Annotated in this window: 40 protein-coding genes (2 of these 40 only partly in view); 16 read left to right on the top strand and 24 right to left on the bottom strand. The window is 47.6% G+C overall.

The genetic code is table 11. The features are described 5' to 3' along the window. On the top strand, window positions 1-592 hold the 3' portion of the coding sequence (locus BMZ72_RS02845; RefSeq protein WP_089805054.1) for a cytochrome c3 family protein. 506 nt of this gene lie to the left of the window's left edge; the window shows 592 of its 1,098 coding nt (coding positions 507-1,098); the start codon falls outside the window, past its left edge; the stop codon is at window positions 590-592. 20 nt (window positions 593-612) lie between these two features. Here the strand turns inward: BMZ72_RS02845 and BMZ72_RS02840 are convergent, their stop codons facing one another. Together BMZ72_RS02840 and BMZ72_RS02835 are read right to left on the bottom strand one after the other, a co-directional pair. Next, window positions 613-1,710 (bottom strand): hypothetical protein, encoded by a 1,098-nt coding sequence (locus BMZ72_RS02840; protein ID WP_089805051.1) that lies wholly within the window; start codon window positions 1,708-1,710, stop codon window positions 613-615. A 92-nt stretch (window positions 1,711-1,802) separates the two neighbouring features. After that, complete coding sequence (locus BMZ72_RS02835; protein WP_143087575.1) at window positions 1,803-5,249, bottom strand: OTU domain-containing protein; 3,447 nt, start codon at window positions 5,247-5,249, stop codon at window positions 1,803-1,805. Window positions 5,250-5,495: 246 nt separating this feature from the next. On the opposite strand from BMZ72_RS02835, the gene BMZ72_RS02830 reads away from it, so the two are divergent. From BMZ72_RS02830 to BMZ72_RS02805, 6 genes are all read left to right on the top strand, one after another. Next, on the top strand, window positions 5,496-6,317 hold the full coding sequence (locus tag BMZ72_RS02830; protein ID WP_089805047.1) for an SDR family oxidoreductase: 822 nt from the start codon (window positions 5,496-5,498) through the stop codon (window positions 6,315-6,317). A 37-nt stretch (window positions 6,318-6,354) separates the two neighbouring features. After that, window positions 6,355-7,257, top strand: a complete 903-nt coding sequence (locus BMZ72_RS02825; RefSeq protein ID WP_089805045.1) for a helix-turn-helix domain-containing protein — start codon at window positions 6,355-6,357, stop codon at window positions 7,255-7,257. 184 nt (window positions 7,258-7,441) lie between these two features. Beyond that, a complete protein-coding gene (locus BMZ72_RS02820) occupies window positions 7,442-10,363 on the top strand; it encodes an FAD-binding and (Fe-S)-binding domain-containing protein (RefSeq protein WP_089805042.1) in 2,922 nt (973 codons plus the stop codon). Window positions 10,364-10,708: 345 nt separating this feature from the next. Then, window positions 10,709-11,290: a helix-turn-helix domain-containing protein gene (locus BMZ72_RS02815; protein WP_089805040.1), complete on the top strand. Its 582-nt coding sequence runs from the start codon at window positions 10,709-10,711 to the stop codon at window positions 11,288-11,290. A gap of 81 nt (window positions 11,291-11,371) precedes the next feature. Beyond that, complete coding sequence (locus BMZ72_RS02810) at window positions 11,372-12,517, top strand: TIGR03364 family FAD-dependent oxidoreductase (RefSeq protein WP_089805038.1); 1,146 nt, start codon at window positions 11,372-11,374, stop codon at window positions 12,515-12,517. 48 nt (window positions 12,518-12,565) lie between these two features. Beyond that, complete coding sequence (locus tag BMZ72_RS02805; protein WP_255373085.1) at window positions 12,566-13,243, top strand: phosphonatase-like hydrolase; 678 nt, start codon at window positions 12,566-12,568, stop codon at window positions 13,241-13,243. Window positions 13,244-13,306: 63 nt separating this feature from the next. On the opposite strand, the gene BMZ72_RS02800 is transcribed toward BMZ72_RS02805, so the two are convergent. The 3 genes from BMZ72_RS02800 to uxuA form a co-directional block, all read right to left on the bottom strand. Next, entirely contained in the window at window positions 13,307-14,725 is a 1,419-nt protein-coding gene (locus tag BMZ72_RS02800) for a PAS domain-containing protein (protein ID WP_089805034.1), read from the bottom strand. A gap of 141 nt (window positions 14,726-14,866) precedes the next feature. Further along, a complete protein-coding gene (locus BMZ72_RS02795) occupies window positions 14,867-15,616 on the bottom strand; it encodes an SDR family NAD(P)-dependent oxidoreductase (RefSeq protein ID WP_089805032.1) in 750 nt (249 codons plus the stop codon). A 39-nt stretch (window positions 15,617-15,655) separates the two neighbouring features. Beyond that, window positions 15,656-18,433, bottom strand: a complete 2,778-nt coding sequence (gene uxuA, locus BMZ72_RS36775) for a mannonate dehydratase (protein ID WP_218155194.1) — start codon at window positions 18,431-18,433, stop codon at window positions 15,656-15,658. A gap of 409 nt (window positions 18,434-18,842) precedes the next feature. On the opposite strand from uxuA, the gene BMZ72_RS02780 reads away from it, so the two are divergent. Genes BMZ72_RS02780 through BMZ72_RS02765 form a run of 4 tightly spaced genes read left to right on the top strand, consistent with a single transcriptional unit; the run spans window position 18,843 to window position 25,445 of the window. Then, the gene (locus tag BMZ72_RS02780) at window positions 18,843-19,877 is read left to right on the top strand and encodes a LacI family DNA-binding transcriptional regulator (RefSeq protein WP_089805029.1); all 1,035 of its coding nucleotides are present in this window, start codon (window positions 18,843-18,845) and stop codon (window positions 19,875-19,877) included. 33 nt (window positions 19,878-19,910) lie between these two features. After that, on the top strand, window positions 19,911-22,400 hold the full coding sequence (locus BMZ72_RS02775) for a glycosyl hydrolase 115 family protein (RefSeq protein ID WP_089805028.1): 2,490 nt from the start codon (window positions 19,911-19,913) through the stop codon (window positions 22,398-22,400). A gap of 31 nt (window positions 22,401-22,431) precedes the next feature. Continuing rightward, window positions 22,432-23,535, top strand: coding sequence for a glycoside hydrolase family 43 protein (locus BMZ72_RS02770; RefSeq protein WP_089805026.1), 1,104 nt, complete (start codon window positions 22,432-22,434; stop codon window positions 23,533-23,535). Next, complete coding sequence (locus tag BMZ72_RS02765) at window positions 23,532-25,445, top strand: sialate O-acetylesterase (protein WP_089805024.1); 1,914 nt, start codon at window positions 23,532-23,534, stop codon at window positions 25,443-25,445. Before BMZ72_RS02770 ends, BMZ72_RS02765 begins: the two co-directional genes overlap by 4 nt. 9 nt (window positions 25,446-25,454) lie before the next feature. On the opposite strand, the gene BMZ72_RS02760 is transcribed toward BMZ72_RS02765, so the two are convergent. Both BMZ72_RS02760 and BMZ72_RS02755 read right to left on the bottom strand, forming a co-directional pair. Next, a complete protein-coding gene (locus BMZ72_RS02760) occupies window positions 25,455-27,026 on the bottom strand; it encodes a RagB/SusD family nutrient uptake outer membrane protein (protein WP_089805022.1) in 1,572 nt (523 codons plus the stop codon). 25 nt (window positions 27,027-27,051) lie between these two features. Then, complete coding sequence (locus tag BMZ72_RS02755) at window positions 27,052-30,240, bottom strand: SusC/RagA family TonB-linked outer membrane protein (protein ID WP_255373084.1); 3,189 nt, start codon at window positions 30,238-30,240, stop codon at window positions 27,052-27,054. A 366-nt stretch (window positions 30,241-30,606) separates the two neighbouring features. Between BMZ72_RS02755 and BMZ72_RS02750 the strand changes: the two genes are divergently transcribed. From BMZ72_RS02750 to BMZ72_RS02735, 4 genes are all read left to right on the top strand, one after another. Further along, entirely contained in the window at window positions 30,607-31,395 is a 789-nt protein-coding gene (locus BMZ72_RS02750) for a response regulator transcription factor (RefSeq protein WP_089805020.1), read from the top strand. Between the two features lie 48 nt (window positions 31,396-31,443). Continuing rightward, a complete protein-coding gene (locus BMZ72_RS02745; RefSeq protein WP_255373083.1) occupies window positions 31,444-33,741 on the top strand; it encodes a tetratricopeptide repeat-containing sensor histidine kinase in 2,298 nt (765 codons plus the stop codon). Window positions 33,742-33,910: 169 nt separating this feature from the next. Continuing rightward, window positions 33,911-36,151: a histidine kinase dimerization/phosphoacceptor domain -containing protein gene (locus BMZ72_RS02740; protein WP_089805018.1), complete on the top strand. Its 2,241-nt coding sequence runs from the start codon at window positions 33,911-33,913 to the stop codon at window positions 36,149-36,151. Continuing rightward, window positions 36,151-37,524, top strand: a complete 1,374-nt coding sequence (locus BMZ72_RS02735) for a sigma-54-dependent transcriptional regulator (RefSeq protein WP_089805016.1) — start codon at window positions 36,151-36,153, stop codon at window positions 37,522-37,524. The genes BMZ72_RS02740 and BMZ72_RS02735 overlap by 1 nt, the downstream gene beginning before the upstream one ends. Before the next feature lie 4 nt (window positions 37,525-37,528). On the opposite strand, the gene BMZ72_RS02730 is transcribed toward BMZ72_RS02735, so the two are convergent. The 3 genes from BMZ72_RS02730 to BMZ72_RS02720 form a co-directional block, all read right to left on the bottom strand. Further along, window positions 37,529-39,154 carry a sigma-54-dependent Fis family transcriptional regulator gene (locus BMZ72_RS02730; protein ID WP_089805014.1) on the bottom strand — a complete coding sequence of 542 codons (1,626 nt, stop codon included), beginning with the start codon at window positions 39,152-39,154 and terminating at the stop codon, window positions 37,529-37,531. Window positions 39,155-39,351: 197 nt separating this feature from the next. Next, the gene (locus BMZ72_RS02725) at window positions 39,352-40,866 is read right to left on the bottom strand and encodes an RICIN domain-containing protein (protein ID WP_089805011.1); all 1,515 of its coding nucleotides are present in this window, start codon (window positions 40,864-40,866) and stop codon (window positions 39,352-39,354) included. A gap of 33 nt (window positions 40,867-40,899) precedes the next feature. After that, on the bottom strand, window positions 40,900-42,609 hold the full coding sequence (locus BMZ72_RS02720; RefSeq protein WP_089805009.1) for an RICIN domain-containing protein: 1,710 nt from the start codon (window positions 42,607-42,609) through the stop codon (window positions 40,900-40,902). Window positions 42,610-42,994: 385 nt separating this feature from the next. Between BMZ72_RS02720 and BMZ72_RS02715 the strand changes: the two genes are divergently transcribed. After that, a complete protein-coding gene (locus BMZ72_RS02715; protein ID WP_089805007.1) occupies window positions 42,995-44,410 on the top strand; it encodes a sialate O-acetylesterase in 1,416 nt (471 codons plus the stop codon). Between the two features lie 72 nt (window positions 44,411-44,482). On the opposite strand, the gene BMZ72_RS02710 is transcribed toward BMZ72_RS02715, so the two are convergent. The 14 genes from BMZ72_RS02710 to tssD all read right to left on the bottom strand — a co-directional run. Continuing rightward, entirely contained in the window at window positions 44,483-45,322 is an 840-nt protein-coding gene (locus tag BMZ72_RS02710; protein WP_089805005.1) for a helix-turn-helix transcriptional regulator, read from the bottom strand. A gap of 39 nt (window positions 45,323-45,361) precedes the next feature. After that, window positions 45,362-46,303: an NADP-dependent oxidoreductase gene (locus tag BMZ72_RS02705; protein WP_089805003.1), complete on the bottom strand. Its 942-nt coding sequence runs from the start codon at window positions 46,301-46,303 to the stop codon at window positions 45,362-45,364. Between the two features lie 201 nt (window positions 46,304-46,504). Then, entirely contained in the window at window positions 46,505-47,044 is a 540-nt protein-coding gene (locus BMZ72_RS02700) for a hypothetical protein (protein ID WP_089805001.1), read from the bottom strand. Between the two features lie 18 nt (window positions 47,045-47,062). Next, window positions 47,063-47,584, bottom strand: a complete 522-nt coding sequence (locus BMZ72_RS02695) for a type VI secretion system TssO (protein WP_089804999.1) — start codon at window positions 47,582-47,584, stop codon at window positions 47,063-47,065. Window positions 47,585-47,657: 73 nt separating this feature from the next. Next, window positions 47,658-48,824, bottom strand: coding sequence for a Hint domain-containing protein (locus BMZ72_RS02690; RefSeq protein ID WP_089804997.1), 1,167 nt, complete (start codon window positions 48,822-48,824; stop codon window positions 47,658-47,660). Beyond that, complete coding sequence (locus tag BMZ72_RS02685) at window positions 48,824-49,627, bottom strand: hypothetical protein (protein ID WP_089804995.1); 804 nt, start codon at window positions 49,625-49,627, stop codon at window positions 48,824-48,826. The genes BMZ72_RS02690 and BMZ72_RS02685 overlap by 1 nt, the downstream gene beginning before the upstream one ends. 5 nt (window positions 49,628-49,632) lie before the next feature. Beyond that, window positions 49,633-51,432 carry a type VI secretion system Vgr family protein gene (locus tag BMZ72_RS02680; protein ID WP_089804993.1) on the bottom strand — a complete coding sequence of 600 codons (1,800 nt, stop codon included), beginning with the start codon at window positions 51,430-51,432 and terminating at the stop codon, window positions 49,633-49,635. A 21-nt stretch (window positions 51,433-51,453) separates the two neighbouring features. Continuing rightward, complete coding sequence (locus BMZ72_RS02675) at window positions 51,454-52,206, bottom strand: hypothetical protein (RefSeq protein ID WP_089804991.1); 753 nt, start codon at window positions 52,204-52,206, stop codon at window positions 51,454-51,456. Window positions 52,207-52,240: 34 nt separating this feature from the next. Beyond that, on the bottom strand, window positions 52,241-53,392 hold the full coding sequence (locus BMZ72_RS02670; protein ID WP_089804989.1) for a hypothetical protein: 1,152 nt from the start codon (window positions 53,390-53,392) through the stop codon (window positions 52,241-52,243). 15 nt (window positions 53,393-53,407) lie between these two features. Further along, window positions 53,408-54,301, bottom strand: a complete 894-nt coding sequence (locus tag BMZ72_RS02665; RefSeq protein WP_089804987.1) for a TssN family type VI secretion system protein — start codon at window positions 54,299-54,301, stop codon at window positions 53,408-53,410. 26 nt (window positions 54,302-54,327) lie between these two features. After that, the gene (locus BMZ72_RS02660) at window positions 54,328-55,269 is read right to left on the bottom strand and encodes a type VI secretion system baseplate subunit TssG (RefSeq protein WP_089804985.1); all 942 of its coding nucleotides are present in this window, start codon (window positions 55,267-55,269) and stop codon (window positions 54,328-54,330) included. A gap of 10 nt (window positions 55,270-55,279) precedes the next feature. Beyond that, on the bottom strand, window positions 55,280-57,124 hold the full coding sequence (locus tag BMZ72_RS02655; protein ID WP_089804983.1) for a type VI secretion system baseplate subunit TssF: 1,845 nt from the start codon (window positions 57,122-57,124) through the stop codon (window positions 55,280-55,282). A gap of 22 nt (window positions 57,125-57,146) precedes the next feature. Continuing rightward, window positions 57,147-57,581 (bottom strand): GPW/gp25 family protein, encoded by a 435-nt coding sequence (locus tag BMZ72_RS02650; RefSeq protein WP_089804982.1) that lies wholly within the window; start codon window positions 57,579-57,581, stop codon window positions 57,147-57,149. A gap of 78 nt (window positions 57,582-57,659) precedes the next feature. Further along, on the bottom strand, window positions 57,660-57,671 hold the 3' portion of the coding sequence (gene tssD / locus BMZ72_RS02645; RefSeq protein WP_012792473.1) for a type VI secretion system tube protein TssD. Its footprint extends 381 nt past the window's final position; only the last 12 of its 393 coding nucleotides appear in the window; the start codon falls outside the window, past its right edge; its stop codon occupies window positions 57,660-57,662.

The following is a 57,671-nucleotide window of genomic DNA, read 5'->3' as shown; positions in this document are numbered from 1 at the left end:
AGATGATAGATGGCTGCATGGCAGCGTCTGGTCAGAGAATGCGACTTCATATATGGCAGAGGTCACCCGGGAGAGAATTAAAAATCTGCCTTCCGGCAATGTCATCAATATCCTCCAACTGAGCCGAGAAGAGATAGCCGAACTAAAAAACAATCTCGAAAAAACGTTAGATCGTTTACTGGACGCATATGAGATGCCGGTTATTGATGAACAGCGAAAAAGATTTGCCCGGCTTTATAAGTTCACCTATAAGGATAAAACGTATGAACTAATGGGGATATTAAACCATAACCTCGATAGAATCGCGGATTTAGCAGATCGCGTGGCAATTACTGAACAGGCGATCACCGGAGATTATGACTTCGTAATCTATTTCAGCAAGGGTATTACGCACAGAGATGACAGCTTTTTGCGTTTTCTCCGCATTCCTGATAACATAGCCAGAAGTCTTGCTGCCATCAACAAAGAATATGCATATCTGTTGACCAAAGCTGAAATAACCGAAACTTTAGAAAGACTGAAAACACTAGGCTGCATCACAATAAATGGCGACCAGGTAAGCATAACACAAGTGGGAGAACGCATACTGTAATCTCCCACTTGTATGAAATACTACTCCATTACCAGCGTAAATGTCGTAGTCAGTTTTATCCCGATGGTAGTCGTCGCTTCCACCGTAATTTTATACTCCCCTGCTGATAACGAACTATTCGCAGCTGCTTTTACCTGCCCTGTCAAAGCATCTACCGAAAAGATCTTATCAGTATCTGCAAACGGCGCAGTGCCATATGTAACAGACAATACCTTGAAACTACCTTTATATTTCTCCGGATTAAAAACAGGTGCGGGCGATAGATACGCATTCCCCAAACCCATTACCACACGGTTCTGTACAATTGTCAGATCATATTCCGGATAATATACCCCATATAAAAACTTCGGTTGTGGCAGAATGACGGTCCTGAACTGCTTATAAGCCACCCTGTAACCATCTTTCAGCAGATTAGCCACCAGGTCATACGTCCATTCATATTTCCGGTCTTCATCACCCGCATACTGATCAAGTACCACCTTATCACCCTGTAAGGTCACATGCCCATCAGGGAAGCCGTTCTGATGCAGTTGCAGACTTGTTCCCGCTTTATTCAATCCCAGATAATCAATTGTATAGGAAGCACCTTCTGCACTGTATAAAGAATAACCATAAGGGATAGGATCAGTGGCTGATAGCTCCTTAATACCCAATGCTGCGGGCATTACTTTCAGCGTAAAATCAGCCTTTACGGGCTTCAAACCAGTTAGAGACTCAGCAATCAGACGCACCTTATAAGTATCCGGTAAACGAACGCCTGTCAGCTCAGACCTGTTGCTGTTAGGGTATATTTTGCCCGCATCTATCCTGATACGTTTCTCCTTTACATCTACCACAATTGCGTTCGCAAGCAATGTATTCAGAGAGTCCGATGCATTCACCTTAAGGTTGGTGTTTCCTGCAAAATCCAGTTTAAAATTGACATACGGTTGGCTTTTATATTCAACGGGAAGATTCAGCGTGGTCACGGTTCCATAGGTAACAGTAACAGAATCCGGAAGTGTAGCAGGTGGCAGATAGCCCATATCCACGATAGGATCTTCTTTACCACAGGCAGAAAACAATACGGTAGCCAGACCCGCAAATAGCAGGCCCACAGTAGATTTATAAATGTTCATTTATTGACGGATAAGTTGTTAGTTGATACGGCTCCGTGCACTGAACCGGCGCGAAGATAAAGAAGTTTTATAAAAATGCAACGAAGATGCATTTATTTACTTATCTCCATATCAGTTTCCTGTGGCATTTTATCCAACGCTTCCCGTGTAATAGAATTATAGTGCCCACCGTCATATTGCAGATATATCTGGTAGGTCTGTGGCCCTGCCACAGTAGGACTGGCTACATAGTATACAGTACCATTGGGCCTTAATACAACGATCCTCAGATTCAGGGCCTCTGCCACAAATGAAGGGGTAAAATTCTCTGTCCAGTTACCTTCCTGGATGATCTGTTCCACAACAGCATTAATGTCCTGCACCCTTGGAACGACGCCAAAAAGATGGGTAATGACCTGTTGATTAATAAGCAGTACATTAACGACCCTATTACGGATCAGCTGCTGCGCATCGCCAGTTGCTTTTGTACCATACAGTCCTTCAAAAACACCATTATAAAAACAGTTCCCGCGGCCGCCAGTCCGGTTGACAGTCCATTCACGCTGCCCAATTTGCACTGTAGACCCAGCCCCTCCATCAGAAGAGCGCTGTGGCATCTTGAATACCTGAGTACTGGTGACAAGTTTGGCCACATGCTGCTTTAATTTTTTCACCAGATCTTCCGCTGAATAGGCTGGCTGAAAGTCTTCCGGGCGGGTTACATGCAAACGGTCACCTTCGTCTACATCCAGCATCCCCTCCATTTCTTCTATCCTTGCCGTTAATTCATGCAGGCTAAGCTCCTCTATACCTATCAGGTCGATGGAAGCGTCCTCCAGACTATTGCCAAAAAGTTTGGTGTGCTGCTCATGCAGATCAATCAGGCGCGTTTTGAGATATCGCATTGCCAACTCACGGGTTTGCGCGGGGTTATAACCTGAACGTACAGCTGTTCCTATTGTTTCAGCTATGCGATTGCGAAAATATTCTATTTTATTTATAACATCCATTGGTTTAGCAGGCAGGGAGAAATCGTACTCCGTTTTATTGTCATACTTGCCAAATACGATACGGGCAGTGTCTACAACTTCATCAAACAACCCATATATATCAAACGCGCCTAACTTTGCGTTTTTTATGCTATCATCGAGTGCCTTCATCGCATTTTTCGTCATCTCGTACTGCGCATAGCGTGAGATATTGATCTCATCAGCCGCCTCCTGCGTTCCTGAGGGCGTCACCAGCGCTTCATGATTACTAAGGTCTTCATTATTCAGAGAATAAATTGCCGCTACAGGGAAATGATCACTGAACCGTTGCCAGTATTTCGAATATGCCATATCTTCCGTATCAACAGATACCATAGAGCCCTGTGGTCTTAACAGACCGGTTTTATTGGATTTCCAGGTACTATTGTGTATAAAGAAATCTGCGATCTGTACATCCTCCTGCTCTTTGAGCGGATCGCTTTTGGGATTGGTGCCGGATACTGTCTGCGCCAGCTCCAGCCCCATATCTTCTACCTGAGATGCCACGGTCAGTCCCCGAATATTACGCTGAAGTTGCTTATCCTGCTTCGCTTCTTCATTCATTCTGATCTGCTTACTCAATCTTTTAACACGTGGATCTTCCAGGTAAATACCTTCTTCCTGTAATAATTTCTCCATCTCAGCATTCAGCACCTTGAGCCGCTCATCAATAAATGCTTTGTACCTGATCATGTCTTCATCGTTGTCAGCCGGAATAACTGCATTATCACCTTCTTCATCCGCCACCACTGCTTCAGCAGTAAGATAATAGTCCCCACCAACTATAAGCGGGATACCCTTCTCTGCTGCTTTCTGCCGAAGTGTATTCAATCCTTCACTGACTTCCCTGAAAATCAGCTTCCTGTTCCATTCCGCCACGCGCTTATCAGTATCTGCCTCTGGTGTGGTATGAACAACTCCGATCCAGAGCGGTTTACGCACACCTTTCTTCTTCACTTCATACACAACAATAGGACGATAATCTCCCCTCCCTTTATCCCAGTTAATTGTCGGTGGCGCTTCTACCATTTCTCCATCAGTAGATACCTGATAAACCTTTATTACCTCCATTCCTGAGGACTTCCGTATCAACAGGGGATAATATTCCTGCTGAGGGGTATCTCCGGCGGAAAGGAGCTGCGGACCCAGGTACGTATCATACTCCGGATGCTCCTTATTCGTACCACCGCCTGCTGCACCCGGCGTTTTATCTTTTCCCAGTAATGCAGGATTATTGATCTCCTGCAGTATTATTATGTCGAGCCAGCCGTTGTAAGCAAACATTTCCTCCAGATGAATCATGATATTATGCGTGTGCATAGAACGGTCTAACTCCAGTACTGACTGCATCGCCGGCGCCGCGCCTAATTCATCATCCTTCAATGCTCCATAGGCGGCCAACCTTGTTCTCTCCAGAAAGGTCTGGATAGAGCTGTTAGACCGCAGATCTGATACCAGTTTCAATAAAGCTTTAGTGCTTTCTGCCGATGTTTTAAAAGCGCGAAGATCCTTTACCTTTACAGCGAGTTCCATTCTTTTACCCGAATCTCCCTTCGCATGCTGCCACAACCCGCTCCAATCCACACCGGCAATTTCTTTTATCTCCTTCTTTAATTTCTCCCTGTCGTAGCCAGCCAGCTCCTCTGCCAGTTTCTTTATATCAGCGTCAAGTTGCTCCAGCATATTTGACGAATCTCCATGCAATCTTGAAAAAAGATCACTGTCTTGCTCTCTCAGCTCATCATTGTCAAGAAAGGGCTTGTCCTGAGGAAGCTTCCGGCCAGTAACCTGCCTTTTTCCTTCAGCTCTGCCCTGAGACAATCTTCGCATCACGCGTATTGCTTTATTCTTCTCATCTTCTGGCGGTTTTTTTATTGTCCTGAATTTATCCAGCACCTCCTGAACACCTTTGATAAAATCATCAAGATTCTTGAATAACCTATCCCAACTTCCCACATCGAAACCTTTGAACGCCTTTACAAAGGCTTCCAGCGCTGACTCCACATCACGGTCACTGAAGTGCGCCACATTCCAGGATACTATTCCCAGCCGCGCTGCGCCTGCGTCTGAGGCAAGCGAGCCTGTGATAAGCTCATCATAATCACCCGCTTTATCCTCCAGCTCATCACTAAGATCATTCTCCCCTTCATCCTGCACATCATCCAGTTTATCTTCCATCTTATCAGTATCACCCTTCTCTCCACCTTCTACCTCCATATTATTGCCCTGTTGATTACCCGTCCCGGACTCAGTTACAGGCTCTAAAATGTCATTATTGTCATAAATCTTAAATGCTAACACCCCACCGCTTTCCTGGTAATAGAAATCGTACCCTCTTGTCTTATGCATTGACTTTAGATATAAAGTATATCGTTTTTCTCCCACCTTTACGATGTACCACCTGCCGGTTCGTAGCTTATCATATTCCATTAACTGAACAGGCGCATTTTCCGGAGGCGCTACCGCCGGCAAAACAAACCGCCCCGCAGGCGGACGACTATCAATATCAGCTGCGCCAGCAGTTCCTTGCATTCTTTGTATCGGTGTAACGGCAGTCATGCCTTTGCCACCAGCGGAACTGTTTTCTGCGGATGAACGAGAGTTTATCGGGTTGACCGTGGGCTGTTTCTGAGGATGTTCCATCTGTACGGGCGTTCAAATCGGATTAAAGAGGCATAAAATATAGCCCCATCTATTAAATATATAAATATTGCCCGAATCCATATAATTTTCCTCTCCCGCCGCGCCCCACCTTTGTACCATCAAATCATTCAAACAATGAAAACAATATTCATAACAGGCGCCTCCTCCGGCATAGGTAAAGCAACAGCTAAATTTTTTCATAGTAAAGGATGGCAGGTGATCGCTACCATGCGCACTCCCGAAAATGAACAGGAACTCTCCCAACTGGACAATATGACCCTCCTGCCACTGGATGTAACCGATCTCACGCAGATTGAGACATGCGTCAGCGAAGCCACCAGACTTGCCAAAATTGACGTCGTTTTTAATAACGCAGGACACGGTCTGTATGGTCCGCTGGAAACCTACAGCGACGAACAGATCACCGGTCTTATTAATACCAACCTGATCGCTGTCATCAGGATCACACAGGCATTCATTCCTTATTTCAGACAACAGGGCAGCGGCCTTTTCATCGCTACTTCCTCCATGGGTGGTATGACCGCCTTCCCTTTCAGTGCAATGTACCATGCCGCCAAATGGGGACTGGAAGGCTTCAGCGAAAGCATGTACTTCGAACTCTCCAAATTCAATATCGGTATCAAAACCATCCTGCCGGGCGGCGTCAGAACAGATTATGTTGGCCGCTCTATGGCCTATGGTGCGAAGAAAATAGACGCTTATCAGCCGATCCTGGATAAAGTAGAGAAAGTAATGGGGAATCTCATGCTCCCTGAAAACCTCACCCCTCCGGAGATCATTGCGGAAACCGTTTTTGAAGCCGCCACCGACGGGAAAGACCAGATCAGATACGTAGCCGGTGAAGACGGCAAACAACTCTATGCCGCAAGGCTCAGCATGGGCGCAGAAGCATTCAGACAACACTTTAACGACGTTTTCTTTGGTCATAACCTGTAAGCATTCACCTGCTTTGTAAAAATTGTAACTTCACACGATGGCAGACAACATTATCCAGATAAACAGTATAAGCAAACTGCACGAAATCTACGATTGCGGCAAACCGCAGCATCCGCTTATCTCGATCATCGACTTGTCTGCCATCAATCATCGCCTCTTCCATGAAGACACCGCCTTCCGGATGTCCTTTTACACCATCTCCTGTAAACAGTTCAAAGGCTGGTTTAACTACGGACGGCAGACATACGATTTCAGCGAAGGCTCGCTCATGTTCACTTCTCCCGACCAGGTACTGCGTTCCGGTCCGGATGTACCGATCGAAGAAGGCTGGGCATTGTTCTTTCACCCGGATCTGATCCATGGTACAGAATTAGGACGTACCATACAGCAATACACCTTTTTCCTGTACGATCTGAATGAGGCTTTGCATATCTCCGATGAAGAAAAAAATATCCTCCAGGACTGTATCGGCAAAATAAAACGTGAATACGGCCAGCATATCGATAAACATACCGAAGGACTGATCATAAAAAATATCGAACTCCTGCTAAGCTATTGCGAGCGCTTTTATGACAGACAGTTTTACACCCGCCGAAAAGCAAACAACGATATCGTACAACGCTTCGAACGCCTGTTGCGGGACTATTTTTCGCAGGATGACCTGGCGGAACGCGGTCTGCCGGATGTAAAATACCTCGCCGGACAACTCAATATCTCCGCCAGCTACCTGTCAGACCTTCTGAATAAATACACGGGTAAAACCACACAGGAACACATTCACCTGCAGCTGGTTGACAAGGCAAAATCCCTATTATTGGGAACGGAAAAACAGGTCAGCGAAATTGCCTACGAACTCGGCTTTCTTTACCCCTCTCACTTTACCAAACTTTTCAAAACAAGTACCGGCCTTTCTCCCAGAGAATACCGGACAGGCAATTAATACCTCTTTAATATTGAACGTTGATCCTTCGTTGCACAACGAAGGATCAACGTTCAATATTAAAACAATATACCTGCTGATACTACTTCTTCCTCCCCTTGCAATCAACCTTTTTGAAAAAAATACGAAACAAACAGTACATTAGCTGGTACAGACGAATGCAATGACCAAATCTGAATGAAATATGAAAAAACTACTCTCTCCGGATCCAGCGAAGATTGAACCATTACCACATGAGCCAACGCATGACAGAGCGCCCGATTCCATCGCTGAAGGAACGCCGCAATGGCTCAAAAAAGACCTGATCGGTTTACTGGGAGAAGAGCAGGTTCTTTATAAAGCACTCGACCTCATACGTTATGCAACTGACGCAAGTCCGTACCGGATGATCCCGAAAGTGGTAGTCACACCTGCCACGGAGGAACAGGTGCTGGCAATATTCAACTATTCACGGGAAAAACAGATCCCGGTTACAATAAGAGCTTCCGGCTCCAGCTTAAGTGGTCAGGCACAGGGAGATGGTATTCTGCTGGATGCCCGTAAACACTGGGCCGGTGCAACTGTAGAAGCAGCGGGAAAACAGTTGCGGGTAAGACCCGGCACCATTATGTTCCGCGCTAACCTGGCGCTGCGGCCATATGGCTATCGCCTCGGACCAGACCCTGCCAGCGGCAGTGTAGCCTCTATCGGTGGTGTTGTTGCGAATAACTCCAGTGGGATGTGTTGCGGCACCGCCCAGAACTCCTACAAAACCATTTCTTCCCTCTCTTTCATGCTGCCTTCCGGTACCCGCATCAATACCGCAGACCCCGATGCAGAAGCACAGTTCCTGCGTGCAGAACCGGCATTGTGCGAAGGACTGAGAGAGATCAAAGCGGAAATCGAAGCCGATACAGCACTCAGCGCCCGCATTGTCAAAAAATTCAGCATCAAGAATACGACCGGTTATCACATGGGGGCCTTCCTGGATGGGAAAACACCCCTGGAAATTTTCCGCCGTCTTATGGTAGGCTCAGAAGGTACTTTAGGGTTCATCTCTGAAGTAGTATTTGATACCGTACCGGATGATCCGCATCGCTTAACCGCCTTCCTTATTTTCCCGGATATGTACTCCGCCTGTGCAGCAGTAGCGCCTTTTATAAAGGCAGGTGCTATGGCAGTCGAACTGTCCGACAGGGCATCATTACACGCCGTAGAAGGCAAACCTGGTGTGCCAGACCGCTGGAAAGCATTCGACAGTAATGCCACCGGCTTACTGGTGGAATTCCGGGTAGCCACCCCGGAACTATTACTGATAGCCGAAAAAGCAGCGAACGATATCTTACTGACCTTACCACTCCTCGAAACCGGCTCTTTCACAAAAGACCCGAAACTGGCCGCCCAGTTCTGGACCGTCCGTAATGGCCTCTTGCCTTCCGTAGGTGGTACGCGTCCGAGCGGTACCTCACTGATACTGGAAGACGTCTGTTTCCCTCCCGAAAGACTCGCAGAAGGAGCTGTCGATCTGCAACAGCTGATCGCAAGACATGGTTATAAAGGATATGTCTTCGGACACGCATCCGCTGGTAATCTCCACTTCCTGGTTACCCCCTCATTTAACTCTGCTGAAGAACTGCAGCGTTTTGATACCTTCCTCAGAGATGTTATCGAACTCGTAGTCGGAAAATACGATGGTTCCCTGAAAGCAGAACATGGCACCGGCCGGAACATCGCACCTTTTGTAGAACACGAATGGGGACCAAAACTGACTGGGCTGATGTGGAAACTGAAGCGACTGGCTGATCCTGATGGTATTCTCGGTCCGGGTGTGCTGCTGTCCAATGATCCGGAGTCACACCTGCAACACCTGCATACTATTCCTACCGTAGAAAATGAGGTAGACCGCTGTATTGAATGTGGTTACTGCGAGCCGGTATGCCCAAGCCGTAATCTCAGTACAACTCCCAGACAACGCATCGCGTTGCGCAGGGAAATGCTGCGTCAGCCAAAGGGATCACCGGTAACAGCCGCCCTGCTGCAGGAATATGAATACAGTGCGATTGAAACCTGTGCCGGCGATGGCAGCTGCGAAATTGCCTGTCCGCTGGATATCAATACCGGCATCCTCATGAAAGAGTTCCGCTCGATGGAACACACACGTAAAGCCGAACAGATTGCCCTGAAACTGGCAAAGAACTGGGGAACGGTGGAAAAAGTAATGCGTGGCGCATTGTCGCTGAATGCTGCTACACAGACGATCCTCTCCGGATTGCCGGCAAAAGGACTGACCGCTCTTGCCAGAACGGTTGTCAGCGAAGACCTGATGCCAGCCTGGATACCTAATATCCCGCACCCGGCAAAGACAAAACTACCTGCTACCGGCAAAGCGGGAGCAGCAGCCGTTTACTTTACCGCCTGTGTGAACCGTATCTTCGGCGCATCCAGAGGCGAAAAACAGGAAATGACACTGGCAGAAGCAATGGTGACACTCTCTGATCGTGCCGGACTACCCGTTTGGATACCGGAAGACCTGAGCGGCAACTGCTGCGCCACCGTATGGCATTCCAAAGGGTATGTAGAGGGTAACACCTACATGGCCAATCAGGTAGTGGAAAGCATGTGGCGCTGGAGCGATGAAGGACGCCTCCCTGTAGTCTGCGATGCCAGCTCCTGTACCTTCGGTATTACCAGCGAGATCTTACATTATCTGACACCGGAGAACCTGGAGAAACATAAAAAGATGACCCTCCTGGATTCTATCGCCTGGGCGCATGACCACCTGCTGCCACGATTGCAAATAAAGAAGAAAACAGGCGCTACAGTGATACATGCTGTCTGTTCGACCCAACACCTCAACCTGGCGGGGAAACTGCTGACAATCGCCCAGAAAGTATCAGAAACGGCCTATAATCCGATCCATTCCACCTGCTGTGCTTTTGCCGGAGACCGGGGCTTCCTCCATCCCGAATTAACGCACGACGCTACACAGGAAGTAGTAGCAGAAATAAAAGATAAACACTTCGATCAGTATATCTCCAGTAACCGGACCTGCGAGATCGGTATGAACCTCGCGACAGGTCAGGACTACAAGTCGGTGATCTTCCTGCTGGAAGAAGCGACCAGGTAACGATGAAGATCTGTCAGGAAAATAAATAACGCCAAAAGGCAGCTGCGAAAAAAGTATCATTTCCAGCTGCCTTTTACGTTATAGATCAGGCATAGATGCGTCGTATATACGTCGTGTATGAAGCATGTATACGTCGGGTATGGCGTAAATTCTGACCCACGCTTTAGCACAAATAAATCTCAACAATATGATAATCAATGTCATATTTCACAAACGACCGAACACCTCCAAATCAAAACTGATACTATTTTATCTCCACAGTAGGATAACAACCGTCTTCCCTCCTTCGCTTTTATTATAATATGTAATTTACAGCCCGGTCATCCCGGTTTAATATCATTCATAATGAAAGAGGACACTTTAGTTCAGATCAGCAACAGGATAAAAGAAAAACGACGCGAAAAGAACATTACCGTGCAGGACCTGGCCGACCGCGCCAAGGTCAGTAAAGGCCTGATCTCACAGATTGAGAACAGCCGTACCATTCCTTCCCTGATCGTCCTCATAGACATTATCAGAGCCCTGGAAATTGATCTCAATGTGTTTTTTAAAGATATCAGTACCACCAGCGAACAACCGCTTGTACTGGTCAAAAAACCGGCTGATTATGATCCGTTTGAAAAGGAAGACGCCATCGGCTTCTTCTACAAACGCATCTTTACCCAGTCCGTTAATAAAGGAACTGTAGACATTGTCCTGCTGGAACTCGAACCCGGTGCCAATCGACCCATGGTCCAGACCGAAGCCTTTGAATACAAATACATGATCAGCGGCGATGTGGAATACAATATCGGTGGTGACGCCTACCTCCTGTCCAAAGGAGATTCCCTCCTTTTTGACGGCCGCATCTCCCATACACCAAAGAATACCGGCACTGCCAACGCCATTATGCTCGTCATTTACTTCTTTGAAAATAAGGAGGCTTAATAAAAAATTAATACCGCTCGTGTAAACTGATGATAAACAAAGTTTAGTTTAGCTAAACTTTGTTTATCTTTTTTTATAGTTATGACACAGCAACAGAAAGCCATCGTTATCGGCGCAGGCATCGTAGGTATGGCAACTGCCAGAGCACTTGCGCTAAAAGGTTTTGAAGTCGAAGTATTTGAAAGGGACGAACGTGCCGTAGGCGCGTCCATCAGGAACTTCGGGATGATATGGCCGATCGGTCAGCCATCAGGAAAACTGTATAAAAGAGCCAGACGTTCCCGGGAAATATGGCAATCCATCTGCGAAGAGGCCGGCATCTGGCACGACCCGGTGGGCTCCCTGCACCTGGCCTATCATGACGACGAACTACAGGCGATCCGCGAGTATGTTAGCGCCAACGCCGCTGAACGTAACTGTGCACTCCTGACGCCGGCGGAAGCACTGGAGAAATCTCCATCCATCAACCGGGAAGGATTACTCGGTGCACTCTGGAGTCCGGACGAAATGATCGTGGAAGCACGGGAAGCGATCGGACAGGTAGCCGCTTTCCTGGAAAAGAAATACAACATCCGCTTTCACTGGCATACCGCCATTCATAAGATCAGCTATCCGGCCGTCTTTTCGGGCAACCAGCAATGGGAAGCCGACCAGATCTACGTATGCAGCGGCGTAGACTTTGAAACACTTTATCCGGATACTTTCCGTCAACTGAGTCTGACCAAATGTAAATTACAGATGATGCGTGCTGCTGCCCTCGCGGAAGGACAACGTATCGGCCCGTCCCTCTGTGGCGGACTCTCCATGGTACATTATCCCGGCTTTCAGTCGGCCGCCTCACTGCCAGCCCTGAAAAAACGTTACGAGGAACAGTACGCAGAAGAGTTAAAATGGGGCATTCATGTGATGGTATCGCAGAACCAATATGGCGAACTCACCATCGGTGACTCACATGAATACGGTCTGACACACGATCCCTTCAGCCGTGGTTTCATCGACCAGATGATTATTAATTATCTCGGCACATTCACACAGTTGCAATCATCTCAGATCATCCAGCACTGGGTAGGCTTTTATCCCAAAATGACGAACGACAGCACCGAACTGGTATTAAGTCCGGAAGCAGGCGTTACCATCATCAACGGTGTCGGCGGTAACGGTATGACGCTTTCCTTCGGACTTGCAGAAGAAGTCATCAACGGAGAGATCCCTGTAAACACGCTTTAAACCAGGCTGACAGCGATCCATCTTTCACACCATCAATTACTCTCAGCAATGCAAAAAATAAAAATGGTTGTCTTTGACATGGCCGGTACGACCATCAATGAAGATAATCTGGTATACAAAACTTTAAGGAATGCTATCAACGAAGCAGGATTTAGTTTCACACTTGCACAGGTGCTGGCCGAAGGCGCAGGTAAGGAAAAGAAACAGGCCATCCGCTCCGTGCTTTCTGCATATGCAGGCGTGGCAGATGAACAGTTAACAGCTACCATCTATGAACACTTCATCATACAACTAACCGCAGCTTACGCACAGGAGCAGATCCTTGCGCAGTCCAATGCTGTCGAACTGCTGGCCGCATTAAAAGAGAAGAATATCCGGACGATCTTAAATACCGGTTACGACAGAAAAACAGCAAGTGCTATTTTGCATAAAATAGGTTGGCAGGAAGGCGTTGAATATGACGCATTGGTGACCGCCAGTGATGTACCTCATAACAGACCAGAACCGGATATGATCCTGCATGCCATGCAGCTGTTTCATATCACCGATGGTAGTGAAGTTGTAAAAGTGGGAGATTCTGCAATTGATATTGAAGAAGGGAAAAATGCAGGCTGCGGACTGAGCATCGGTATCACCACCGGTGCACATACGCAGGCACAGCTGGAAACCGCCCATCCGGACTATATTATCAACAACCTGATGGAACTGTTGCCGCTGTTGCGCTAAAATACATGTTCATGCATCTGTTATAGGCAGTGCCGGAACGGTGGTCTCACTCATGTCCGGCATTTATTTTTGACATCCCGTTAGCTCAGATGGCAAATAATTATGTTTCTCTGTTACCTCCTGACTCTTCTGAATGATCTTCCGGATAATATCATCCAGCTCCGTTGCAGAGACCTGCAGATAAGACAACAACGTCTCTTTCGTCGCCACATCTACCCCGGCATCTCCCAGTAACTGTGTAATTCCCATGATACGTGCAAGCGGCGCTCTTACAAGATGTGCCTGCGTCCAGGTGATTTCCTCCAGCCGGGCGTTTTGTTCTTCTATCGCACTGATATACTTCCGCTTCTCTGTGATATCAAATGCGACCACAACCCGCGCCTCCTTATCACAATATGCAATGGAATTGCCACTCACATTGACCACAACCTCCTCCCCTGATTTCTTCACATGCTGCACAATAGCTGAATGGTACTCCCTTGGCTTGATCCGCTCTCTGACAATTTCATCCACTTCATGCCTGTTTTCAGGCTTCCTGACATCCCGGAGCGTCATAGATAGGAATTCCTCCCGGCTATACCCATAAAACGTTACAGCAGCCTTATTTACGTCGAGGAACTGATAGGTCTGCATATCATACACCCACATCGGTAATGGGCTTAGATGGAAAAGATCACTATAGCGTTTCTCAGAGGCCTCCAATGCTGCCGAAGTTTCCCGCTGAGTAGTAATATCCCGGAGCGTACCAATCATTCTGACAGCCCTTCCCTCTTTGTTTCTGATGATATAACCGGTTTCCTCGACGAACAGATAGGTACTCATGGAATGCCGGAAACGGTACTGCGAATGCCAGTAGATCGTATGCATATCCTGCAGGGCGCAACGCAGGCTTTCCCGGGTCTTCAGCAGATCGTCCGGATGCACCATCCTGGACCAGCTTTTAAGGGGATAAGGCTTACGGTCCAGCGGATACCCGAATACGCGGCAGAAACCATCCGCCCAGTAAATATTGTCAGCCGTCAGGTCCCAGTCGTAAATCGCCTCGTTACTGGCCCTGCTGACATAATTGAAGCGCTCGTTACTCAGTCTCAGTTGCCGCTCCGTTTCCTTGGCCCGCTCGCGTTCGGTCACATTGATCGCCGATACAATACGCGCATCTTCATGCCACGCCGTCATAGGTGTTGCCTGGAGATCTACAATCAGCATATCGCCCTTACGGGTGATGAATTTCACGGTCCCCATATAAGGCAATCTTTGCCTGGCCGCAGTATTGATGAGGTCCATCATGGCACTGGAGTAAAGCGCATGCCATAACACATCCACTTTCAGAGAAAGGAATTTCTCACGGGAATAGCCATATTCTCTACAGGCGGCATCATTGACAGCCAGTATTTGCAAACTGTTGATATCATACAGCCACATAGGAACAGGACTGTAGTTATAGAGATCGAATGACGACCTCATTTCTTCCGAACTCATCATAACAAGGTAACAGTATAGGACAACGCTACGAAAATGCGATTGTAAATGTAGTCAATCGCCTGAATTATGCAACTTTTGCAGCACCTTTTATATTCTTATCATGATAAATATCTGGTCCCAACTACAGCCTTCCATATTTCTTTAGAATCCGACTGCATTCCCGCCATCCACCGGCAATACGACACCGGTAATATATTGCGCTGCATCGGAGGCCAGAAATAAAGCCGCTGCACCAATATCTGCCGGCTGTCCCAGATACCCCAGCGGGGTTCGTCCCAATGCCTTCGCTTTTCTTTCAGGATCAGCATCCAGGGCCTTCGCACTCATATCTGTCGCAATAAACCCCGGCGCGATACAGTTGATCCGGATGCCATAAGGCGATAATTCTGTTGCCATCGCTTTTGTCATACCCTCTATCGCCGATTTTGAAGCCGTGTAGGCAATCACCTTTGGAATGCCATACTGCGAAGCCATAGAGCTGATATTAATGATACAACCGCCTACCTTTTTATCCAGCTGATGTTTGACCACCTCGCGGGATAAAGCAAAAACCGCGGTCACATTTATCTGCATAATAGCCTGAAATTCATCGTCTGTCACGTCCGTAAACGATTTCTTCATATTGATGCCGGCATTGTTAACTAATATATCTATATGACCGTAGCGGGCGATGATCCTGTCAACCATAACAGGAATAGCATGCAGATCACTCAGATCGCAGGAATAACATTCACTGTTGGGACCCAGCTCTTCACAGGCACGCCGCAATTTCTGCTCGTCCCGGCCTACGAGAACCGTATAAATATCATGCTGAACAAACTGTGTTGCGATGGCGAATCCGATGCCGGAACCACCGCCGGTAACGATTGCCAGTTTCTTTGTCGTATTCATCTTTTCGTGGAATGATCAATGTATATAGAAGAGACCTGTTTATTTATAACGATATAACTTTATCCGCTGAATTCCCCATTCTCCCAAAGGAATACGGATATGGCGCCCCTGGTGTGTCTGATCACCATTCAATCTTCTGCCAGGCATCCATTTCCCATCTGCATAAACACCTTCGCAGGCTTCCAGTATCCCCACCAGCGGAGCTGTTTTGTCACTCGTACCAAACGTCATGACAATACCGGTACCCGTTACAATGAATTCATCTTCTCCGGTATGGATAATGATCCCACCGCCCTCCGGCCATTTTTCCTTCGGAATACCCGTCCAGCCCAGGGTTCCATCATGTGCAACAGAAAGGATATATTGACCGGAAACGATCTCCTGGCGCAGGTCCGTTGTATCCAGCAAAACACCTTCCATCTTACCCAAACCCTGATACGTCGCAATTACCGGCCACAATTGTTGCAACAGCTCATAGCTTTTTGCGATCGTTTCAGCTTTTGGTTGAGCCGTAGATTCTATTGAAAACGGAGAAAAACCCATTGCCTGATAATGTCCTACCGCATACAATGCCTTAGCACCGTCTGACGCCTCAAAACGTATCTCCGGAATGAACAGGGGATTATTCCTCCTTACATAAAGATCGTTGTAATACTTAAATCGGGGATTATAAAAATCAGGAGATAAGATATCTATTGCGGGTGCTCCCGCATGCCATATATCTATCAGATGTGGCAGCGGCCCACCACTGGGATACTGACCGGGCGCCACATTCCGGTGATTCAGCGCAGCATTGACAAACATCGGCAACGCGTACGCTGCTTTACCCGCACTGGCCACCGTATTGGTATATTGCGCATAATGCCATGCCTGAAAAAGCTCCTCAGTAGCAATACTCTTACCAAATACCTGTTCCCAGGTACCCTTTGTCAGATAACTACTTTGCGACCAATGTGCTTTCAGTTCCGGCACCAACTCATTTTTATGCTTTTGCAGATACGCCATCAGTGCAGCTGGCACCAGCCCTCTATAAGCCGCATCTGCAGCGGGTGTATGTTCTCTCGCCTCCGGCAGAAATCCGATCTCATTCTCTACCTGAATCATAACGACGGTACTATAACCGGCATCCGTCTCGTGGATGTGCTGCATCAGGGCACGGAATGCCTTTACATCTGCGGCAAGGTTCTGCGGACTAAAAGCCGATAAGATCTCCTGTCCGGTTCCATCGCTTTTTAGGGCCCTGGGAAATCGCTGCGGATCTTTCTTCACCCAGTGCGGGACGTAACAACTCATACTATTCTTCCAGGAACCAAACCACAACAGGATCAGGTGCATGTCATGACGACGCGCCTGATAGATAATGCTGTCAATCACAGTGAAATCAAACCGACCTTCCACAGGCTCTGTCAGTTCCCAGTAAACAGGCGTCAGCACGGTATTCAGATGCATTTGTTCGAGCGTATTCCAGAGATCCTGCATATAGCCAATGCTGGAAGCGCTTGAATTACCCAGCTCTCCTCCCCTTACCAGAAAAGGAGCGCCTTTCACCATCAATTGTACCGTGCTGCCCTGTTGCTTTAGTGCTGGATGACCGGCGTTCTGTTGTGCGGGGACTGGCATAGAAAAAGCCGTCAGTAATAGAACCAATAACGTGAACAGATGCCTTAATACGCCGGTCTCCAGACCTCTCAGTTCAGCAAGCCCTTTTAGTCTGCCAATAGCGCTATATCCCGGATAAGTAGTTTTGTCAAGATCATCCAGCATCTGATGCCCATGGTCAGGACGCATAGGAATCGATGCATTTCGCTTTTGCATCAGCAGGGCAATTTCACTCACAATCACATACATATCGGCATCTCCTGCAAGATGAGCCGCTTCATAAAAATTGCCTTCCGCATCTCTCTTAGTATTCCGCAGATGCAGAAATACAATACGATCACCCAGTCGCTGTATCATGCCCGGCAGATCATTATCTGCTCTCGCTCCAAATGAACCGGTGCAAAAACACAAACCATTGGCAACGGATGGTACGGCATCAAACAGATACTGTACATCCGCTTCTGTACTGACAACGCGGGGCAATCCCAGTACCGGATAAGGCGGGTCATCCGGATGAATGGCCAGCTGTAAACCCAGGGACTCAGCAACAGGCGTAACAGCGCACAAAAACGCACAAAGATGCCTCCGCAATTTATCTGCATCTATGTTTTTATAAGTAGCCAATGCATGTAAGACCTCTTCCACCGTGAACTGTCCATCTGTTCCCGGTAATCCCAGCAAAGCATTCCTGTAAAGCCTTTCCCGTTCTCCTGCCGGCATCTTCTCATACCGGAGACGGGCCTTTTTGATCGTCGCGGCATCATAGTCATCCGCTGCATCCGGCCTTTGTAACTGAAACAGATCAAATGCAATAAATGCGGCGCGTTCAAAATATAAGGCCCGACTGCCATCTTCCATTGGATAATCAGTATGTGTACGTACCCAATCCAGTACAGGCATAAAGTTGTAGGTGATCACCCTGATACCACAGGCAACCAGATTCCGCAGACTTTCCTTATAATTCTCTATATGCCGGAGATAATCGCCCGATTGACGTTTAATATCTTCGCTCACCGGCAAACTTTCCACTACCGTCCAGGTCATACCCGCTGCTTCAATCAGCTGACGCCGTTCCATAATGGCCGTCACCGGCCATACCTCACCCGGCGCAATATCGTGTAATGCTGTTACGACACCGGTACAACCAGCCTGTCTGATATATCGCAGGGGCACAGTATCCCCGGGACCAAACCAACGCATCGTTTGTTCCATCTGCATAATGTCTATGTAATTTTATCAGGGATGAATCATGAACCACAGCACATTAAAAAGGGATGGTTATATATGTATCAGTAAAACACCAATGCCCATGTAATGCGCATACTAATCAATAACGCAATGCGCAATTGCACTTCACTACATTCCGGTTCTTAAAGTCTGTTTGTTAATGCTTAATTTTTCTTTTCCGGGAATATGTCTTCAAAACGGGAACTCACTTCATTCTACACTTCTAAAATAAAGACAATTTCTAAAATTGCAACCGATTGTGTAATTTATTTTCTAAAAAAGTTTACTTTAGCTGTACATTTAAACCACACAAGCGATTGTGCTGATAAATGTGTCCACGATATGAGTGCCGGTGAGCAGCTCTCCCAATTCAATTACCTTATACAGATATCCGACATTTATGGCAAACGAAAGAGAGGTGACCATATATGACATCGCCCGGGAACTGAATATTTCCGCTACCACGGTCAGCCGTGGCTTGCAGGACCATCCTACCATCAGCAAGAAAACCAAAAAGAAGATCCTTGATCTTGCTGAACAAATGGGCTATCGTAGTAACCACTTTGCACGTAGTCTGCGGAACCAGAAGACCAATACCTTCGGCATCATTGTTCCCAGACTGAACAGCCACTTTATGTCTTCTGTCATCGCCGGTATTGAAACCGCTGCCAATGAACAGAATTTCTCCCTGCTCATTGCACAGTCCTCAGAGTCTTCTGTAAAAGAAGCCGCCAGCGCCCGGACAATGTTTGACAGCCGGGTAGACGGTCTGCTGGTTTCACTGGCCGTAGACACAACAGAACTAAGCCACTTTGATAATTTTTTCAGAAAGAATATACCGGTCATTTTCTTCGATCGTGTACAACAACATGAAAGCTCTGTCAATATTCTGATAGACAACCGCCAGGCGGCTTACAACGCCACCCGGCACCTGATAGATCAGGGCTGTCGCAGGATCCTGCATATCACAGCACCCACAGTACAGAACGTTTATAAAGACAGACTAAAAGGTTATAAAGAAGCGCTGGACGAACATAAAATAAAGTTCAGGGAAGATTATGTGCTCATTACAGACCTGAGCCAGGAAGCGGGCGCCCAGGCGGCCGGTAAGATACTGAAGATGAAGCCACTACCCGACGGCATCTTTGTGGCCAACGATAGTTGTGCGGTAGGTTGTATGCTGGCATTGAAAGAACAGGGCATCCGTATCCCGCAGGATATCGCTTTCGTCGGATTCAATAATGACCCGGTGACAAAAGTAATTGAACCCAATCTGACCACGATCAATTATTCAGGGTATGAAATGGGACAGGTAGCCGCCAGACATCTGATCAACCATGTCAGAGACGTTTCCTTTATCAGCAGCACCAATACCATCATACTAAGATCAGAACTCATTGTAAGAGCGTCGTCCCTGAAGAAAGGCAGTAAGTAGCAGACAAGGACCCGTTATAGAATAATTCCCATTATGAAAAAACTGAGCAACATTCTCTTACTGTTGATCCTCGGTCAGTGCCTGTATGCACAGCAATTACTGACCACCCGAACGGATAAGAACAACTTCCCCCTGGTCGATACCAACCCGGCTGCCATTTATGTGGACAGTACGGACGACTGGCTGGTCAATAAAGTAACGACTCTGCTACAGACAGACATTGAGCGCATAACCGGTCAAAAGCCTGCTATCATACATAACATCGCAAACGCGCCTGAATACCTGGTCATCGTCGGTACCAGTCACAGTGCCGCGATAAAAACACTTGTACGCAATAAAAAAGCAGACTATAACACCCTGAAAGGCAAATGGGAAATCTATCGTATACACACCATCCAGTCACCCTTTCCGCACGTAAAAAAAGCATTGGTCATTACCGGCAGTGATAAACGGGGTACCGCCTACGGCGTATTAGAACTCTCCAGACAGGCTGGCGTTTCTCCCTGGTATTGGTGGGCAGACGTACCCGCTAAAAAACAAACAACGCTTTTTGTCAAAAACAGTTCCTGGCAATCCACGACACCTGCTGTAAAATACCGGGGCATCTTCATCAATGATGAAGCGCCCGCATTCGCCAACTGGACCAGAGAGAAATTCGGCGGCTTCAATCACAAGGTCTATGAACAGATGTTTGAACTGCTGCTACGCCTGAAAGCGAACTATCTCTGGCCCGCCATGTGGGGCAACGCATTCAATGACGATGATACCCTCAATCCCGTGATGGCGGATAAATGGGGCATCGTAATGGGCTCATCCCACCATGAACCGATGCTGCGCGCACATGATGAATGGCGGCGATACGGCAAAGGCCCATGGAATTACCTAAAAAATGACTCCACCCTGCGCGATTTCTGGCACAAAGGCATCACACGCATGCGCAATCACGAAAGTATTGTAACCATCGGTATGCGTGGCGACGGAGATGAACCCATGACAGAAGGCACCGCCACCGCACTGCTGGAACGCATCGTAAAAGACCAGCGGCAGATCATCAGCAACATTACCGGTAAACCGGCTGCCGCCACTCCCCAGTTATGGGCCCTGTACAAAGAAGTACAGGACTACTATGACAAAGGCATGCGCGTACCAGATGATGTTACCCTCCTGCTCTGTGATGACAACTGGGGTAATATCCGTAAACTGCCACATCCCGGAGAAGCACCCAGGGGTGGCGGTTATGGCATCTATTACCATTTCGATTACGTCGGCGATCCACGCAACTACAAATGGATCAATACCAACAATATCGCCCGCGTATGGGAACAGATGCACCTCGCCAAAGCCTATGGCGCTGACAAAATATGGATCGTCAATGTCGGTGATCTCAAACCGATGGAATTCCCCATCTCTTTTTTTCTGGACTATGCCTGGGATACAAACCGCTGGCATGAGGACAACCTGAGAGACTATTACACGCAATGGGCCGCGGAACAATTCGGGGCCGCTTATGCAAAACAGATCGGAGATATACTGCGTCTCTACGGACAATACGCTGCCAGACGAAAACCAGAACTGCTGAACGCTGATACGTATAGTCTGACTGCCTATAATGAGGCGACCCGCGTATTACACGAATGGGAATCCCTCATGGCAACAACCGAAAAACTATACACAAGCATTCCCCCGGCATATAAAGACGCCTATTTCGAATTACTGCTACACCCCGTAAAAGCATTCACCATCGTACATCAGCTGTACTATGCAGTCGCCATGAACAGGAAACTTGCTGCGCAACAGGACTCCGGCGCCAACAGCTGGGCAGACAAAGCCAAACGGCTATATATCAGTGACTCTCTCCTATCCAGGGAGTACCACCAGCTGGCAGACGGCAAATGGAACCACATGATGGATCAGACACATATCGGTTACACCTACTGGCAACAACCGGACTATAACAGTATGCCTGCCGTCACTTATGTTACCACGCACCAGCCAGTACCAGCTACGCCGCAATCAGCAAAAGATACTTCCCGGTATTATTCCCTGCCCGCTGCCAGTTACGCTAAAGCCGTCAATAAAGCGGGCATCACCTGGAAACAAATTCCTGATATCGGCCGCACCGGGGATGGTATCACCACCTTTCCCGTGACAAAGACAATTCCGCTTAGCAAAAACAGTCCATACCTGGAATATGTGATTAACAGCCCCGATACGGGCCTGGTTACGATTACAGCACTCATAAGCCCTACGCTCGACTTTACGGGCGGTAAAGGGCTTAAATATGCCATTTCTGTGGATAATGAGGACCCAGTGGTCATGTCCCTGCACGAAAACGGGGACTGGAACAAATGGGTGGCCGAAAATATCCTTCGCCCTACGACCTCCCACAGATTAGGCGCAGCCGGCCGGCATACCATCCGTTACTGGATGATCTCCCCGGGCATAGTCCTGCAACAGCTGGTAGTAGACGCAGGCGGTTTACAGCACACATATCTGCCACCGCCTGCCACCGGCTCCCGTTAACAATTACCCTGACACTTCAATACTTTCAAATATGCGCGCTTTCAGATTTTCACCTGTTTTTATCCTCCCGGCGGCACTGGTTTTCGGCTGTTATAGTTGTCAGCCGGCCGGTTCGTCAAAGTCCGGCGATAGTACCCGGACCGCTATCTCTGCTGACAGTACCGGAAAGAAATATCTTTCCCAGCCCCTGGTCAGCCATATCTACACCGCTGACCCTTCCGCCCATGTCTTCAACGGCAGGATCTATATTTACCCTTCCCATGACACCGCCACCGGTATCCCGGAAGATGATCTCGGCAGCCATTTCGATATGAAGGACTTTCATGTCCTCTCGATGGATGCTGTCGGCGGTCACGTTACGGATCACGGCGTAGCGCTTGACATCAAAGACATTCCCTGGGCGGGCCGGCAACTATGGGCGCCGGATGCGGCGTACATCAACGGCACGTATTATCTCTATTTCCCGGTAAAAGATAAAAAGGATGTATTCCACATCGGTGTAGCCACCAGCCCCAAACCGGAAGGTCCCTTTACCGCGGAAAAAGAACCGATCCCACGTAGTTACAGCATCGATCCCTGTGTATTCAGAGATGATGACGGTAAATTCTACATGTACTTCGGCGGCATCTGGGGAGGGCAACTGCAACGCTGGAATAGGAACCAGTACGATTCAGCCAAAGGCAACCGTAAACCGGAGGAACTGGCCATCCTGCCCAGAATGGCGATGCTGGACAAAGACATGAAACATTTCGACGGTCCTGTCGACGAAGTAAAAATACTGGATGAGAAAGGACAGCCTTTCCACGAAAAAGACAACGACAAACGCTTCTTCGAAGCTTCCTGGATGCATAAGTACAAAGGAAAATATTACTTCTCCTACTCCACCGGCGACACCCACAACCTGTGTTACGCCATTGGTGACAGTCCCTGGGGACCATTCACCTACAAAGGCGTCATCCTGAAACCGGTGGAAGGATGGACCAGTCACCATTCCATCATCGAAAAAGATGGCAAATGGTACCTGTTCTATCATGACGTGCAGTTATCCGGCAAAACCTACCTCCGTAATGTCAAGGTCACCGAACTACATTACAATGAGGACGGCAGTATTCAAACCATTAATCCATCACTATGACGCGCCATCGCTACATCATCGCTGGCGCATTGCTCTTCTCCCTGCTGCATACCCGTTCAGTCGCACAGGTACGGCTCCCCCGGCTGGTAGGTGACAGTATGGTGCTGCAACGCGACACACCGGTGCAACTCTGGGGTTGGGCCTCACCGCATGAAAAGATCAGGATAACATTCCGGGGAAAACAGATCAGGTCCACGTCTGGTCCGGATGGAAAGTGGTCCGTCACCCTCCCTCCCATGAGCCAGGGAGGCCCTTTTACCATGGATATCAGGGCTAAGAACCATATCGTCCTCCGGGAGATCCTGGTAGGAGATGTATGGCTCTGCGCCGGACAATCCAACATGGAACACCAGCTGCGCCTGCACAGTGAACGCTATGCCTTTGACATAACCAATGCTAACTTCCCGGAGATCCGGCACTTTAAAGTCCCGCCGGCAGCTAACCTGAAAGCGCCTTCGGAAGACGTATCGGCTGCTTACTGGAAATCAGCCACGCCCACAAACGTGGCTGATTTTTCTGCGGTAGCCTACTTCTTTGCCCGCGATCTCTACCAGCGTTATCACGTCCCTGTCGGATTGATCAACGCTTCTGTCGGCGGTACGCCCATTGAAGCCTGGACCAGTAAGGAAGGACTCAAAGACTTCCCTGCTATACAGGCTACCATCCGCAGTAATGAAACCATCACACCGCCACCCGCGCCAGCGGTACCCGAACTGGCTGACGCAGGACTGGACAGTCATCCCACCTGGTACGACCCATCCTATACGCCCCAACACTGGCGCCCTTTCACCCTTCCCGGTTACTGGAACGACCAGGGCGTGCGGGAGCTGAACGGCATCGTATGGTTCCGGCGGGAAATTGAGATACCGGCAACAATGACGGACAAATCCGCCATGCTGCGCCTCGGCAGGATCGTTGACGCAGATGTGGTATACGTAAACGGACAAAAGGTCGGCAATACCACTTACCAATATCCCCAGCGACGATATACCCTACCGGCAGGCATACTGAAACCTGGGAAAAACCTGATCGTCGTACGGGTAACAAACAACGCGGGTAAAGGCGGATTTATACCTGATAAACCTTATTACATCGCCACTGTCAGTGATACAGTTGATATCAAAGGCGAATGGCAGTATAAGGTGGGTGCCGTCTACCAGACGCCTCCGCCACAAATAACATTCAGGGAGACTAACTGCCCAACCGCCCTGCACAATGGCATGCTCGCACCCGTCATTCCCTACACCATCAAAGGCGCTTTATGGTACCAGGGTGAAAGCAACATGGGCAATCCACAGGAATACAGCCAATTGCTACCTGCCCTGATCAATGACTGGCGGAATAAATGGCAGAACCCTGCACTCCCCGTACTCTTCGTACAACTCCCCGGCTTCCTGGAAGTACAATACCTCCCGTCCGAAAGCAACTGGGCTACCCTCAGAGAATCACAGCGTAAAAGCATAACGATGCCGCATACAGGTATGGCCATCGCAATAGACCTGGGAGAATGGAATGATGTACATCCTGACAGCAAGAAAGAAGTAGGTGACCGCCTGGCTTTACTCGCCAGAAAAATGGTCTATGGTGAAGGACAGCTGGTAGCCAGTGGTCCGCTAGTTGAAAAAGCAAGCCTCAAAGACAATAAAGTAGTGGTCAGTTTTACAAATACCGGCAGTGGCCTGATCACCAATGATGGCAATACACCCGGACAATTTGCGATTGCCGGAAAGGATGGAAAATTTGTATGGGCACAAACAAAACTGGAAGGAAATACAGTGATCGTATGGTCTCCGGCAATAACAGCGCCGGTACGCGTGCGGTATGCATGGGCCGACAACCCCGACAATCCTAACTTATATAACAGGGAAGGCCTCCCGGCCTCCCCTTTTGAATTGAATATAGATCTATGACACCAATGCTTAATAACCCGGGTTCTGTTTGGCAACGCCACCAGCTCCCAGTTGAGGGTTGTTATCAATTTCCTGCTGAGGGATGGGCAACAGCTCATCCCTGTTAGCCCTGAAATAAGACAAGGGATCTGTCGTAAAATATCCCTTCTTCCGCCATCTCAGGATATCCCGGTTACGGATCTCTTCTCCGCCCATTTCTACCACCTTCTCATGCATCAATGCTTTTGTCACCTGGTCTTTATTGGACACCGGGAACTGCGCAGTCGGATAATGTGGCATAGCAACAGATACCCTGTCCCTGATCTGATTCAGATATCCAACTGCCGCACCTGTATTCCCCAGTTCATTCTCACATTCCGCCAGCATTAACAACACTTCCGCATAGCGGATAATACGCTGATTATTGCCACCGGGATGATAGGAAGCAGTTGACAGACTTTGCTTATAGATCAGCATAAACTTACGCCAGCTCACTTTCTTCGTAACACCATTCACCACAGAAGCATTACCGTTCTGCATCGCATCCGTCAGCACATCTACATCATTGTTGAACTTATCGCCGGTCTGGTATACAGAACCACCATAACGTGGATCAGTTTTCGCAGCACCTGTAGCGGTATTTTCAAACTCGTTGAGAAACTTGTTGGAAGGGATGAGGTTTCTCCAGGCTACCGGACTATACTCCTGATTACGGATGGTTGACTGCGCAGTACCAGCTCCATCACCGGTGCCATTCCAATCAAAGCCATTATCGCCCCTATCGAAATAAACAGCCTCCCAGATAGACTCTGCATTGAACTCCGTTTCTTCCAGGAAATTATCCATGTAATTGTTCATCAGGTGATACAGACCAGAACCGGTTACTTTCAGCAAAGCATCTTTTGCAGCAGCATAATCGCCCTTCTGTAACTGCACCCTGCCCAGCATCGCATTGGCAGCACCAATAGTGATCTTCCCCTGATCTGCAGCACCATAGCTGGGTTTTAAGTCACCGGCTGCTTCTGTCAGATCTTTGATGATCTGTGTATACACCACATCCACCGCCGCTCTCGCCTGAAACTGATCAGGTGCACTGACAACTACTGTATACAGGGGTACAGCCCCCCATAGCGTCACCAGTTCAAAATAAGCCCAGGCACGGAAGAACTTGGCCTCTGCCACACACTGGTCACGTAACTCGTCATTATCTGTTACATTCGGCGCACTGCCGATCACGGTATTCGCACGATGGATAACGGTATACAATCCTCTCCAGACACTCGCCATCACCGCATTATCAGAAGAAGTGGCGCCATTCAGCATCTGTGCCCTGGGTACTTCCAGCTGCCCGCCACCTGATGACACATCGTCGCTTCTGAGATCATGTACAAAAAACCATTCCCTGCCCACCAGGTTACCCGCATGAAAAGCAGAATAGATAGCATTCGTGCCCTTCTGCATTTCAGCGCTGTTTTTGAAGTAATTATCCAGTGTTGCATAACTGGGATTTGTCTTATCCAGATCCTTCGTGCAGGAGCTGGTAAATATGGCTGCTGTCAAAAGCGCCGCCATGATATGTTTATAGGAAATACTCTTTTTCATGTCTGATCGTTTTTACTGCGCTTGTTTAGAAACCTACCTGTAAGCCAAACTGGAATGACCTTGCAGAAGGATACTGACCATAATCAACACCATTGGTAAGTGTCGTATTCTTGGAACCGATCTCCGGATCCCATCCCTTATAACCGGTGAAGGTCAGCAGGTTCTGAGAAGAAACATACACCCTGAAGTTGCTGACCGCACCATGCGTAAGCGTACGCAACGCGGATGCCGGCAGCGAGTAACCCAGGATAACGTTCTTCAGTCGCAGGTAAGAACCATTCTCGATCCAGCGGTCTGATACACGTGCATTCTGATTGGGATCACCGCTGACTGCCCTCGGGATATCCGTATTTGTATTTGTCGGTGTCCAGGCATTCAGTACCTCCACGCCTGCTCCAAACAGACGGGCCATTCCTTCACGCAATACGCGGGTACCATTGAAGATCTTATTACCCTGTACGCCCTGGAAGAACAGGGAGAGGTCAAAGTTTTTATAGTTACCGCTGTAGTTCAGCGCGTAGGTGAACTTAGGAATATAGGTTCCGAGGAAAGTGCGGTCATCCGCAGTGATCTTACCGTCACCATTCAGATCTTTGAATTTGATATCACCGGGAGCAGTAGATTTGGCAGGATCAGTACCTGCAATCTGTACCGGGCTCTTATTCACTTCATCCTGGCTCTGGAAGATGCCTTCTACCACATAACCATAGAAGGACTGGATTGCCTGTCCGCCTACCGTACGGGTCATATTACCATTTCCAAAATCGGCATCCGCGCCAGCATCGATGGTCGCACTGGCAGTATTCAGACTGAGGATCTTGTTTTTGATAAACCCGATATTACCTGTCAGGTTCCAGGTAAAGCTGCCACCAGTTTTATTATAACCCAGTTGCAGGTCCACCCCGTTATTCCTCATAGAAGCAGCATTCAGCTCTGAACCTGTACCTCCAAACCCAAAACTGTAAGGCGTCGGAATCGTCAGGATCAGGTTATCCGTTTGTCTCCGGTACCACTCAGCTGTGAAAGTGACCCGGTTATTGAACAATCCCAGGTCCAGACCAATATTCAGCTGTTTGGTTTTCTCCCACTCCAGACCACTGCTGGCCAGCTGATTGTAATAAGAAGCATTACCCACAGTAATGGTATTGCCAAAAGGATAACTCGCACCATTGGCCTGTACTACTGCCTGCCAGGGATATTCATTTCCCAGAATAGAATTCTGCAAAGCGGGGAAAATACCGATTGCGTTCAGACCTGTAATACCCCAGCCACCGCGGAGTTTTAATTCAGAGATCGCCGTTACCGGTTGCAGGAAAGGCTCCTGGTCTATCTTCCAGCCCGCAGACACAGATGGGAAACTCTGGAACTTCTTGCCAGGCGCCCATACAGACAAGCCATCGCGACGAATAGCACCACTCAGCAGGTATTTACCCGCGAAATCATAACTCAGACGTCCGATATACGATTGTATCAAAGTAGCAGTACGGGAAGAAAAAGCGGTCACATTCGTAGCACCAACAAATGTTTCCCGTTCATTGGTACTCTGGTTACCAGACTGTGTCTCACCAAAATTGTCTGCCTGCTGTCTTTCATACACCGCTACGGCATTAAAATGATGATTATTAAAGGTCTTGTCAAAAGTCAGCTGTTGTGTATACAGCAAAGTCGTTCTGTTGGAGCGCTGATCATTAATCGTCGCAACAGACGCATTTCTGCCCTTATCATTGTAAATAGGCAGGAATTCATGTTGATAGTTGGATACATAATCTGCCCCGAAAGTAGAACGGAAATTCAGCCAGGGTGTAAGATTCACCTGGGCATACACTGTACCCAGTAACTTGAATACCTGACGATGTGCATTACCCAGCAGGATCGCATCCTCTACCGGGTTGGTAGGATCGGCGCCATCCACACTGTTCTCTGCATTCCGGAAACCGCCATTGGTCGTCGGATCATACACCGGCAGATAAGGCAATGCCCTGATAATGTTGGCCAGGCGGGTCCTGTTACCGGAAGTATTATCATAGCGCTGTTTGGAATAAGAAAGTAATACATTCTCTCCTACCGTAAACACCTTGCTGATGTTATGTTCTGAGTTAATGCGGAAATTACCGCGCTCATAATTAACGCCCTGCGCAATACCATCCTGTTTCAGATGGCCGGCAGACATAAAATAACGGGAGGCTTCATTACCGCCACTCACAGATACATTTGACTGCGTGATCAGCGCCTTTCTGAAATAGGCATCCTGCCAGTCCGTATTGGTCTGTGCAAAGGTCTGGGAAGTACCGTCATACAACGGCTGATTGAAATTGGCATCTTCCAGACGCGGAGGTCTGGCAATACCGGCAGCACCGTTCAATGCACGCTCATATTGCAGGTATTGCTGCGTATTGAGCAGGTCGATCGTCTTCCAGGCTGACTGTACACCTACATAGGAATCAAAGTTGACATGCGGCTTACCATCACGGGACCCTTTCCTGGTTGTAATGATGATAACGCCATTCGTGGCACGGGAACCATAAATGGCCGCTGCACTTGCATCCTTCAGCACCTCTACCGATTGCACATCTCTGCTGTCAAAACTGGCGAGGTTAGCAGTGGGGAATCCATCGATCACATACAAAGGGTCAGAAGCATAGCTGATAGAACTGATCCCCCTGATACGGATGATCGGATCGGAACCGGGTGTACCGTTATTGGTAACCGTCAGACCAGCCACACGGCCCTGCAGGGCCTGTTGTACACTGACTACCGGCAGTTCGGCAATGGTCTTACTGTTCACTGATGCCACAGACCCTGTAAGGGAACTTTTCTTCTGTGCACCATAACCGATCACCACCATCTGCTCCAGGGATTGGGAATTTGGCGCCAGACTGATCTCGTATTTAGCACCACTGCCTACCGTTACCTGTGAGGTTGTATACCCCACAAAACTGAACAGCAGTACATCACCTGCGGTAGCATTGATAGTGTAAGAACCGTCAGTGCCGGTAACAGTACCCCTGGATGTGTTTTTAACAGCTACGGTAACGCCGGACAGGGGCTTCCCTGTCTCATCCAGTACCTTACCTCTGACTGGTGGGTTGTTTTGGGCATAGGCGCCGGTCAGCAACAACATGGCCACGATCGTGGTCAGCCAAACCGGAAGCGCACGTTTCTGTTTGCCGGGGGCCGGACGCATCCGGAAAAAAGCTCGTAAAGAAAGCTTCATAACGCGGGGAATTGATAGTTTTTAAATGATAATATATCAACAGGAGAAAAATATTGTCAACTTAACACATATTGAGTAGATCCATGAGTAGACAATGCGCTCTCCGGGGAACACAGTATTTCATACGGGAATCGTTTTTAGTTTGAGCTGATATTGGTCCTCGCTGTCAATTCAGGTGTGAAGTACCTTATAAATTGCCAGATTTTTTGGTCATCCCTTATCAATAATTAGTTATTATTTCTCAAATCACAATCGGTTGCGTAAATTTAGGGAGTGAACCCGAATAATGGACCCGGAAGTCTGGCCATCAAATGAACAGGAACGTTGTACTGATACATTTATTTATCGCTTTTATCTGAACCACGTATGCAAGACACACTATTAATAGTGGATAATAACAGGGACATATTACAGCTGCTGTCCAGGGACCTGGGAAAGGATTACCTCGTCGTTACAGCTGAAAACGGCCAACATGCCCTTGAAATGATAGAAAGTCATCCCGTACGCATCATCATCTCAGATATGCAAACGCCATTGCTCAGCGGTTTCGATCTCTGTCTGCATGTTAAAACCAGCCTGCACTATTCACATATTCCCGTGATTCTTCTTACCGTAGGAAAAAGACCGCAATCACAGCTGGATGGTTTGAAAGCAGGTGCAGATGCCTGTATTGATAAACCCTTCTCCTCCGAACACCTCAAAGCCCAGATCAGCAGTCTGCTGAACAACCGCAAAAAGATCAGGGCCTATTATACCCGCTATCCCCAGGGACATATGGCAGCCGCCAACTGCCCGAAACCGGAAGAAGATTTTCTCGCAGCACTGAACCACCTTATTCTCGACAACATCGAAAACACAGCCCTGGATGTAGACCTGCTGGCAAAGCTCCTGAACATCAGCCGCCCTACCCTCTACAGGAAGATCAAAGCGCTGTCTGATATGACGCCCAATGAACTGGTCATGGAAACCAGACTGAAAAAAGCAATCGAATTACTGACAGGTACAGGATATAAAATATTTGAAGTGGCCCTGATGACCGGATTCAATTCCCAGAGCAGTTTTGGTAAGGCTTTTCTCCGGCAATTCAAGATGACGCCTACCGCCTTCCAACAGATCAGCAAGAAAGAAGGAATACTCCGGACATCCTTTTTCTAGCAAAAAATCACCTTGCTTTTGTTATCTTTCCGCCTTATTTTCAGGCAAATGAGCTCTTTTTGCGCACAGGAAGAGTATGTGAACAATATGAATCATCACCACAATACCGGCGGTATCCGCCTGTTATTCTTTATTATAAACCTGCTTTTCCTTACCTGTGGAACAGCGTTGACTGATGCCGCTGCGTCCGATAACCAGCAACAGCCCATCGCGGAAATAAGCAGGCTTAGAACCCAGGCTGAAAATCTGCTGCTAAAACCTGGCGCTGTACAAAGTGATATGGACAGTGTTCGATATATTGCCGGACGTATAGAAGTCCTCAGCAAACCGACACATTATAAGCAGGGACTGGGACTGAGTAAACTACTCCGGGCAATGGCATTTCGGGAAGAAGGACATCCTGACAAAAGCCGTCCGCTGGCAGAGGAAGCGGTCAACATATTAAGCAGTACAGGCACTGAACTTCTGCACGCAGATGCACTTGTAGAACTGGGAGCTTCTTATGGTAATTCCGATCCCGATCTCCCTCCTAAAATAGCGCTGTATGAAAAAGGTATCAACATCTATCACAACCTTGGCGATCAGTTAAAAGAAGCTACCTTACTCGAGGTACTGGGTGACCTCAATCTGCTGAAACAAAACCATGCAGACGCACTTAAACACCTGAATCATGCGCTAAGCTTATACAAAACACTGAACTATAAAAGACTACAGGGCATCTATGCCATCATGGGTAGCGTATACAATGAGCAGAGCAACTTTGTTGAGGCCCTGCGCTACAACCTGCTGGCACTGAAAACAGGAGAAGAACAACGCGATTCCAGTACACTCATGGCCACTATCTACAACAGACTTGCTATGAGTTACTACAGTATTGACTATAACAAACAGGCCCTGGAATGTTATCAGAAGGGAATCAGGATCTCAAGGATCAATAATGATATACCCGGTGTACAAAACCTGCTCTTTAATATCGGTGAGGTCCTTGGCAAAATGAGGCGGTTTGACGAAGCGCTGGACAGTCTGAATGCCGCCTATACCCGTTATCCGGTAGCCGACATATATGATGAAGGATTCTTTATGATGCGGTATGTGACGATTTATCTCAACATGAAGGATTACCGTAATGCTGAGAAATACTATCAGAAAATGCTGGGGATCTACGGACAGGTGAACGAGATCATGAAACAGGAACTACGTGTCCCGATGTCCTCCTACCTGACAAAAACCGGCCATTATACAGAAGCAGCACATTACCTCGATTCATTTGCGATCATGGAGCGCACCTATCCAGCTTCCGTATCACGTAATGCACTGGTGTCCCTGCTGCAATACAAAACTGACTCTGCCCGGGGCAACCTCTCCGGCGCTATCAAACACATGCTGCAGCATAAGATGCTTTCTGACTCCGCCCGGAACCTGGCCCAATCCAGACAATTAGGACAGATTCAGCTCCAGTTTGAAACAGAGCAGAAAGATAAAGACATCAAACTCCTGGTACAGAAAAACCAGCTGCAGGAAGCAGACCTGCAAAAGGAAAAGGTCTTCCGCTATGTCATCATCGGCGGTGTGATCATCCTCATTGCCTTTCTCGCCCTGATGTATGCCCGCTACCGGAGTAAAAAGCGGACCAACATCCAGCTGGAAAGCCAGCAGAACGAGATCAACGCCCAGAACGAAGCCCTGAAAGGCCTGCTGGATGAGAAAGAATGGCTGCTGAAAGAAATTCACCACCGGGTGAAAAACAACTTACAGATCATCATCAGCCTCCTTAACACACAGTCCCAGTACCTGAATAATAAAGACGCCCTGGCAGCCATCCGGAACAGCCAGCAGCGGATGTATTCCATGTCGCTGATACACCAGCGCCTGTATCAGACAGACAACCTGGGTAAGATCGATATGCACTGGTATATCCCCGAAATGATCGGGTATATGAAGGATAGCTTCGAGACAGAGAAAAAGATCAGTTTTAAGGTCAATTGCGACCCTATAGCGCTCGATGTGATCCAGGCAGTACCCCTGGGCCTCATTTTGAATGAAGCGGTCAGCAATGCCATTAAATATGCCTTTCCGGACAACCGTAAGGGAAGGATCTCCGTCATTTTGCAGATGATCGCAGAAGATACCTGTGAACTTAGCGTCAGCGACGACGGTGTCGGTATCCCCGAAGGAAAAGACCCATTGGCCACGGCTTCTCTCGGTATGAGCCTCATGCAGGGACTGGCCATGCAGCTGGATGGAACTTTTGAGCTAAGCAATAATTATCCGGGCCTTTCTATCAGAATTTCATTCAAATACCAGAACTTTGCTACCAGCGAAAAAGCCCACGCCTATGCCGACTAGGGACCTTTTTCTGAAGCCCCGCATAAAATTGCGATATATCGTAAATTCTCCCAGCTCCCGTTTTTACTAAACCAACTGATAATCAAACAATAATATTCTGGTATTGATATTGGCAGATACTACACTTCGCTGAATCAGCAGCGAACCTATCAAAATTGACGATTACAGCATGAGCGGCATCCGCTATATACTTTTTATCAGCTTTCTACTGCTTACGGTCTATGGACGGTCACACGCAAACGTGTTCCGCTCCGGAGAAGACGAACGATCCGCTGCCATTGCCACCATACACCAGTTATGGCAACAGGGAGATCGCATCCTTGGTAAAACCCAACCGCTTGCAGCCGATTGCGAAAATGCAAAACGCATCTCACAGGAGATGGCTACCCTCAGTCGCAGGTTTAACTATGACCAGGGACTGGGCCTCAGTAAACAACTCATGAGCGCTGCCCTGCGCCACAACAAACAGGGTAACGAAGCCACCGTGTATGCCATGGAAGCCGTAGACCTCCTTAGCAAAGCGGGTACGGAAAAACAGAAAGCTGACGCCTTTATCGAACTGGCAGGTTGCTATAGCAACGCCGATACCGATCTTCCTATGAAGATCTCTCTCTACGAAAAAGGTGCTCATCTCTATCACCAGATAGGCGATAAGGTCCGCGAAGCCGCCCTTCTGGAAATGATCGGCGATCTCTATCAGCTCAAAAAAGATTATACCACCGCCCTGTCCCGGCTACAACAGTCACTGGCACTTTACCAGTCCGCCGGTTTTAAACGCCTGCAGGGCGTCTATGCCCTCATCGGCACCGTTTACAACGAACAGAACAACTTCGTCGAAGGCTTACGTTACAATATGCTCGCCGTCCACACAGGCGAAAAAGTAAAGGATACAAGTCAACTGATGGCCACCGTGTACCAGCGCCTCGGGATGAGCTACCATAGTATCAATTACACGCGGCAGGCACTGGAATATTATAAAAAAGCTCTCCTCCTCGCATATCAGCTGAACGATTCAGCTGCTGTCCAGAATTATCAGCTCAACATTGCTGAACTGTTCATCAAAACCGGACAATACAAAGAAAGCATAGATACGCTCAACATTGCGGTCAGTTACCGCCCTATTACCGAAGCAGATGACCTCAGTTACCTCTACCGGCAATACCTGCGTCTATACCTTGCCCTGCACGACTACCATAAAGCAAACAGTTATTACCAGAAAATACTGCAACTCCACAATAGCGACAGAATTTCTGAATATGAAAGAACAGGATGCTCCGCTTACATATCTTTGTATCTTGTAGAAACAGGTCACTTCCGGGAAGCAGCGACGTACCTGAATGAGCTTGCCACACAACAGATATCATCTGTGCAGGGTAATGCGATGCTGGAACGCCTCCGTTACAGAACGGATTCTGCACTGGGTGATCTGACAGCTGCTATTGGCCATTTCCAGCAGTATAAAACCTTATCAGACTCACTGAATAGTCTGGCGCAAACAAGACAACTGGGCCAGCTGCAACTGCAGTTTGAAACAGAAGAAAAGGATAAAGACATCCTGCTGCTAACACAGAAAAGTCAGTTACAGGCCAGTTCACTGGAAAAAGAGATCATGATCCGTTACCTGATCATCGGCGGAATTCTGATATTGATCGTTTTCCTGATACTGGTTTACACCCGCTACAGGAGTAAGAAGCGAACTAACATCAAACTGGAAAGTCAGCAGCATGAGATCAACGAACAAAATGAAACACTGAAAGCACTGCTGGATGAGAAAGAATGGCTGCTGAAAGAAATACATCACCGGGTAAAGAATAACTTACAGATCATTATCAGTCTGCTGAATACACAGTCGCAATACCTGAACAATGAAGACGCACTGGCAGCCATCCGCAACAGTCAGCAGCGGATGTACTCCATGTCGCTCATCCATCAGCGCCTGTATCAGACGGAAAATCTCGGGAAAATAGACATGAACTGGTACATTCCCGAAATGATCACCTACATCAGGGATAGCCTGGATACCAATGCCCATATCAGCTTCAAAGTGGATAGCGATCATGTGGCACTGGATGTAGTAGAAGCTGTACCACTCGGACTCATTCTGAACGAAGCAGTCAGCAATGCATTAAAATATGCGTTTCCCAATCAGAGCAAAGGCAATATCGGGATCAGTTTTAAAGCCATTCCGGACGGCAACTGTTTCCTCAGTATCAGTGACAATGGCGTAGGCATTCCCGAAGGGAAAAACATAGCCGAATCTGCCTCTCTGGGCATGAGCCTCATGCAGGGACTCAGCCTCCAGCTGGATGGTACATTTACACTATCCGACAATCATCCGGGCGTTTCCATCACGGTCGCCTTCCGATGCAAGGAATTTATATCGAACGAAAATATACATACACACACCTGATGAACAGTAAAGGAAACATATTGATAGTTGAAGACGAATTTATTGTCGCAAATGACCTGCGTCTTATGCTTCAAAAAGCAGGATACAACATCTGCGGCATTGCGGCTTCTGTTGTGCAGGCACGTGCGCTGATAGAAAAACACAATCCGGAATGGGTTTTGCTGGACATTATCCTCAAAGGCGACCTGTCCGGTATTGACCTGGGAAAAGAGTTAATGGAGAAAAAAGTGCCCTTCCTTTACATTTCCGCCAATACCAACCACCGTACACTGGAAGCAGCCAAACTGACCCAGCCCTACGGCTTCCTCGTAAAACCTTTCCGGGAAAAAGACCTCTTTGTGATGCTGGACATCGCACGGTACAAACACCAGACAGAAAACGTGCGCCTTCAGCGGGAAGCCACTGTAAAAGCAGATTCCAACTGCCTGGATTCCATCATCGGGACCAGTCCGAAAACCAAAGAACTGATTGAACAGATAAAAATAGTCGCCCCTTCCGATACCTCTGTGCTGATCACCGGCGAAAGTGGTACCGGTAAGGAAATGGTGGCACAATGTATACACAGGCTTTCTCCCCGTGCCAACCGCCCGCTGGTAGTGGTAAACTGTGCCGCCCTGCCCCTGTCCCTGATAGAAACAGAGCTCTTTGGTCATGAAAAAGGCGCTTTTACCGGCGCCACACAGAAACGTACCGGCCGCTTTGAACAGGCAGATAAAGGTACGATCTTCCTCGACGAGATCGGGGAAATGCCACCGGATGCACAGGTAAAGCTGCTGCGCGTTTTACAGGAAAAAGAGATCGAACGGGTAGGTGGAGAAAGTCCGGTAAAAGTGGATGTTCGTATCATCGCGGCGACTAACAGACAACTGGAAAAGGAAGTGGCAGAAGGTCGTTTCAGACTCGACCTCTATTACCGCCTGAGTATCTTCCCGCTGGAATTACCGCCTTTGCGTAACAGAAAGGAAGATATCCATGCGCTGGCACATCATTTCCTGAGAAAGTACGCTACAAAGAACAATATACCAGTAGAAGGTATCAGTGATAATGCGATGCGGGAGCTGATGGCCTACGACTGGCCGGGCAATATCCGTGAACTGGAACACGTGATCGAAAGACATGTATTGTTGTCCACCACCCACCAGATCGAGAGTATCGATATGCCAGCCACCTTATTACGGGAAACGGAAATTGTGCAGTCCGGGAAACTGAAAACAATGGAAGAAGTGGAACGTGATCACATCATCAATGCCCTGAAAGCAGGCAAAGGGAAAGTATCCGGACCAGGCGGCGCAGCCGAATTACTCAGCATGCCCGCACAGACACTCTACTCCCGCATGAAAAAGCTGGGTATTAAGCAGACTTTTAAAGGATAGCGCTTTATTCCTCCTGCTGCGCACCGTCTGCATTGACGTAATGCAACTTTTTAATACCTAATTTCTTCATCCGCGAGTTCAGCGTGGTAGAAGGCAGTTTCAGTTTTGCCGCGGCCCCGTTTGGCCCGGCAATCCTGCCATTGCATAGCTTCAGTACCTTTAGGATATATTCCTTTTCCATCAGGTCCAAAGGCAATATAAACGTACTATCCAGGTCCTTTGACGCTGTAACAGGCACACCCGGCAGATCAATCTTTGCAATAACCGGTGTAGTGGTCAGCAGCAGGGTTCTCTCCATCAGATGCTCCAGCTCCCGCACATTACCCGGCCACTCATAATGCATCAGGCTTTCCATCGCTTTCGCGGAGATGGAAGGTGTATCTCTCCTGCTGTTCGCAGCAAAACGTTGCAGGAAGTGATTGGCTAATGCCGGTATATCTTCCTTGCGCTCCCGAAGGGGTGGAATAGCAATCGGAAATACATGTAAACGATAATACAGGTCACTCCTGAAACGACCCGCTCTTACCTCTTCTTCCAGGTTACGGTTCGTCGCTGCCACAATGCGCACATTCACTTTAATAGAACCCTTTCCGCCAATACGCTCAATTTCCTTCTCCTGTAAAACACGGAGTAACTTCGACTGAAACTCCAGTGGTAGCTCACCGATCTCGTCAAGGAATAACGTACTGTTATCCGCCAGTTCAAACTTCCCGATCCTGCGCTGTGTCGCGCCGGTAAAACTCCCCTTCTCATGTCCGAACAATTCACTTTCGATCAGATGGGGTGGTAAGGCAGCACAGTTCACCTTGATCATCAGGTTGTCCCTGCGCGGAGACCCGGCATGAATGGCGCGCGCAAATACCTCTTTACCCGTACCAGTCTCTCCCAGCAGTAATACAGTAGATTCTGAAGGCGCCACCCTGGAGAGAATGGTAATACGGCGCTGCATCTCGGCAGAAGTGCCTACAATATCGGCAAACGTACTCTGTAAACCCTGTTGTTCCTGTAGATAATGATTTTCGTTCTGTAATTTCTGGCGGAAACGTTCAATCTCCTGTAACTGCTTCTCAATCGTCTCATTCGCCAGGATATTACTAATGCCGATGCCCAGTATATTGGCGATGGCATTGGTCAGCCGGGCATCCACTTCATTAAAGGCATTGCGTTGATCGGTAAATAAATACAGCAGTCCTCTTGGCTGCTGACCATTACAGATCTTCACCGCCATCATTTCCACAATACCCACATTGAACCAGCGATAAATATAAGGTGGTACCAGTCTGCCCCGCATGAGTTTCTGCAGTTCAAAGCTCACAGGTCCATCAGCTGCCAGTACCAGGTTAAAAACCCCGTCCTCAATCGGATGCAGATCACTGATGATAGGCGTTTCGCCCGTCCTGGATTTAATAGTTGATTCCTCACTATGCAAAAAAGGCGTATGTGTCACACCATCCTCATTGATCATACAGATGGTGTAGTATTTACTGTTAAAGAGTTCCAGCAGTTGTGCCGTAATCAGATTATCCCAGAGATCTTCCCGGTGCCTCGCGGCCGCAATGCTGTTACTCAGCTCCAGCAGAATAGCCTGCTCTTTCTCTTTTTGTACAAGTTGCTCCGAAGACATCTCCATACATTAAATATTTTGTTCACTGTTTCCTATTATGCTATTGGCAAACATAAACAGAAATGACGATATCTCGTAAGAATTAAGATTAAGATTAATCGAAGATCACAGCAAATTTCCTATAAAAACAACAGGCACTTCAATGAAGCGCCTGTTGTTCCACATGCAGGCGTCACCCGCAGCAAATTCTTAATTCTTAATTTTTAATTCCTAATTAAAAATGCCCATTGCTGATGCGCACCGCCATTGTTGCCATACTGTTTGATGGCAACGCCGGGAGCGGCCGATTGTGCAGGAATTTCCAGCACCTTGCCACTCTGCACACCCGTGATATAAAAATACCCACCGGCAACAGCTGACAAAGTCCATTGCTGATTATCACCGCCGCTATAGTCGTACAACTGTAACTCAGCGCCATCCTGTAAAGATTGTCCTTTTATATCCAGCGATTTACCACTCTGCACACCCATGATCTGATAACGGTTGTTGCCCAGGTATGTCAGCTGCCAGCGCTGATTAACGCCGCTATTATCCGTATACTGCTGTATAGCTGTGCCGCTGGCAGTTCCCTGTCCGGCGGCATCCATTACCAGGCCGCTGTTCCTGTTCACGATGCTGTAAATACCGTCTGCCAGCACCGGTGTATTATTGACATAAGGCGCCAGTACAGTCTTTAGTAATCCGGCAATCTTCATATGTCCGGACTCACTTGGATGGAGATTATCCGGCAGATAATCCGCCGTAGACTGGGTGATCCAGCCTTCCGTATTCACGTAGTGTACCTTCTTATCACCAGCTACGATACGGTCAGCAACAGCAGCTGCAGTAGGTTGTGCACGGATACCCAGAAAAGTACGCAGCACGAAGATCTCTGCCTGCGGGAATTTCGTACGGATGTCCTGTAACAACTGAAAATAAACCGCCTGAAATACACTGTCTGAATCCTCATAATCGCTATCATTGGTACCCAGGTTCATTACAATCGCCTGTGGTGTATAATGGCTGAAATCCCAGTTGGGCGCTGCTGCATAGTTAGGCGTTTTCAGTTTAAAGTACTGTCTGTCCATCGCAACGCCATGTCGCGGACTACTCACCAGCGCAATACCCGGATAAGCAATTTGAGTATGCTCAGTGCCGAGGGCTTCCGAACAGATCCAGGCATAGTCAGAAACATTCGCCTGATCATCCAGGTAACCCGCAGTAATAGAGTCCCCGATATATTCGATGAGGTAGGAGGAAGTCACAGGTTTGCTGGTTACAGCGTCCGCATCGAGTATCAGTCCTTCAAAAGTGAACAGGTAATCATAATCCCTGCCCTGCGCTACACTAAGCGTATGTTGTCCAGTGGACAACGGTGTACTCGTCAGATCGATCACGCCACCGCTATCCTTATAAGAGATCCAGGGACCACCATCAATGCTGGCATAGAAATTACTGATATTACCCGTTCTGATCTTCACCGTCGTACCTGTGAAGTTCACCCGGATATAGGCGCCGCCCCACCAGGCATTGAATTGTGTACTGTCGCTGAAATCCCAGCGGCCAAAGTACTGGATATTTTTATCCTGCAGACTCCCATACCCACTTGCCGGCGGAAGAGCTGCTGCTATCTTTTCTGCATTCATATTTAACCCTGCTTCGTTATCCTCCTTCTTCGCGCAACCGCTCATGAAAAAGGCAAGCAATAGTAGTATAAATCCGCTTAGCTTTCTTAACATTTACTGTAGTTTATACATTTACAAGGAGTGATCTCAGGGAGCGCTGATCAGCCACTGCTGATTTGCACCATTATTGACGCCATACTGTTCAATGATGATACCGGCTGTCGTAGAGAAAGCAGGCACTTCCAGCACCTTACCACTCTGTGCGCCCTGAATAGTATAACCTCCACTAGCAGCTGGTGAAATGATCCATTCCTGGTTAGCACCCGCATTGTAATCATACAATTGTAATGTCGCGCCATCCAGCAAAGACTGTCCCTTTACATCAAGCGATTTACCGCTCTGTACACCGATGATCTTATAGTGATCGCCTCCCAGACTGGTAATCGTCCATTGCTGGTTAGTTCCACCGGCATAGCCCCATTGCTGTACAGCGGTCTCGTTCACCGTATCCTGCCCTTTTGCATCAAGCGCAAGGTTGCTGTTACGGTTGATGATCTTGTAGGTACCATCTGCCAGCGGACCAGCACCGCCTATAATATGTGGCGTTGGATGAGTAGCCTGATAAGGAATCAGACCTTTGATCATTTTACCGGCGTCATTTACAAGACGCAGATAAAAGTCAGAAGATACAGCCACGCCATCCTGGTCTAAATGAACAAACGTCATATTCGCAGGGGCCTGTGCCGCATTCTCTGCTACTTTAAAAATAGCGGTCCCCTCATTTACTTCATCAAACATAGCCACATAGAGACTCTTTGCACCCACCTGTTTCATCACGGCTACCTGCGCCCACATGAAATCACCATGATTGCGGGGGATTTCATTCAGCGGACTGCCCGCATTCGTATTATGAAAAGAAAAACCAGGATAAGCGATCGGCTGATAATCCATACCATGCGCTTCGCAATAGTCATAATCTCCCTTGATCCATGGCTGATACGTCGGACCCACCTGTGCAGCCACTGCCCATGGCGATAACATATCAAACGACTCATATACCGTCATGAAGTTATCACGTGTAAATACGCCCTGTGGCGTACGCCAGTCCATCGGCACACTACCGATCACATAACATCCCTGGCTTTTGAACCAGTTAATAACGTCCAGACACTGGGCAGAATCGCCTGCACCAGGTACTTTCGCACCAAGATATCCCATCCCGAAAATGCAGACAACAGGCTTGCCGTTCTGTTTCGCATAAGCAGGAGAAGATAAGAGCTTTAAGGTTCCGGTGATCGTGTTGGTCCAGTCAGTTTTAATACGGCTCTGCATATCCGCATCGCCGGAAATATCATACATGATGTAGAACTTACGACCACTGGCTTCAGCCGCATTTCTCACTTTCTGCGCCATGCCATCGCGCATGGACTTAAATGGCGGATCAGATAATTCTCCGGTAAAACGCTGCAAAGCAGCACAGTCGATACCATTCTCCTGCATCCATCTGAAATGAACATCCACCGTAGACTGGTCATAAGAGGAGAACATCTTTGCGGGCTGTCCGTTAGGCAATGCAGGAAAAGGCGTCTGATAAGTAGTGGTATACTCTTTCATTTCGGGCCACATTTCCAGGTTCTGGTGCGTCCATCTGTCTACAGCAGAGCCATCACCGGGCGCGGTGAACCATCCCTGGTAACCAACGGTTACTTTTCCTACTACATCTCCAACGGGTGAACCGGCAACAACGGCATCGGCTTTCAAAGAGGAATTGTCAAGGGCATTTTCACTGTTTTCTTTCTTGGTACAACCTGATAACAGGGCAAGCAAAAGCCCCGAGGCGAGCAAGGTTTTCTTCATAAGATAACTGGTTATGTAATGGTTATTAAAGTCCGGTAAGAGCCGGTTTCAGCAAACCCCTGTTCGCAAATGCCAGGCCATGTCATTAATGTTTTGCAGCTGAGTTAGTTCCGTACTGTAAGCGGCATTATTTTTTACGTTATTTCGAAAATTGACGAGCTTTTTTATGATATATCATACAGGTTATATCCTTTACCACAGCGGGTTAACTGTGCTGGCGGTATAATATTAATAATATTATTTTAATTAAAACAGGTACAATTTTCGTCAGAATTAAAAATTAAGGATTAATAATTAAGATTACGTCCTGAATAATTCCATTCTTAATTATTAATGCTTAATTTTTAATTGAGTTACAATCTTACTTCTAAAACGTTATGATAAAATGAACCGTTTCCTTGGCATTATTACCCTGCTATCACTACCGCTTGCCCTGAAAGCCACCGTAAAACCGCACAGTCTCTTTACCGATCACATGGTACTGCAGAAAGGCGTACCCGTACCGGTATGGGGCGAAGCTGCTGACGGTGAACAGGTATCCGTCTCCTTCAATGATCAGGAGGTATCTACCGTAGCAAAAAACGGCAAATGGATGGTGAAACTAAATCCGCTGCCATATATCACGACGCCTACGACGATGACTATCAAAGGCACCAATACGGTAAGTATCAGCGACGTTCTCGTTGGAGAAGTATGGGTATGCAGCGGACAATCAAATATGGAACGCCAGCTGGGCCCAAGACCCCCACAATTACCTATTACCAACTGGGAACAGGAACGTGACAAGGCCAACTATCCCCTGATCAGGGAATACTATGTACCCCTGAAATATTCCGCCGAAAAGATCCCGGATGTACACCAGCAATGGACCGTCTGCTCCCCACAAACAGCCGCCGACTTCTCTGCTGTAGGTTACTTCTTTACCAGTGAATTATATAAAAAGCTCAATATTCCTGTAGGCTTTATCTTCACCGCCTATGGTGGTACGCCCGCGGAAGACTGGACCAGCGAAGAAGCCCTCAACAGCGATCCGGCACTGGCCGACTTTTCAAAGAACTACGACAATATCAAATATGGCTACATGCCACAGGGCAAGAAGAAAAACGGACTCTATAACGGCATGATCTACCCGATCTTACCTTACGCCGTAAAAGGAGTTGCCTGGTACCAGGGAGAAGCCAATAACGAACTACCAGGCATCTACCCGGCCATTCTCTCTAATATGATCCGTAACTGGCGTACCGACTTCGGACAGGGAGATATCCCCTTCCTCATCGTACAGATCGCCCCTTACAAAGACATGACGCCTGAGATCAGGGAAGCACAGCTGCTCGTAACAAAACAGGTAAAAAATACAGCCCTGATCGTTACCACCGACTGTGGCGATCCAAAGGATATCCACCCTTCCAATAAACGCCCTGTGGGAGAACGCCTGGCAACAGCTGCTGCCGGTATGGTCTATCAGCAACCGGGAGAATATCCCGGGCCTGTGTACGACGCCTTTGAGGTCAAAGGAAATGAGATCATCATTTCTTTCACACATACCGGCGAAGGCTTAAAAACAAAGAACAATGCAGCCTTAAAAGGCTTTACAATAGCTGGCGCAGATAAAGAGTTCCGTCCAGCGAAAGCTGTCATACAGGGCAACAGGATCATCGTCTCCCGCAAAGGACTGAAGGAGCCTGTAGCTGTAAGATATGGCTGGGCAAATGTACCGGATGTAAACCTGTATAATTCGGCTGACCTGCCTGCTTCTCCTTTCAGAACAGACACCGGAAATAAAGAGACTGTCGAAGAATAAACTACCTATATACAAAAAAGCCGCGCTGCATCTCACAGCACGGCTTTTTTTATTACACGCAATACTTTTATATCATACTCCTGTAGAGCAGGCTGGTTCCGTTGGATAATACTTCTTAATCACCTTCGCCATATGACTGGCATCTGTAAAACCCAGTTCATACGCGATCTCCTTCGCGCTCTGGTCCGAGTTCTGTAAACGGCTCTGTGCTACATTGACACGCGATTTCAGAATATATTCCTTTAAACTCTCCCCTGTCTTCTTCCTGAAATACTCGCTGACATACGTCACAGACAGATTGAACTGCCCCGCCAGTGACTCAATTCGCAGCTTCTCATTATCAAACAGGTTGAACTGGATATATTGCAACATATCACTGACCTGCTTATCCCCCGACTGATGCTCACTTTTAAAGGTCTGTTCAAAATTGCGGCGCAGGATGTTCAGCAATGCAAACATATGCGCACGGATGATAGAGTCAGACTGTTCCCGTTTATCAATGTACTCTCCATAGATACCTTTGATCAGGGTGACCAGCATATTCTTATCAGCAGTATTATGGATAATATCTCCCGGCTGACGGTTATAGCTGCTCAGTATATAGTGCAGGTTCTGGAACCATTCTGTATAGTCCATCATCTGCATACTGTCCTTTTTGAAAAACAGTCCGTTAAACCTGATAAAGATAAAGGTAGTCGGCTGCGAGATCATAAAAGTATGGCAGTCCAGTGGTGGCAACAGAAATATATTGTCCCGCTGATAGGGAATCACGGTGTGATTGATACACTGCTCTCCGGTGCCTTCCTCAATATAGACGAGTTCGAAGAAATTATGCTGGTGTGGACGTTTGGTCCATTCCTGTAAGGATTCCCTGCTCACAAAAAAAGGTTGCGCCGAATGTTCTACCTGCATATGATCTGTTTTCTGTTCTTCAAAGTTAGCGCATATTTTCTATGGAAGGGTTAATACGATCTTACCACGGGTACCGCCTGTTTCCTGCTGTTGATGGGCAATATCCATCTGAGAGAAGTCGTAATGGTTCACATAAGGTCTCAGGATACCTTTCTCGAGCAGGTCTGCTATTATCTTCATATCGGCTCCGCTGGACTGTACCAGGAAGAAAAAGGCATTTACATCTTTCTCCTTTGCCTTCGCAGCCACATCCTCCGGAACCGTAGTCGGAATGCTCACGATATGACCACCTGCCTTTACCACCGGGATAGAACGAAGGATCGTCTCAGCCCCCAACGCATCAAATACAGCATCCACATCCTTCACGACATCCTCAAAGCGCTGGCTTTTATAGTCGATATGTTCGTCCACTCCGATACCCAGTACAAACTCTTTATTGGCAGCAGAAGAGGTCCCGATCACATATGCGCCCAGGTGCTTGGCCAGCTGCACTACGAAATGACCTACACCTCCTGCGGCGGCATGTACCAGTATGCGCTGTCCCTTTTGCAGGTGGATCTGTTTCACCAGTGCCTGATAAGCGGTCAGGGCTGCCAGTGTAGCGGCCGCTGCCTGCTGATGGGTTACGTTAGCCGGTTTTAGAGCAATGTGGGCAGCCGGAGCAGCCACATATTCAGCATATGCCTTACCGTGACCAGGGAAATTCACCATACCAAACACCTCATCTCCTACTTTAAAATCGCTTACAGCGCTTCCTACGGCCGTAACTTCACCAGAGATATCCCAACCCAGGATAATAGGACTTTCGGTCTTTAAACGGCCTGCCATCCCCTTTCCTGCACGTGTTTTTGTATCTACAGGGTTAATACTCAGTGCATGTACTTTTACGAGCACTTCCTGTTCACCGGGTTTCGGAATAGGAAGTTCTGCATTGATCAGCTTATCGGTACCACCAAATTCATTTATAATGATCGCTTTCATCGTGTGTGTTTGTATCTGTTTATATGTCGTTGAACAGTACAAAGATCATACACGCCTGCCCGGAGAAAAAGTACGAATCGGGGTAAGAACGGTATTTTTCAGGGTTAGAGGTATAAAAAGAAGCAGCTGCCTCCCCGTCGGAAGACAGCCGCCATGTGACAGATAACGAACGCTCTTAAAATAGCTTATTAAAACAATGGCTTATGGAATATAGGTTGCATTGACAGCCATTGCGGCATCCAGCAGTGCGCGGTATAACTCGCTGAGCAGATCCCGGGTCGTATTGTACCAGGTGATATAGTCCGCCTCCTTCTTCTTCTTACCCTTAAAATCAAGCCGCCTTGACTCCTCCGCTTTAGCATCTACCGTATAGTAGGTAATATCCCGGTGAAAACGGGTCATCTCTCCGTAACCCCTTGTATGCGTAGAACCGCCATCTGACACCATGACCTCGTTCGCATACTGCGGCAGTATCCTGTCTACCGCGCTTCTCGTATCCCGCGCAAACCTGGAATAACGCTGATCATTGGCAGGATCTCCAACTGATGCTGTTCTGAACTCAGCATTATTCCGGCTCCGGATAAACTGTTCCGCCAATGTCTCCAGCCGCTGAATGGCTGTCAATGCCCTTGTACGTCGTTCTGCTGTCGCATTGGGATTGATCCGCCCTCTCAATACACCAGCCAGCTCTTGCGCCAGATCTCCCAGGGCATTAAAAATATGCTCTCCCTGTGCACTCATAAAAATGGTATTTAATGGTTAATGCCTGAATATGCCTAAACTGAGTTTGTCCTGTGCGGATTTGTTCAACCGCAGACAAGCATCCAGCTGTGACTTCACACTCTCCAGCTGAAAACGGGTAGTGAACAGCGAATCCTGTATCCCCGCCATCTGCGACGCATCATCTGCCATCTTCTGATACAAATCAAAACTTGGAGTATTCCTATGCTGCTGTTTCAACAGGTCCCTGATCTTAAAGATGGACGTCTGTATATCCGCCAGCATAATCGCCTGGTTGTCCATTTCCGCCGCATTGATAGAAGAGAAACGGGACAGTTCATTGAAACGGTTCAGCATCGCGTCAAACTGTGTATTGATATCTTTTCTTTTGGAGAGTAATTGCTCCGTATCATCTACCTCATGTTGTAACAACCTGTACTCATGCCGCTGTGTCGCAAAGAAAAAGTACAGGCAACCTATAGAGAAAAGCGCCAGTATCAGGAAATTGATACCAAACGTGATATATGCTTTCTTTAATTCTCTGTCATTGATCGGTTTCATATTTGTTTTATTATTAGCAGCTAATCATGCTACACAACGCGCAGCTTTAATGCTTAATTCTTCCCTCTTAGACTTAGAAATAAGAGGCATTGTGTACCAGTATACCTTCTGTTGTCACGAAATAGTTTTCATTATCGTACATGGAGAAATTATACACGACCGCATTACGGGGAATCAACCCTGTATGACGTATCCGTACCGGCTGACCAGTAATATTCTCCAATACCTGACCGGCCTGTAAAGCACCTGCTTCCATCCAACCGGCATCCGTCATAAAGGCATGATCAGGGGTGACTTCGAATATGATCCCGTTTTCCAGCTCGACGACCACCATACTCAAAGCCGTACGCCGATGCAGTTCCCTGATCGGTTTCAATTGCCGCTCTCCTGTCTGTTCATCCATTGTCCAGAGTAACACTTCCTGCGTGATCGTTTCGATCGGTAGCAATCCGTTATTTGTATACACCAGCGTCCCAGCCGGGAAACAGGTCATGGTTGCTCCCTTCGCGGCAAACAGGGAAATCGTCAGTTCCGTACCACTGGCCTGCAACTGATTACCGCTGCGTTGTTCTTCGCTGTTCCAGACTTCTTCAGGAGGCCCGGAGAAAACAGCCGTCCCGGTTACATGACGGCTTAGCATACTGGTAGCGCCGGATAAAGCAGCCGGATTGAACATGGCAGGTGCTCCCTGCTGGCCGCTATTCATGCTGCCTAGTCCCCGTCCTGCCAGCAGACTATACGCAAACGCCGCAATATTCCCCAGGTTACGGCGACTGGTAGCTGTCATCGCCTGCCAGAAAGTATCTACACTGTCAATCATCACCGCTTCTGAAGGACATAACAACTTACTCTGTCCTACTACCAATGCCGCATGTCCATTGATCTCCAGTTTGGTCGAAGCACCGATCCATTTCCGGGTAGGCGCACTCAGGTTACACTTCATCATCCCTATCCCACTGGCCAGCAATAGCAGATTAGGTGGTATACCCATGCGCGGCAATCCAATACCCGGCACACTCATGACTGCCACAGCCTTCTTTTGCAGCACAGAGACCGGTGGCGCAGCCACTGCCAGATTTCCCATACACATGAACGCATTACCGATCATCGTATCTGCTGTTGTCGCTGCCAGATGGCCACTAAAGGAGACCTCCCGCTGACTCATCACCTTCATCTGTTTGAACATAACGCCCTTCGGACATACCAGGTAATGCTTTTCGGTTAACCATTGCTGTTCCATTATCCAATCTTTTCAAGCTGTAAATACAGGTCAGATTTATACTCCTCATTCAGCTGCTCAAATACCGTCATCTCTGCCGATTGCAGAACTCCATCTTCCGTATGCTGAAAACTGCCTCGCGTAAAATGTTTAATATCCAGTTCCTGCTGTCCCGTCACTCTTGTGATCATTCCCTTATCGATACGGCCACTATTATCCAGTAAGGCTTCTGTATGTATTGTATACCCACTTTCCTGCTGATCTTTCCGGAAAGTCTGTACCACCGGCATCATAAACCCGATCCCCATACGGTCAGGTGTAGCTGTCTGTCTTTTAAGCGGCAATTCCTGCTGTGCCCCATAGTCACACAGAAACAGCTGCATAAAATGCGTGTTGGAAAGATTGTCAATGATCGCCACCGGCTGGTCCATCTCTCTGTCCCGGTGACGGATCACCTCAAAGGCCGCTACCGGATTCACCTGCATCAACTCTTTTTTCAGTTCCTCCCATTTCGTCTTTATTTCCGGAAGATTCAACAGGCCTTTAATAGCACCCTCTCTATTGATACAGATATGCTGACGGTTATAGATACTTGCCAGTCGGTTCACGTATTCGATCAGCTGGTAAGTATTCGGATCGAAATAATCTGTTAGCTTCACTTCTTTCTCTTCCAACACATATTCCTGCAACTCAGGCCGCATACTATTTGCGCCACGTGCACTCAGTTCATAACGACCCTCCGTTGCAAAGCTGTCCATCATCGTCAGCATCTTCACATTCCCTTTCACCGTCAGTCTGAACCTTGTTATATTTTGCACTTCCATTTTATTTATGAATTTATTTTCACCGGACTCCCTTCAATAATTGTTTTACTACCTGCAATCTTAACCGTCTTACCATTGAACTCCGCACTGGATGCACCGAGTACAGATAATTCTTTCTGCGAAGAGATCTGCAGGCGTGATCCAAACTCCATACTGCCATTCCGTGCGGGTGCGCCATCTCCGGTAACCGTAAAATCATCTGCCGCTCTGATCTCTATGTTCCTCGCCTGCAAAACGATCTTATCCTGTTGTTTATCCATGATGATCATCACCTTGCCGGTTTGTAGTGTGATATTGTTATCCGTATTCACGGTGATCGCATTCTTTCCGTCTATGGCAATGAAGTTCAGATCGGTCTTATCTTTTACCAGTATACCGCCGCTGTCATCCATGCTGATGGTATGACCGCTCTTGGTGGTCAGACTCTTCTGGTCATTATTCGTATTCCCGCCTACACCATTTTTACCGTGAAAGACGCTCCCCATGACGATCGGACGGGCCATATTACCGTCTTCAAATCCTACCAGCACCTGATCCCCCTTTTCAGGTATAAACACAAAGCCCCTGTTCTTAGTGACCTTCGTACTATTCCCGGCGTCCGGTGCTATTACACGTAACCACACCGTAGGATCGTTCGTCTCACAGACCCATTTGAATTGTACGCGTACCCTGCCCTGTCCAAGAGGATCAGCGTTGTCTACTACCTCTGCCAGTAACATATCAGGCGATGGTCTGCGATACCCGCTAAAGGATATCTTCTCTGCGGTAGAAACAATACCTTCAAACGTATTGGAATAACTTCCATCACCATCTATCATATGCACGATGGCGGTAATGAGAAACTTCCCCAGACTTTTAGTCGTAAACCCTGCTCCTTGTCGCAGACTCATAGACACATTGATGATCTTCCCGATACCCGTCTCCGGATTATCTCCCCGTCCTGTGATCTTTAATAGTTGTCCGCTGTTTGCTTTTTCCTCATTATCTACCACCTCTTTCAGCTCCGCATTATTCTCTACGCGTATCATAGAAGGCTGATTAAACACCTTGCTAAAGGTATTACCAGCAGTGCTGGTCGCATGTGTCAGATCAGGACGGCCGCCACTGCCAGGTGTTCCTTTGCTCTGCAACATTTCATCCTGCTGTGGATTATAAGCAAACCGGTTGTTACGCAATGGGGCCACCTCAATCCCGTAATCCAGACTTTGTACATCCCGGCCATATACCAGTGATACTTCTGTCTGCGAAGCGGGCTTACCGAAATTGAGTTGTTTCCCATCATAGTAAAACCACTCATAGTATTCACCACTTAAGCGATTAAGAAAGTCGAAATCACTCTCCTGGTATTGCATTACATAATCGAGCGGCTTCTTTCTTTCAGGATTTACCACCATCCGCAGATCATTGGCAGGTGTATCATGTGTGGCCAGATTGACAATGGCAGACAATGTTTTATTATAGTAAGAACCCAGGTCTGGACCCCGTTCTATGAGTATCGTCGGACTATAACCACTGGCCACGATCACCCCATGATAACCATGGCTCTGTGTTAGCGAAACTTTTGTCACCACGCCAGAGAACTGTTGCTGTTTGCCTCCGGCTACGCCGAAAGATGCGGCTAGTGTCTTACCTACCAGATTGCGACTGTCATCCAGTTCTATCAGTCCCGGCGCGCCAAGCAGATCATGATTGAAACGCACTTCAAAAAAATGATGTGCATTGAAGCGCTGGTGTAACTCAAATGACATAACATAGGAGATTTCCTTCCCGTCTATTGTGATATCTTTAATCAGTTGAATATCCATTGTTCGGTACTTAATATTGAACTACCTGAAATCTGACAGTTTAAACTTCATGTACACGAGCTTAAAGGTGATATCGCCCTCTTTCAGCATTTTATCAAACACTTCCTTGACCACATTCTCCGCACCTGCGCCATGGTTATCTGCCGTATAGGTCCCCTTCTTACCAAGGCCAAATGATCCACCCGCAGCTTCACCTTTTGGCTCGATCGGCTTACTTGCTTTCTTTAAGCCTTTGGACTGGTAATGTGCAAACAAACGGTCTCTGAACTCCCTGCCGTTGATATCCATGGAGTATTCCACCACATGCGTATCCAGATTATCTGTCCCCGCGCAGTAGCTGATACTGTACTTCGCATTGGTACATATCCCTCCATAAGCCTCCTGTGTCGGCATCACGCCGGTACGCTCCAGTTCATGAAATTCTTCTTTTGTCATTGAACCATACCAGTATCTTGCGGTTGCGTAAGTCTGATCAATACCCCGGGGCTTATACTGTTTCACCCCGGACCCTTCATTTGCCGTAAGTGCGATATGCGTATTATTCTTATAAATGTGATATCTGCCATATCGTACAAATCTGTTCTCTCCATGACACAACCTTCCGGAATTAAGGATCTTACGAATGATCATTTCCTTCTCTCTCTGACTCACTTCCGTGTCTTCCTTCAAAGACTTGAAGGAACCATCCTTGTTATCAACCCTGTTGCCATTGATATCATGGTTATAGTTAAACGTGCCATGCTGAAAGCTCTTTCCCATAATCGGATTTGCCATCACACAATATTTAAAGTGTTAACAATCTTTTCTCTTAATCCAGTAAAGTCCAGGTACGTTTGGCCTGCACCTGCTGCACGATCTGTTGTTCGGCCACTACGATATTCTCCTTTCGCTGACCGATATATTCCAGTGTGCTCAGCTTCTTCCACAACGCGGTCACTACTTTCAGAAATTCCTCTATCAGGGATACACTGCCATAGATATCCTGGTGATCATAGATCAGTTCTATGGTACGGGCCAGCAGTTCTTCGAAATTTCCGGGTGTCACATCTCTCCATTCATAGAAATACTTCAGCATCTCCTCTCTTTCCTTCGCAGCAATATGCCGGATACCGGTAAAGAACACATGTGCCAGTCCGGAGAAACATTGCGCCAGATAAACAGGCGGTTGCTGGTAACCCAGATTGCGATAGCTAAAAAAGACCTGTGCCAGATAATCCAGCATCTTCTCCGAAACCAGGCGGATATTCTTCCCCAACGGGGTAACAGACTCTTTACCAGTTGTCTTATCAATGATAGTAAAGGCAGACAATTGCAGATCATTCATCAATGCGCTGAACTGCTCATAATAGCGTATCAGCACCGGATGACTCAGCACCGTACTACTGGGCGGTATATAGTTATTGTTTACTGTGATGCGGCCATTGGAGAGATGGATTTGTCCGATCGTCAAACTATTACTATCAGCGGTCTTAGGGGCGATTGCAGCGGTAGGTAGCAGGGAAATAGCATATCCTTTGGCTACTTCCGGATATCTTGGTGGAGTATCCTCCGGATCAGGTATACCCGCAGGTACTCTTTCGAAAGGATTCACCGACAGGATCACATTGTAGGAGATCGTACGGCCTTCGCTGTTCTCCTGAAAATAATGGGTATAACGCAGCTGATGCTGTAAGCCACCCGCCCCATCTATATCGATCCGGTTCCCTTCCGCTGTAATGGCATTCAACACCCTTACGCTGATCTCTACATGGTTCGTTGCCTTTTCCATGATCTCGATATCATAGGCGCTCCGTTGTCCTGCAAACGGCGGCAGGATACCATAGTTATAACTGGTCAGCACCAGCGAACGCGCATCTCTCACAAGGTCCTGGTGATGCTGATCGGTATCTACAAAGTGGGCGCTCGACAGCTTCATGCCATCTACCCAGTTAACCGGTTTATATTTAAGTGGTACTATCATTGCACATTATTTTAATCAGATAAATATGGATTCATCTCCTGTTACAACTGGTCTGGCAATATTCTCAGTCACCCGTTTGGCGTGAATGGTCACCTTTTCCGTAATACCGTTCTGTTTGATATCCAGATCCGGATCAATGAAAATGTTTCGTTTGAACACGGATGTTCTGATAAAGAAGATCCATTTATAAGGCTCGTCTTCCGTAGCCAGATAACTCACCGGCTGTTTGGGAAACTTCAGATTATAGTCTTCAATAAACTTATAGAACCAGTTGCCAAAAAGCATATTCTCCGGCGCTTTTACCTTTACTTTAATCGGTTCTGCATCACGGGTATGTTTGAATACTTCCAGTTCAAGTACGAGCATCCTGTTAAAGTCCAGGTGCTCCATATCCAGACTGACCGGCAGCAAAGGATACTGCCATACCTTGTAGATCTCTGCGGGGATATTCAGCAAAGCGATATAACTCCACCAGAACAACACCGGCAACATAAAACTGAAAGTGCTGGTAGCGGCCCAGCTGCCTATCTGCTCTTTACTTAAAAAATCAAATATGGTCCGGTACAGGTAAAATCCCAGCAGACAGGATATCAGTAAAGCAACTACAAGAATAGGCCGTCGGTCATGCAATTCATTGACATAATATCTTGTCATAAGGTAAACAAACACACAGCCTGTTGCTATAAAATAAAGCATACTAAGGATGTAGCCCCAGGGCATATAATCCAGTCCGAGTAAGCCCAGTAACCCTGGTATAGCTAACACCAGTCCCATCACCAGGATGGCGGTGATCAGCTTTTTGTTATTGATAAACTTGTTCTTCTTATTGACAACAATGAGTATTGTTGCCGATACCACCGCTATGAGCGGTAAGAGCAGGTATCGCATAAAAAATTGTTGTACGTCCATTATCTGTAACTTTTATGTTGGGCTGCTTACAGGTATACTGTAAATCCCAGGAAGGTATTGGCGCTGTCATTCCCCAATGATCCTTTCCGGTCAGCCTCACCTGTAATTAATTCTACATGCACGGTTGTTTCTATTGGCACCAGGTAAGCGGTCACTATATCGATCAGTTTCGCATAACGTTTGCCGGGCAGAAAAGCCAGTAGCTTTTCACTTGCAGCAGGTCCTATACTGATCTTCATTTCTTCTCCTTCGCTGACAAAGCTGTTCCCGATCACCATGTCAGCACCCAGTGCAGCACCATTGCCCACTTTACAACGCATATCATCTGCTACCGCCATTTGTATAATGGCCGCAGGATTCACACTTACACGCACCGGGATATCAAACAACACGGACAACAGGTCTCCCATAAATACCGTATCATTCCGGCGTTGTTGTATAGCCGGTAACAGATGCATCCAGATAATCCGCTGATCATTGTCCAGCAGATTAAACTCATCCCACTCCGCACCGAAGATCATGGAGAGATCATGATAAGCCGTCTTCTTATCCAGCCGATTCTCATACCATTCCAGGAGAATGCGCAGGTGATTCAGCTCCGTCTCAAAAGGCATAAAGAATTTTCTTGCGTCCTTCTCTTCATTCCTGCGTAGTTGTACATCGGCCATCATTTCCACTTCGGATAAACCTGAACTTCTGACCGGTGCTACATGGAACAATCCTTCGGGCAGCATATCATACAGGCCCTCCCGATTGATCTCTACGATCAGCCTCTCTTTCAAAAGGCTATCCGAATACCCTGTCTGATAACCGTGGATGTCTTTTGCATACGCGCTTCGTTGCGGACCAACCGGTAGTACCGCTACCTGATCAGTACCGATGATCCCGTTCTCGAGCAATTCGGCCACTTTCACCGTCGCTTTAAAATCCGTATCCAGTTCGTTGATGATATGCAGTGCTTCTTTCATCGCTTCTCCTTTATGCCAGCATTAATCTATAGTGTAAATGCATGGTACTACGCGTCTGTAATTTTGTACGGGCCAGTTCCAGCAAGGCATTCCATTCCTCTGCTTTCAGTTTATTGCCTGCTGCAGGTGTCAGTATCAGGTCCACTGTTCTCACAAATCCATCTTTCGGTTTGGGTGATTTCACCAGTCCTTTCCTGATCTCCACCCCAGTGATATGACTACCAAATTCCCAGTGACAGAAATTGATGATATCCGTCTGTGTAACGATCCTGTCACCTGTTGTCAGGCCGTACTTATAAGCCCTCACCCTGTTAGCCGCACTCAAACGGGAGCGTCCTCCCTGGGTCGTACTCAGCAGAAATAGGCTATCTGCCTGTATCCTGGCACTTTCAAAGGGCTGTAAACGACTGCCGGATCTGATATTATTCGCCAGCTCCGCATTGGTAGTCCAGTACTCCAGGAATAAAATATCCGCCTGATCCAGGGGTTTGAATACGATGTAATTCAGCAGCTCGCGGACACTGTTCTGTTGTCCGCCGGTCTTTTGTGCGATCATGGAGATATTCTGTTCCAGCTCCTTCAGTGCCGTATTCAGAAAGTCGGTTCCATAAGCAGCGAATGCAGCTTTTTCATCCCGCAGCAATTCAAACAGATAGTCCAGTACTTCTCTTGCATTCCGTTTGTCAAACCGCTCTGTTCCACCGTAGCGTACGGAGAACAAACCCGCACTTCTTTCATCATTATAGCCCTGCGGAATTTCCGTATAGCGGTTACCCATATTATCCTTCAGACTATCAACACTCAAAAACTGCTCATGGTCTGCCATTTTCAGCGGAATGATATCCGTCATGATCTTTAACCTGTTCTTGCTGTCATGCCGTTTCTTATTCACTACTGGAAAAGCATTGATGGATACAGACAATTCATTGAGCATATGCTGATGAATGGTGGCAGGTACCAGGATCTTTATCCAGAGCAGTTCCTCTTTCAAAGATTCCAGACTATTAGCCGTAAATACAGTCGTAAAAGCCGCCGGATAAGATTCTAATAATGGGGCCTCCCGGACATCTATCAGTGTATAAAAACGATCCCTGTAATACGCGCTTACATCCCGCAGGAGTATATTCAGTATCTCCCGTTCTTCAAACGGAGAACGTATGCCAGTCGCCAGAGCGTCATAAAACCTATCCTGCGCCACTTTCAATACCTGTCCCTGTACAGACCATTCGGCAAATGACAGCAGGTCATAGGTCTGCCGCTCTACCTGATAATTCTTCCAGTCAAAGTAAAACGTCATGCCATTGACAGACGTCAGTCCTCCCGGTATCTTTACCCCTACGTAAAAGCTGTTAACCGCCAGCTGCTGCTCCGGCTTTGCCTGTGCCAATAAAGAGCGTTGCTGCTGATCATCCACCTGAAACAGGTTATTTCCTGTTGCGATATAAGCCACGTTTGCATTAAAGAGCTTCACCGCCTGTAACGGACTAAAAAACAGGTCCATCGTCACTTCACGGTTGTTCTCTTCTTTATCGACCATTCGCCTCCCATAATAAAAGCGGCTCTTTTCGTCGATCGTCTCTACACTTTCCACTGGTCTTGCGTGCAGGATAGCATGTGCGGGAAGTGCTGATATCAATGTATCAGGCGCCAGGATACCGGAGATCTTATCTACCATACGGTTCTGCAAATTGCTCACCTCATTGGAGATATTGAACAATTCTGTACTCAGGGCTTCTATCAGCAGTTTTACCAGCGGATCAAAATCAGTCGTAGCAGCAAGTCCCCAGTACTCGCGTGCATGTTTCAGCACCCTGTTCCTGATCTCGTCTTTTGAAGAATAAAATAGTTCGTTCATTTTCACTAGCGGGTAATGGTGACTAACTGCACAGCGGACTTAAAAACAACGCTGTATTAAAACTGTAATGTTCACCTGTTGACTGGACAATACCGGTAACGGTGATCTCTACTTTCTTCTTTATCTCAGAGATATTCTTTCCAAAAAAAAGCTTCTCTACTTCACTCATTTTCACATCTACAGCGATGCGATCCAGTCGTGGTTCATCCCGCATAATGGAACGCTGTAAGGACTGACGGAACTTTTCTTCCCATATCCGCTCGCTGACCACCAGTTCAAAATCAAGGTCCCATATCTCGCAACCATAATCCTCATTATGGCGATGCTCGCCATACCTGGTAAAAATGATCAGTTCAATGTGCTGTGAAATAGAACGGCCGGTATCTGTAATATCAAGCTCTTTGCCTGCGAAAATGTTCCTGAGACGGAAAGGTTTCTGATATAGTAAGTCTGACATATCCGACATTTAATGTTTCCGGAGAACGCCCACGGAACAAACGTTCCGCAGGCGTATTTACCATGGTTAAACGGACGACTACTTAGGCCA

The sequence above is a fragment of the Chitinophaga sp. YR627 genome (genome assembly GCF_900114995.1).
In the GTDB taxonomy this organism is placed as follows: Bacteria; Bacteroidota; Bacteroidia; order Chitinophagales; family Chitinophagaceae; genus Chitinophaga.
This window is presented reverse-complemented; position numbering and strand designations above follow the sequence as displayed.

What these genes read in the sequence shown, in the direction of transcription:
- BMZ72_RS02805 (WP_255373085.1), top strand. Translation starts at nt 12,566, where the DNA reads ATGCAAAAAATAAAAATGGTTGTCTTTGACATGGCCGGTACGACCATC.
- BMZ72_RS02695 (WP_089804999.1), bottom strand. Translation starts at nt 47,584, where the DNA reads ATGAAACCGATCAATGACAGAGAATTAAAGAAAGCATATATCACGTTT.
- BMZ72_RS02830 (WP_089805047.1), top strand. Translation starts at nt 5,496, where the DNA reads ATGAAAACAATATTCATAACAGGCGCCTCCTCCGGCATAGGTAAAGCA.
- BMZ72_RS02655 (WP_089804983.1), bottom strand. Translation starts at nt 57,124, where the DNA reads ATGAACGAACTATTTTATTCTTCAAAAGACGAGATCAGGAACAGGGTG.
- BMZ72_RS02750 (WP_089805020.1), top strand. Translation starts at nt 30,607, where the DNA reads ATGCAAGACACACTATTAATAGTGGATAATAACAGGGACATATTACAG.
- BMZ72_RS02800 (WP_089805034.1), bottom strand. Translation starts at nt 14,725, where the DNA reads ATGATGAGTTCGGAAGAAATGAGGTCGTCATTCGATCTCTATAACTAC.
- BMZ72_RS02815 (WP_089805040.1), top strand. Translation starts at nt 10,709, where the DNA reads ATGAAAGAGGACACTTTAGTTCAGATCAGCAACAGGATAAAAGAAAAA.
- BMZ72_RS02685 (WP_089804995.1), bottom strand. Translation starts at nt 49,627, where the DNA reads ATGGAAGTGCAAAATATAACAAGGTTCAGACTGACGGTGAAAGGGAAT.
- BMZ72_RS02675 (WP_089804991.1), bottom strand. Translation starts at nt 52,206, where the DNA reads ATGGCAAATCCGATTATGGGAAAGAGCTTTCAGCATGGCACGTTTAAC.
- BMZ72_RS02765 (WP_089805024.1), top strand. Translation starts at nt 23,532, where the DNA reads ATGACGCGCCATCGCTACATCATCGCTGGCGCATTGCTCTTCTCCCTG.
- BMZ72_RS02775 (WP_089805028.1), top strand. Translation starts at nt 19,911, where the DNA reads ATGAAAAAACTGAGCAACATTCTCTTACTGTTGATCCTCGGTCAGTGC.
- BMZ72_RS02755 (WP_255373084.1), bottom strand. Translation starts at nt 30,240, where the DNA reads ATGAAGCTTTCTTTACGAGCTTTTTTCCGGATGCGTCCGGCCCCCGGC.
- BMZ72_RS02650 (WP_089804982.1), bottom strand. Translation starts at nt 57,581, where the DNA reads ATGTCAGACTTACTATATCAGAAACCTTTCCGTCTCAGGAACATTTTC.
- BMZ72_RS02795 (WP_089805032.1), bottom strand. Translation starts at nt 15,616, where the DNA reads ATGAATACGACAAAGAAACTGGCAATCGTTACCGGCGGTGGTTCCGGC.
- BMZ72_RS02810 (WP_089805038.1), top strand. Translation starts at nt 11,372, where the DNA reads ATGACACAGCAACAGAAAGCCATCGTTATCGGCGCAGGCATCGTAGGT.
- BMZ72_RS02710 (WP_089805005.1), bottom strand. Translation starts at nt 45,322, where the DNA reads ATGCAGGTAGAACATTCGGCGCAACCTTTTTTTGTGAGCAGGGAATCC.
- BMZ72_RS02680 (WP_089804993.1), bottom strand. Translation starts at nt 51,432, where the DNA reads ATGGATATTCAACTGATTAAAGATATCACAATAGACGGGAAGGAAATC.
- BMZ72_RS02835 (WP_143087575.1), bottom strand. Translation starts at nt 5,249, where the DNA reads ATGCAAGGAACTGCTGGCGCAGCTGATATTGATAGTCGTCCGCCTGCG.
- BMZ72_RS02660 (WP_089804985.1), bottom strand. Translation starts at nt 55,269, where the DNA reads ATGAAAGAAGCACTGCATATCATCAACGAACTGGATACGGATTTTAAA.
- BMZ72_RS02705 (WP_089805003.1), bottom strand. Translation starts at nt 46,303, where the DNA reads ATGAAAGCGATCATTATAAATGAATTTGGTGGTACCGATAAGCTGATC.
- BMZ72_RS02780 (WP_089805029.1), top strand. Translation starts at nt 18,843, where the DNA reads ATGGCAAACGAAAGAGAGGTGACCATATATGACATCGCCCGGGAACTG.
- BMZ72_RS02670 (WP_089804989.1), bottom strand. Translation starts at nt 53,392, where the DNA reads ATGATAGTACCACTTAAATATAAACCGGTTAACTGGGTAGATGGCATG.
- BMZ72_RS02735 (WP_089805016.1), top strand. Translation starts at nt 36,151, where the DNA reads ATGAACAGTAAAGGAAACATATTGATAGTTGAAGACGAATTTATTGTC.
- BMZ72_RS02820 (WP_089805042.1), top strand. Translation starts at nt 7,442, where the DNA reads ATGAAAAAACTACTCTCTCCGGATCCAGCGAAGATTGAACCATTACCA.
- BMZ72_RS02700 (WP_089805001.1), bottom strand. Translation starts at nt 47,044, where the DNA reads ATGAGTGCACAGGGAGAGCATATTTTTAATGCCCTGGGAGATCTGGCG.
- BMZ72_RS02740 (WP_089805018.1), top strand. Translation starts at nt 33,911, where the DNA reads ATGAGCGGCATCCGCTATATACTTTTTATCAGCTTTCTACTGCTTACG.
- BMZ72_RS02745 (WP_255373083.1), top strand. Translation starts at nt 31,444, where the DNA reads ATGAGCTCTTTTTGCGCACAGGAAGAGTATGTGAACAATATGAATCAT.
- BMZ72_RS02840 (WP_089805051.1), bottom strand. Translation starts at nt 1,710, where the DNA reads ATGAACATTTATAAATCTACTGTGGGCCTGCTATTTGCGGGTCTGGCT.
- BMZ72_RS02730 (WP_089805014.1), bottom strand. Translation starts at nt 39,154, where the DNA reads ATGGAGATGTCTTCGGAGCAACTTGTACAAAAAGAGAAAGAGCAGGCT.
- uxuA (WP_218155194.1), bottom strand. Translation starts at nt 18,433, where the DNA reads ATGCAGATGGAACAAACGATGCGTTGGTTTGGTCCCGGGGATACTGTG.
- BMZ72_RS02720 (WP_089805009.1), bottom strand. Translation starts at nt 42,609, where the DNA reads ATGAAGAAAACCTTGCTCGCCTCGGGGCTTTTGCTTGCCCTGTTATCA.
- BMZ72_RS02715 (WP_089805007.1), top strand. Translation starts at nt 42,995, where the DNA reads ATGAACCGTTTCCTTGGCATTATTACCCTGCTATCACTACCGCTTGCC.
- BMZ72_RS02725 (WP_089805011.1), bottom strand. Translation starts at nt 40,866, where the DNA reads ATGTTAAGAAAGCTAAGCGGATTTATACTACTATTGCTTGCCTTTTTC.
- BMZ72_RS02665 (WP_089804987.1), bottom strand. Translation starts at nt 54,301, where the DNA reads ATGGACGTACAACAATTTTTTATGCGATACCTGCTCTTACCGCTCATA.
- BMZ72_RS02770 (WP_089805026.1), top strand. Translation starts at nt 22,432, where the DNA reads ATGCGCGCTTTCAGATTTTCACCTGTTTTTATCCTCCCGGCGGCACTG.
- BMZ72_RS02760 (WP_089805022.1), bottom strand. Translation starts at nt 27,026, where the DNA reads ATGAAAAAGAGTATTTCCTATAAACATATCATGGCGGCGCTTTTGACA.
- BMZ72_RS02825 (WP_089805045.1), top strand. Translation starts at nt 6,355, where the DNA reads ATGGCAGACAACATTATCCAGATAAACAGTATAAGCAAACTGCACGAA.
- BMZ72_RS02690 (WP_089804997.1), bottom strand. Translation starts at nt 48,824, where the DNA reads ATGGAACAGCAATGGTTAACCGAAAAGCATTACCTGGTATGTCCGAAG.